Source organism: Dokdonia sinensis, from assembly GCF_003688895.1.
Taxonomy (GTDB): Bacteria; Bacteroidota; Bacteroidia; order Flavobacteriales; family Flavobacteriaceae; genus Dokdonia; species Dokdonia sinensis.
The window spans coordinates 1-57671 of record NZ_REFV01000012.1 but is presented as its reverse complement, the minus strand read 5'-3'; the positions used below and the strand labels follow the sequence as shown (position 1 = coordinate 57671).

Annotated in this window: 36 protein-coding genes and 1 tRNA gene (1 of these 37 running past the window's edge); 9 read left to right on the top strand and 28 right to left on the bottom strand. The window is 40.6% G+C overall.

All coding sequences use genetic code 11. From position 1 onward, the window contains the following. The 4 genes from EAX61_RS12150 to EAX61_RS12135 all read left to right on the top strand — a co-directional run. Positions 1–287, top strand: partial view of an HYC_CC_PP family protein gene (locus EAX61_RS12150; protein ID WP_121917973.1) — the 3' portion only. 130 nt of this gene lie to the left of the window's left edge; the window shows 287 of its 417 coding nt (coding positions 131–417); the start codon falls outside the window, past its left edge; its stop codon occupies positions 285–287. Between the two features lie 120 nt (positions 288–407). Continuing rightward, positions 408–1178 carry a hypothetical protein gene (locus EAX61_RS12145; RefSeq protein ID WP_121917972.1) on the top strand — a complete coding sequence of 257 codons (771 nt, stop codon included), beginning with the start codon at positions 408–410 and terminating at the stop codon, positions 1176–1178. 19 nt (positions 1179–1197) lie between these two features. Beyond that, positions 1198–1821: a heavy-metal-associated domain-containing protein gene (locus tag EAX61_RS12140; RefSeq protein ID WP_121917971.1), complete on the top strand. Its 624-nt coding sequence runs from the start codon at positions 1198–1200 to the stop codon at positions 1819–1821. A gap of 95 nt (positions 1822–1916) precedes the next feature. Further along, entirely contained in the window at positions 1917–2786 is an 870-nt protein-coding gene (locus EAX61_RS12135; RefSeq protein ID WP_121917970.1) for an NHL repeat-containing protein, read from the top strand. A gap of 63 nt (positions 2787–2849) precedes the next feature. Here the strand turns inward: EAX61_RS12135 and EAX61_RS12130 are convergent, their stop codons facing one another. The 4 genes from EAX61_RS12130 to glpK form a co-directional block, all read right to left on the bottom strand. Next, positions 2850–3803: an aldose 1-epimerase gene (locus tag EAX61_RS12130; RefSeq protein WP_121917969.1), complete on the bottom strand. Its 954-nt coding sequence runs from the start codon at positions 3801–3803 to the stop codon at positions 2850–2852. A 9-nt stretch (positions 3804–3812) separates the two neighbouring features. Beyond that, positions 3813–4829, bottom strand: a complete 1017-nt coding sequence (galE, locus tag EAX61_RS12125) for a UDP-glucose 4-epimerase GalE (RefSeq protein WP_121917968.1) — start codon at positions 4827–4829, stop codon at positions 3813–3815. A gap of 222 nt (positions 4830–5051) precedes the next feature. Further along, positions 5052–6695, bottom strand: coding sequence for a solute:sodium symporter family transporter (locus EAX61_RS12120; protein ID WP_121917967.1), 1644 nt, complete (start codon positions 6693–6695; stop codon positions 5052–5054). Positions 6696–7018: 323 nt separating this feature from the next. Continuing rightward, on the bottom strand, positions 7019–10195 hold the full coding sequence (gene glpK, locus EAX61_RS12115; RefSeq protein WP_121917966.1) for a glycerol kinase GlpK: 3177 nt from the start codon (positions 10193–10195) through the stop codon (positions 7019–7021). A gap of 246 nt (positions 10196–10441) precedes the next feature. Between glpK and EAX61_RS12110 the strand changes: the two genes are divergently transcribed. Then, positions 10442–10516: transfer RNA gene (locus tag EAX61_RS12110), tRNA-Val, on the top strand. 184 nt (positions 10517–10700) lie between these two features. Here EAX61_RS12110 and EAX61_RS12105 read toward each other — a convergent pair. The 10 genes from EAX61_RS12105 to porU form a co-directional block, all read right to left on the bottom strand. Further along, complete coding sequence (locus EAX61_RS12105) at positions 10701–12158, bottom strand: DUF389 domain-containing protein (protein ID WP_121917965.1); 1458 nt, start codon at positions 12156–12158, stop codon at positions 10701–10703. Beyond that, positions 12158–13246 (bottom strand): mannose-1-phosphate guanylyltransferase, encoded by a 1089-nt coding sequence (locus tag EAX61_RS12100; RefSeq protein WP_121917964.1) that lies wholly within the window; start codon positions 13244–13246, stop codon positions 12158–12160. Before EAX61_RS12100 ends, EAX61_RS12105 begins: the two co-directional genes overlap by 1 nt. Positions 13247–13255: 9 nt before the next feature. Continuing rightward, on the bottom strand, positions 13256–13852 hold the full coding sequence (locus EAX61_RS12095) for a SprT-like domain-containing protein (protein WP_121917963.1): 597 nt from the start codon (positions 13850–13852) through the stop codon (positions 13256–13258). 3 nt (positions 13853–13855) lie between these two features. Further along, complete coding sequence (locus EAX61_RS12090) at positions 13856–14536, bottom strand: SDR family NAD(P)-dependent oxidoreductase (RefSeq protein WP_121918032.1); 681 nt, start codon at positions 14534–14536, stop codon at positions 13856–13858. A 21-nt stretch (positions 14537–14557) separates the two neighbouring features. Next, positions 14558–15616 (bottom strand): M20/M25/M40 family metallo-hydrolase, encoded by a 1059-nt coding sequence (locus EAX61_RS12085; RefSeq protein WP_121918031.1) that lies wholly within the window; start codon positions 15614–15616, stop codon positions 14558–14560. 106 nt (positions 15617–15722) lie between these two features. Then, a complete protein-coding gene (locus tag EAX61_RS12080) occupies positions 15723–17438 on the bottom strand; it encodes a pyruvate dehydrogenase complex dihydrolipoamide acetyltransferase (RefSeq protein WP_121917962.1) in 1716 nt (571 codons plus the stop codon). A 3-nt stretch (positions 17439–17441) separates the two neighbouring features. Continuing rightward, on the bottom strand, positions 17442–18440 hold the full coding sequence (gene pdhA / locus EAX61_RS12075) for a pyruvate dehydrogenase (acetyl-transferring) E1 component subunit alpha (RefSeq protein WP_121917961.1): 999 nt from the start codon (positions 18438–18440) through the stop codon (positions 17442–17444). A gap of 322 nt (positions 18441–18762) precedes the next feature. Then, positions 18763–19245, bottom strand: a complete 483-nt coding sequence (locus EAX61_RS12070) for a cytidine deaminase (RefSeq protein ID WP_121917960.1) — start codon at positions 19243–19245, stop codon at positions 18763–18765. A 79-nt stretch (positions 19246–19324) separates the two neighbouring features. Beyond that, on the bottom strand, positions 19325–20515 hold the full coding sequence (gene porV, locus EAX61_RS12065) for a type IX secretion system outer membrane channel protein PorV (protein WP_121917959.1): 1191 nt from the start codon (positions 20513–20515) through the stop codon (positions 19325–19327). A gap of 48 nt (positions 20516–20563) precedes the next feature. Continuing rightward, on the bottom strand, positions 20564–24421 hold the full coding sequence (porU, locus tag EAX61_RS12060; protein WP_121917958.1) for a type IX secretion system sortase PorU: 3858 nt from the start codon (positions 24419–24421) through the stop codon (positions 20564–20566). A gap of 219 nt (positions 24422–24640) precedes the next feature. Here porU and gldJ point away from each other — a divergent pair, with 219 nt between their 5' ends. Together gldJ and EAX61_RS12050 are read left to right on the top strand one after the other, a co-directional pair. Beyond that, entirely contained in the window at positions 24641–26305 is a 1665-nt protein-coding gene (gene gldJ, locus EAX61_RS12055; RefSeq protein ID WP_121917957.1) for a gliding motility lipoprotein GldJ, read from the top strand. Positions 26306–26365: 60 nt separating this feature from the next. Then, positions 26366–27646, top strand: coding sequence for a UDP-N-acetylmuramoyl-tripeptide--D-alanyl-D-alanine ligase (locus EAX61_RS12050; protein ID WP_121917956.1), 1281 nt, complete (start codon positions 26366–26368; stop codon positions 27644–27646). A gap of 6 nt (positions 27647–27652) precedes the next feature. Here the strand turns inward: EAX61_RS12050 and EAX61_RS12045 are convergent, their stop codons facing one another. The 7 genes from EAX61_RS12045 to gcvP all read right to left on the bottom strand — a co-directional run bounded on the left by EAX61_RS12045 (position 27653) and on the right by gcvP (position 36101). Beyond that, positions 27653–28423 carry an ABC transporter ATP-binding protein gene (locus EAX61_RS12045; RefSeq protein ID WP_121917955.1) on the bottom strand — a complete coding sequence of 257 codons (771 nt, stop codon included), beginning with the start codon at positions 28421–28423 and terminating at the stop codon, positions 27653–27655. A 2-nt stretch (positions 28424–28425) separates the two neighbouring features. Next, entirely contained in the window at positions 28426–29163 is a 738-nt protein-coding gene (locus EAX61_RS12040) for an MlaE family ABC transporter permease (protein ID WP_121917954.1), read from the bottom strand. A gap of 75 nt (positions 29164–29238) precedes the next feature. Further along, a complete protein-coding gene (locus EAX61_RS12035) occupies positions 29239–30339 on the bottom strand; it encodes an alkaline phosphatase (protein ID WP_121917953.1) in 1101 nt (366 codons plus the stop codon). Between the two features lie 69 nt (positions 30340–30408). Beyond that, on the bottom strand, positions 30409–31260 hold the full coding sequence (locus tag EAX61_RS12030; RefSeq protein ID WP_121917952.1) for a glycosyltransferase family 2 protein: 852 nt from the start codon (positions 31258–31260) through the stop codon (positions 30409–30411). After that, the gene (locus tag EAX61_RS12025; protein WP_121917951.1) at positions 31261–31785 is read right to left on the bottom strand and encodes a methyltransferase; all 525 of its coding nucleotides are present in this window, start codon (positions 31783–31785) and stop codon (positions 31261–31263) included. A 115-nt stretch (positions 31786–31900) separates the two neighbouring features. Beyond that, complete coding sequence (locus EAX61_RS12020; RefSeq protein ID WP_121917950.1) at positions 31901–32959, bottom strand: 3-oxoacyl-ACP synthase III family protein; 1059 nt, start codon at positions 32957–32959, stop codon at positions 31901–31903. Between the two features lie 292 nt (positions 32960–33251). Next, positions 33252–36101: an aminomethyl-transferring glycine dehydrogenase gene (gene gcvP / locus EAX61_RS12015; protein ID WP_121917949.1), complete on the bottom strand. Its 2850-nt coding sequence runs from the start codon at positions 36099–36101 to the stop codon at positions 33252–33254. Between the two features lie 134 nt (positions 36102–36235). Here gcvP and EAX61_RS12010 point away from each other — a divergent pair, with 134 nt between their 5' ends. After that, positions 36236–37057: a UbiA prenyltransferase family protein gene (locus tag EAX61_RS12010; RefSeq protein WP_147448370.1), complete on the top strand. Its 822-nt coding sequence runs from the start codon at positions 36236–36238 to the stop codon at positions 37055–37057. On the opposite strand, the gene EAX61_RS12005 is transcribed toward EAX61_RS12010, so the two are convergent. The 7 genes from EAX61_RS12005 to EAX61_RS11975 all read right to left on the bottom strand — a co-directional run bounded on the left by EAX61_RS12005 (position 37046) and on the right by EAX61_RS11975 (position 41223). Next, positions 37046–37288 (bottom strand): hypothetical protein, encoded by a 243-nt coding sequence (locus tag EAX61_RS12005; protein ID WP_121917947.1) that lies wholly within the window; start codon positions 37286–37288, stop codon positions 37046–37048. The two genes, EAX61_RS12010 and EAX61_RS12005, sit on opposite strands and share 12 nt — an antisense overlap. Positions 37289–37311: 23 nt before the next feature. Beyond that, positions 37312–37863, bottom strand: coding sequence for a sigma-70 family RNA polymerase sigma factor (locus tag EAX61_RS12000; RefSeq protein WP_121917946.1), 552 nt, complete (start codon positions 37861–37863; stop codon positions 37312–37314). A gap of 48 nt (positions 37864–37911) precedes the next feature. After that, the gene (locus EAX61_RS11995) at positions 37912–38361 is read right to left on the bottom strand and encodes an SRPBCC family protein (protein WP_121917945.1); all 450 of its coding nucleotides are present in this window, start codon (positions 38359–38361) and stop codon (positions 37912–37914) included. Continuing rightward, on the bottom strand, positions 38361–39311 hold the full coding sequence (locus tag EAX61_RS11990) for a TIGR01777 family oxidoreductase (protein WP_121917944.1): 951 nt from the start codon (positions 39309–39311) through the stop codon (positions 38361–38363). Before EAX61_RS11990 ends, EAX61_RS11995 begins: the two co-directional genes overlap by 1 nt. Positions 39312–39317: 6 nt before the next feature. Beyond that, entirely contained in the window at positions 39318–40205 is an 888-nt protein-coding gene (locus tag EAX61_RS11985; protein WP_121917943.1) for an SAM-dependent methyltransferase, read from the bottom strand. Between the two features lie 4 nt (positions 40206–40209). Next, positions 40210–40650, bottom strand: coding sequence for a hypothetical protein (locus EAX61_RS11980; RefSeq protein WP_121917942.1), 441 nt, complete (start codon positions 40648–40650; stop codon positions 40210–40212). A 69-nt stretch (positions 40651–40719) separates the two neighbouring features. Next, a complete protein-coding gene (locus EAX61_RS11975; RefSeq protein ID WP_121917941.1) occupies positions 40720–41223 on the bottom strand; it encodes a GbsR/MarR family transcriptional regulator in 504 nt (167 codons plus the stop codon). Between the two features lie 751 nt (positions 41224–41974). Here EAX61_RS11975 and EAX61_RS11970 point away from each other — a divergent pair. After that, a partial coding sequence (locus EAX61_RS11970) for an Ig-like domain-containing protein (protein WP_121917940.1) occupies positions 41975–57671 on the top strand: 15697 nt, incomplete at its 3' end.

Below are 57671 nucleotides of genomic sequence, written 5' to 3'. Positions count from 1 at the left end.
CCCAGCCTTGTGCAATGGAAATGGCACTAGCAAACCGTTACGGATGTGACCAAGAAGTAAAATCTGACTGTTGCAAGGATGAGAAGATAATTATAGAAGGTCAAGATGAACTCAAAATACAATTTGAGTCATTTTCTTTAGACCAAATCGTTTTTGTTTCAGCATTTACGTATTCTTACGTAGATTTATTTCAAGGGCTAGAACAATACTTTGTTCCTTTTGACGGCTATCCGCCACCATTGATTACGCACGACTTCCAAAGCCTCTTCGAGCAGTATTTGATTTGATTTAGCATCCGCGATTGCGGACTTAATATGGCGTTCATACCTTAAACAGAAATGTGCGCGCTTGGGACTCCACTTCTTGTGTAGTCTCCATTTTAAGAAACTATAATCAAAAACACAATTATGAAATATATTATAACAGGGATTATGCTTGTTTGCGCTTTCGCGAAAGCGTACTCACAAGGACCTCCTATTACAGCAGATAAGCCTATAATGCTGGGAGGTAATAGTTTTACAACAAAAACATTAATAGAGTATAGGGATACGGAGCGGCTTTCGGCGCTTTACGTGCCGCTTATGCTACACTATTTACCAACGTCTAATTCTCTTGTAGCAGTACATCTACCTTATATAGATTACGATTTTAAAGATGGGGCAGCAGGAGGTAATGCTCTTGCCGATATTAAGGTGTTAGGGAAGTATCAATTCTTTAGAAAAGATGCTACGGGTAAGACCTTTAGAATGGTGGCAAAGACATTACAAACATTGCCCACCGGAGAAGAACTCGATATTATGGAACTCAGCACCGGAAAATATGCTGGATATTACGGTCTTGTATCGGGCTACGAAACCTTGAAGTATGGAATTTCTACTGAAGTAGGATACAACTGGATGCCAGACGGAACCTTAGATGAATTTAGAGCAAAACTAGGTTTTGGGCTACCACTTCTAAAACCGCAATACCCCAACAAGCAGTTAAATCTTTATTTTGAGTATACAAATGCGCTCTTGGTAGAGCGGGATTGGTATCAATTGCTCTATGCACAGGGGATACAATATGCAGGGAAGAATATGACTTTTGACCTTGCTGTACAATTGCCTTTGATTCAGAATATGCCTAATGATAGAGAGCTTAATTATAGCATTTTTGCTGGGGCTCGTTACACATTTTAAAAAATAAAAGAAGAAGATTATGAAAACAACAATGATAACTTTAGTAATTGCGCTATTCACCACGATGGGGATGCAAGCGCAGAAAGCAATGGACCAATTTGAAATCCAAGTAGACGGTTTGGGGTGTCCATTTTGTGCCTACGGACTCGAGAAAAAATTCAAAGAATTTAAGGGTATTAAAAAGGTGGCTATAGATATTGAGACGGGAGACTTTAGTTTCCAGTATCCTGCCGAAAAAGCCCTTACTATGGATGACATTACAAAGCAAGTGGAGAAGGCGGGTTACACACCCATAACCTCTAAAATCACAAGAGCAAATGGTAGTGTAGAAACTTCAAAGGCAAATAACACAGAGCTCTCCGCTACCAGCGAGATTGTTACTCAAAAGATTCTTGTAGCTGGTAAATGTGGGATGTGTGAGGCTCGTATAGAGAAAGCTTCAAACGGTATTCTTGGAGTGACCGAAGCATCTTGGAAAGAAGAACAGAATATGCTTGAGGTGACCTTTGACAAGAGCCAGACGACGCTGGATGCTATCCAGAAAGCAGTCGCGCAAGCTGGTCACGATACAAAAGCCCATAAAGCAACAAAGCAGGCATATAAAGATCTGCCGGCGTGTTGTAAATACCAACGTTTACAGTAATAAGTATTAATGCCTTTTATCCCTAAAAGGCACGAATGGAACTTGCGCATTTCCCCCAAGTGTTGCGGTTCCATTCTTCTTAAAGAATTTAAACGATGAAACAAATATATAATTTAGCAATTCTCGCTTTTATAATAGCGGGTTGCACATCTCAGGATAAAGATCAAACTTGGCAACTATCAGAAACCATTGCGCTAGAAGGTGTAAATCCCATAGGTATAGCAGCTAGCGATAATGGGATATGGTTAAGCGATGGAGACCATAATCGGGTGGTGTTAATAGATGATAATGGGAAAACTTTAAAGGTTATAGACTCATTAGACCGACCTATGCATATTGCCACAGAAGGAAATGAGATCATTATTCCGCAATATGGTAATGATGAGGTAATACGCTTTCGCGAAAGCGCAAAAACAGTAATCACAACAAAAGATAGCTTAGACGCGCCCGCTGGCGTAGATGTGCGTGGGAATGAAATCGCAATTGCCGATTTTTATAACAATAAAATCCATTACTCTAGTAACGGGACAGACTGGATGACCTTTGGAAAAGAAGGTAAAGCAGATGGAGACTTTTATTATCCTACGGATGTTCAAATTACCGAAAATGAAATTTGGGTAGCAGATGCTTATAATAATAGAGTACAATCATTTACAAAAAATGGAACGCATATAAGAACAGTAGGTGTAGACCAAGATTTAAATGCTGCGACTGGAATTTTTGTAACCGAAAACGAGATTTTTGTTACTGATTTTGAGAATAATCGTATTGTAGTTTTTGATATGGCCGGACGGTTCAAGCAAGAGATCAAGGATGGTATTTCTAAACCTACGGATGTTTTAGTGAGAGAAAATAAGCTTTATGTGACAAATTACAAAGGAAGTAATCTTACAGCTTACACTTTAAAGGAAGCGTTAGACGTTATACCAGAAGAGGAGCACGATCACGATGACCACGAGCATTAAGAGTTTTAAGAGTAAGAATTATAAAAACGAGGCTGTAGGCCTCGTTTTTATAAGGAAGTCTACTCAAGTAAGGGCAATCTCAAAGTAAGACGTGTAAGTGTCTTCAGGTTCTAAAAATAGAATTCCTTTGTCATTATTAAATGCATCTGGCGCACAAGTCATAGGCTCTACCGCAATGCTATTTCTGTCTGGCGAAGTATATAGTTGCAAAAAATTATAACGGCCTTCAGAATTTTCCTGACGGATCTCGATGTTGAGGTTCTTAATAGGGTCGATGATACGCGTTACGGCCATCTTATGATTAGGACTTAGTACAAAACAATGGTCTAGCGTTGTTGTACCTAAGGTATAGGCTTTTAAAAATCTCAAATCTGGAGTTGTATTTCCAGTAGGGATCATTCGGTTGTTGAGTTCTAAAGATGAGGTGCCTGGATGTTGCACCAACAATTTGTTTATTGATGTACCTGTATTAATATAAGGATGTGAGCCTAATCCAAAAAGAAATTTCTTGTCATCATTATTGCGAACCCGAGTTTCTACGAGCAGCTTATTTTTAAAAATTGTGTAAGTAATTGCAATGGTATACAGGAACGGAAAACCAGGATGACGAGTATTTGTGGAGTATGAAAATTCCGCTTTCGCGAAAGCAGAATCTGTCTCAGTTTTTTGTAGTTCAAAAGGTTTGTTAAAAATCAAACCGTGCAATGCATTGTAGTTTGAAGTTTCATTACAATTTAATTTTAATTTATCCCCATTAAAGGAATAGCGACCACCATCTATCCGATTAGGAAAGGGGAATAAATGCGAGCCAGAGAAGTAGGGAATAGATTGCTCTGTAAATTCATGAGCAGTATGTGCACTCCAAAGCAAGGCGTGTGATTTGCCGTTTTTTAAAAGATTAAGATGGTTAAGCTGTGCCCCGTGATCGGGAATACAGCTCACACAAACGCCTGTATTAATATCCTCAAGAAAAACTTCTGTAAAGGTTCCTAAAAATCTTTTCTTGATTGCAAACATTCCCGGTAATTAGCCACGTACTTTTTGCTCCCATTCCCAAGCCGAAGCTAACGCTTCATCTAGAGTGCTTTGCGATTTCCAGCCCAAATCATTGTTTGCTTTTGAAGTGTCAGCATAAGCTGCGGTGACATCGCCAGAGCGTTTTGCTACGATCTTATAATTAAGCTTTTTACCAGATACACTCTCAAAAGATCTAATAACTTCAAGCACAGAACTTCCAGTACCTGTACCGATATTAAAAACTTCGTAGTTGTCTTTATTATTTTGTTTTATCAATCGTTCTAACGCAATGACGTGAGCTTTTGCTAGATCTACAACGTGTATGTAATCCCTCACCGCGGTGCCATCTGGGGTAGGATAATCATTGCCAAAAACAGATAACTGCTCTCGCAGCCCAATACCTGTTTGCGTAATAAAAGGAACTAAGTTTGCGGGTACGCCTAGAGGAAGTTCACCTATCTCCACACTAGGATGTGCTCCTATAGGATTAAAATAGCGTAAGGCGATAGCTTTAATTTGTGGATTCACTTTACAAGTGTCTCTTATGATTTCTTCTCCTATTTGCTTAGTGTTTCCGTAAGGGGACTCGGCAGGTTTGATAGGAGCATTTTCAGTAATAGGAAGCTCATCTGCTTGTCCATAAACCGTACACGAAGAACTGAATATGAAGTTTGCGCTTTCCTTTTTCTTGAGTTCCTGTAAAAGATACACTAGCGTTCCTATATTGTTTTCATAATAGAGGAGAGGCTCTTTTACGCTTTCTCCTACTGCTTTTGACGCAGCAAAGTGAATTAATCCAGAAGCATCTTGATGACGCTCAAAAAACTCTTGGACTTTGACTTTTTCACGTAAATCAAACTCTTCAAAAACAGGTGCAATGCCAGTTATCTTTTCTATTCCTTTAAGGACTTCTTTTGAGGAGTTAGAGCAATTATCTACAATGACCACCTCATAGCCTTTGTTCTGTAACTCTACGACCGTGTGCGACCCTATAAATCCTAATCCTCCTGTGACTATAACTTTCATTCTATTTCTGCATTCAATTTAATATACGCTACGGCAATCCCTATAACTATCGGGACTCATCCCCTAAGCTCAATATTTGTTTACAAAATCTCAAAATCTTTTTTTCGCAAGCAAAAAAATAGTTTTTTCGACTACCGACTACCGACTACCGACTACCGACTACCGACTACCGACTACCGACTACCGACTACCGACTACCGACTACCGACTACCGACTACCTTTTAAAATATCAAATAAGTGCTCAATACCAGTAACACAATCAGTCCACCCACTATCCAAGCATACTTCCACGGAGTGGTATCTATGGCTTGTGTTTGTTTAGGGACGTAAATATCGGTTTTAGGTTTTACAGCTCCTACGATGAGCATAATGATAATATTTACTACAAACAGGATTCCCATTACGTGTAGGAAGTGTGGGAAGGCTTCGGCTTTAATAACCGCGAGTTGCGCCACATCTGAAATGCCAGCAGCTGTGGCCTCTGCAAGTGCAGCTTCTTGATAACTAGGTCTCATAAATATCGTAGCAACATACATAATCACCCCTGCAATCATCACAATTTTTGCCCCGAGAGCCGGAACTCTTTTGGTTACAATTCCTACGAGAACAACTGCCAGAATAGGTACACTCAGACTTCCTAATGCTTGCTGGATGTAATCAAAAAGTCCTGCAGGAGCCTTTGCAATAAAAGGAGCAATAATCATTGCAACAATGGCTAGCCCGAGTCCAAAGAACTTCCCTGCACGCACTGCACGATGCTCAGAAGCTTCACGATTAAAAAACTTCTTATAAAGATCAAAACCAAATAATGTCGCACTACTGTTCAATAAACTATTAAATGAACTTAGTACAGCCCCAAAGAGAACAGCAGCAAAGAATCCTACTAGGGCAGGAGGAAGTACTTCTTTTACAAGTTCTGGATATGCTTTATCTGCCGAGCTCAAATCGCCCTGAAAAACGTGCCAAGCTATTATACCTGGAAGCACAACAATAATGGGGATAAGAAATTTTACAAAGGCAGCGAGCATCATTCCTTTCTGACCTTCTTTTAAACTTTTTGCACCAAAAACACGTTGTAATATTGCCTGATTTGTTCCCCAATAGTACATCTGAGCAATCATCATTCCTGTAAAAATAGTTCCTACAGGAATAGAGGAGGTGACATCTCCAGTCACATCAAATTTATCTTGATTTTCTGTCCAGAGTATATCTAGACCGTCTACCATGCTGCCATCTCCTATAAGTTTAAGACCAAAATAAGGGATTAACAATCCGCCTATTAACAATCCAATTGCGTTTACGAGGTCAGAAACCGCCACGGCCTTTAAACCTCCAAAAATCGCATATATAATCCCGATAATACCTATGGTCCAAACGCAAACAGTAATCGTCGCCCCGTCAGATAGACCTAATAGTGCAGGTAAATCAAACATTGTACTGAAGGCTAACGAACCTGAATAAAGAATGGTAGGTAAAAGCACGATTCCAAAGGCGATAAGAAAAAGGATAGACAATATAGCTTTTGTATTTTCATCAAAACGCTCTTCTATAAATTCTGGAATTGTAGTGATCCCTTTATGCATATATTTAGGAAGGAAGTACACAGCCGTAATGACCATTGCAATTGCTGCTAGTGTTTCCCAGGCCATTACTAAGATTCCTTCGGAAAATGCTTGCCCGTTGAGCCCTACAATTTGCTCTGCAGAGAGGTTTGTGAGTAATAAAGAACCCGCAATGGTAAGTGCTCCGAGGCTTCGACCGCCCAGATAATATCCGTCTGCACTTTTTTCATCTGTACCGCGTGTTTTCCACCAAGCGTAGCCCGCAACGAGCAAAGTAAATCCTAGAAATGTAATGAGTCCCATATATGTTGTTGTTAATTTGTCAAGCCTCTAAAATATGTAATTTTAAGACAATATTAAGGTTTGTGATGACGCTTTCGTAAAAATGTGATGCTCTTCAAACCATTTCTATTGAATAACAATCCTTCCGATTTCAAATCCCTGAGAATTCAATTTCCCTTCTGCTTGTATTTTTTATCTTCCTTTGGATTTTGGAAAACGTATTTTTTAATTTAATACCCGTAGGCTCTCATCGAGGTTGTTTATTCCGCTTTCGCGAAAGCGGGCATCCTATGAATTTCAGCTCGGAATTTTAAATTTTATTTCCTCTCGCCAAAGCGAAATAATTAAGCAAATTCCTCCTCATAATATTCACTCGCATCCTGCAATAGCATATCCAGATAGTTATTCTCTTTTATCACTCTCGCTTCATCCCACCCCAGATACTTTATCATATCCTCTTGAACCAGCAGTCTATACTGGTGTACGGAATGTATGTCAAAATACAGTCGGCCCGTACGTCTTACAAAAAAGTCTACCAGGGCATTGGTCATTTCGTGGTGTACGCTGTACCAGAGCTCTGCTCTTATGAGGCGTTCCTCTGGACTGTCATTTAGAAAGAAGTCCATTTTATCTATGATAGCATCGGCCTGTTTTCCGTAAGTAGTGGCGAGGTACCAGCCCTGATACTCGTTCTCAATGCCCAAATCTTTGAGCCGCTTTGTAATTTCTTTTTGATAGGCATCTACAGCTTTACTGTCTTTTAAAGGTTCTGATGTAAGCGGAATTTTCTCCGTGTACGATTTAACGAGATGCGCCTTTTTCTTGTCAGGAACATCTTTTAAAACACGGTCTATAACGCGCTGGGCCATCTTGCGGTATCCTGTGAGCTTCCCACCAGCGATAGAGATTAAGCCTGTTTTAGATTCAAAGATTTCATCTTTTCGGCTAAGCTCGCTGGGGTCTTTGCCATCTTCGTGTATGAGTGGTCGCAGTCCCGCCCAGTTGGACTCTATATCTTCAATTTTTAAATCTAGAGAGGGAAACATATTATTAGTAGCTTCGAGAAGATAGTTTGCATCTTCCTCTGTTGCCACAACTCGATTGAGATTGCCATTGTAATTTGTATCCGTAGTACCTACATAAACCGAACGTCCACGGGGTATGGCAAATATCATTCTCCCATCCGGCACATCAAAATAAACAGATTGTGTGAGCGGGAAACGCTCTTTTGAGAAAACAATGTGCACGCCTTTAGTTAAATGTAAATGCTTGTTGTTCATCGAGTGGTCCTTCTCTCTTAATAGGTCTACCCAAGGCCCTGCCGCACTCACATAATGTTGCGCCTTTAAAGTAAATGACTGCTGGTTGTTATGGTCAAAACATTTTAAATTTTTAATCTTACCATCATCATACGTAAAAGAACGCATCTCACAATAGTTAATGACCGTCGCCCCAAAACTCGCAGCCTTCTTTAATAGCTCTACTGTAAGTCTTGCATCGTCCGTGCGATACTCGGCATAATATCCTCCGCCTGTTAAGATTGCTTCATTGAGCAATGGTTCTCTTTGTGCGGTTTCTTCGGCGCTTAGCATCTTTCGTTTGTCGTCGCCTTCTACATTTGCCAGGAAATCATATACTTTTAGTCCTATGGCAGTCATCATTTTACCGTAAGTTCCTCCTTCTATTAAGGGGAGCAACATTTTTTCTGGAACCACAAGGTGCGGTGCAAGGGTGTGTACGATGGCTCGCTCGCTACCAGATTCTTTTACCAGTCCTATTTCCATTTGTTTTAGGTAGCGCAGACCTCCGTGTATGAGTTTGGTGGACTTATTACTCGTGCCTGAGGCAAAGTCATTTTTCTCGATAAGGCATACTTTCATTCCTCGGGAAGAAGCATCCAGCGCAATCCCTGCACCTGTAACTCCACCACCTATAACAATGAGGTCGTATTTCTCGCGGCTAGCTCGGGCGATTTGCGTCTGCCTATCGAGCACAGAAAAACGTATAGGGCCGTCTTCTTGTGTGCTCAACATTTGGTTTGTTGTGCTCTTCGTTCTGGCAACCGCATTTTTCCAGCCTGTATATTTTCTTGACCGCTCGTGTTCGGTGATTTTGGGTTCAAAGATGGTGTCTACTCTACGTATTTTTGCGATGTCTTTTTTATTCCATATTCCCGCTTGTATTCCAGCAAGAAATGCGGCGCCCAGGGCGGTTACCTCTAGCATTTTTGGGCGGTCTACTTCTACATTGAGAATGTCTGACTGGAATTGCATTAGATAATCGTTTGCCGTAGCACCGCCATCTACTTTTAACGCTTTCATTTGCTTACCACTATCCTCAATCATTGCATCTAGTACGTCACGGGTTTGATAAGCGAGTGCGTCTACCGTTGCTTTTATGATATCATTTTTTCCAGAATCGAGTGTGAGTCCATAAATTGCACCCTTTGCATCCATATCCCAGTAAGGGGCGCCCAGCCCAGCAAAAGCGGGTACCACATAAAGTCCATCTGACGATGGTGTGTTCTTACAGATTTCCTCTGTGTCGCTGGCTTTATCTATCACATTGAGTTTGTCCCGCAACCATTGTACAGAAGCTCCGCCCACAAAAATACTGCCCTCGAGTGCATACTTTACTTTACCATCTGGCAAGCTGGCGCATAAGGTAGTGAGCAACCCATTTTTTGAAGTAACGGGTTTTTTTCCAGTATTCATAAGTAAGAAACAACCCGTTCCGTAGGTGTTCTTTGCCATTCCCGATTTATAACCGCCTTGTCCAAAAAGGGATGCTTGCTGGTCTCCAGCAACTCCCGAAATGGGAATGTTGTGCTCATCTATTTCAACGGTTCCAAAGTCTGAAGCAGAGGTTTGCACTTGAGGCAACATAGACGCCGGAATATTGAGTGCCGTGAGCATTTTTTTGTCCCACTTCAATGTCTTTATATTGTACAACATCGTGCGCGATGCGTTGGAGTGGTCTGTGGCGTGTACTTTTCCGTTAGTAAATTTCCAGATGAGCCAGGTGTCAATGGTTCCGAAGAGGAGTTCTCCTTTTTCCGCTTTGGCGAAAGCGCCCTCAACATTATCGAGAATCCACTTCACTTTTGTCCCCGAAAAATAACTGTCTATGATGAGTCCGGTATTTTCTTTTACGTATTCTTCAAGATCTTGCGACTTGAGATTCTCGCAGATGCCCTTCGTACGTTTATCCAGCCAAACGATGGCATTATAAATGGGTTTTCCAGTAGTCTTATCCCAAACTACGGTTGTCTCTCGCTGGTTAGTAATTCCAATCCCAGCAATATCTTCCATAGCAATGTCTGAGGTGTGTACCACCTCTTCAAAAACTTCGTTTTGAGCTTGAAATATCTCCTCGGGGTCGTGTTCTACCCATCCTGATTTAGGGTAATGCTGGGTAAGCTCTTTTTGGGCAATCTTGCAGATGTTTCCTTTGTTGTCAAAAATTATGGCGCGGGTGCTGGTCGTGCCTTGGTCAAATGCAATGATGTATTTCTTGGACATAGTTGTGGAGTCATTTTTTTGCGAAAGCTAAAGTTAACGATTTCTCATTCTCTATGCCCATTTTAATGCAAGCGAATACAAATGAAATTTGAAGTGTGTAGAAAAGATTAAGCGTAGGTGAAAACTGTAGCTAATTCATTTTGAGTACCGTTGATTACTCAAGAACAAATGTGAGTCTTGGACTTAGAAAAAATAAATAATTTTGTTTCTTGAGCTACACCTTTATGTATATTTACACTTGTAAAAGGGTGGTTAGCTCAGTTGGTTTAGAGCGTTGCATTGACATTGCAGAGGTCGCTGGTTCGAATCCAGTACTACCCACTTTTCTAGTAGGCAGTTCTCAGTTGTAGGAAGCGGTAAGGATTTTGCTTGCTCGTGAAGACTGGTTTTGAGCATAGTAAATTGAGTAATGGTTTTTACTCAAAAAAGCTAAACTTTAGCTCCCAGCTCCCAGCTCCCAGCTCCCAGCTCCCAGCTCCCAGCTCCCAGCTCCCAGCTCCCAGCTTTAATTCCCCTCTACAACGATTGTATCTAGCTTAAATCTTGCTTTTAGCCATTCACTCATCTTACCTTCTTGCCGAAGTCGCTTTGCTTTAGGGATAGAATCTGCCCATTGTAGTTTTATGTAGGTAAGCGTATCTGCTTCTGTAGAAAAATCTGATGTTATTAAGGTGGAGTAGCCAAAACGTTGGAGTCCATCATAATTAATCTTTGCTTCATTTCCTACAGACTGGAAAGGTATTGCTGAGGCTCGTAATTTTGTAAGTTGTTCTTCTAGGAGTAGAATTTGAGCATCTTTGGATGTCATTGCTTCTTGATTTTTTACATAAAGGTCTTCTAAAATTCCCGAGCGGACTTCAGTGCTTAGTTTTGCGGCTAACTCACCGCTTTGATCTGCTCCTTGATGTACTACTAGATTGCATTGTTCTAGGCCTTCTTTTTCTTGAAGTTGCCTTTGCCAGTTGCTTATAACATTTTGAGGAACCAGATTTCCTATCAGATAGACATCGATTCTCTTAGTCTCAGGATTTTTTACTTCTTTTACAACTTCAGTACCTTCATATTTAATTGTGTTTGATACGAAATCTTGCGCCTTAGTTATAAAAATCTGTTTTTGCAACAAGTTTACAAAGAGGATGATAGATGGTGCCAGTACAAATATGGCTACAAGCGTAGCGATTGCCGTGACCCTCTTACGCTTTTTCTGGTTCGCATATTTGACTAATGGGAAACGGAGTAATTTTGCCACTACAAAAGTTGCAAGTGCTATAAAAACGGCATTTATAAAAAACAAATAAGCTGCTCCTCCTGCATATTCTAAGTTTCCGATAGCTAGTCCATAGCCCACAGTACATAAAGGTGGCATAAGAGCTGTCGCGATCGCAACTCCAAAAATAACACTAGCAATAGTTCCTGATTTAGTTTTTGCAACAATCAATGCAAGTCCACCAAATATAGCTACTAAAACATCGAGAATGGTCGGGTACGTTCTGGATAGAAGCTCTGGTGTTTCTTCTTTAAGCGGACTGATCCAAAAATATAATGTCGCAGTAAGGACACTAAGAACGATCATTACAGCGAGATTAAGGAAGGATCGTTTCATCATCGTGCCGTCGTTTATGGCGACAGATAATCCTATGCCTACAATAGGTCCCATAAGTGGGGAGATAAGCATTGCCCCAATAACGACCGCAGTACTGCTTACATTAAGTCCGATACTTGCTATAAATATTGAAAAAATAAGAATCCACGAGGTATGTCCTTTAAAAGGAATATCCTTGCGCACTGCTTCTATGGTTGCATTACGGTCTGTGTCATCCCTTATGTCTAAGAGATCGTGAATGAACTTTTTTATGTTCTGCCAGAGTCCTTGCGCGTTATTATGAATCTGCGTGTCATCTGAGGGCATAAGCTCGGACTTTCTAGGGTCTGGATTTGCTCCTATATTATCTTTATTTTCCATTAGCCTAGGTGGTTGCCGTATTTTGCTTGAACGGCGTTTCGTATTTCCTTAATTTCTTGTTCTTTACTTTTAGGCATTATAAGCAAAATATTATCCTCTTCAACAATGATATAGTCTTTAATCCCATCGAGCACGACGATTTTCTTATTTGTAGTGCGCACGATATTTCCTGTCGCACCTTCTGTATGCAATAGCGCGTTTACTACAGCATTATTCTCAGAACTCTTGTCCAGTTTTTCATACAGAGAACCCCAGGTACCTAGGTCATTCCAGTCAAAGGTTGCTGGAACTACTTTAACGTTTTCGTGCTTTTCCATAATCCCATAATCGATACTGATATTTTCGGCGCGTGGGTAGTGGTTATTAATAAAAGCTTGTTCTTCTGGTGTATTGTAAACTACCATTCCTTGATCAAAAAGACTGAACATATCTGGTAAATGCGATTTAAAACCATCTAACACCGTTTTTACACTCCAAATAAACATTCCGGCATTCCATAAATATTCTCCACTAGAGATAAAGTCTTTTGCAGTTGTGTAATCTGGTTTTTCTGTAAATCTTTTTACTGTTTTCGCAAAAGCGCTATCATCCTTATCATAATTTATATACCCATATCCTGTATTTGGAAACGTAGGTTGAATTCCTAAAGTGGCGATCACATTGTCGTTCTGTGCGCTATCAAAGGCTTTCTGAAGATCACTTACAAAAGCATTCTCATTTTCAATCCAGGCATCGCTGGGCGCAACGATCATTACTGCGTCAGGATTCTCCTTTTTTACCTTAAGCGCCGAGAGCAATATGCAAGGTGCTGTATTGCGCATCGCGGGTTCTAGGACGATATTTTTTTGAGCTATTTGAGGAAGTTGTTCTTTTACAAGATCGTTATAGCGGGTGTTTGTGAGAACTAATATTTGATCCTTAGGAACAATCTTTGCTAACCGCTGAAATGTTTTTTGAAGAAGCGTATCACCCGTTCCTAACATATCGTGAAACTGCTTAGGGAAATTTGCAGTGCTCACTGGCCAAAACCGTGACCCAACGCCGCCTGCCATAAGCAAAGCGTAATAATTTTCATTTTTTGCACTCATTGTATCTAATTAGTCCAGTTGCTCGACCTCCGCATTGGGTTGGAATATATAAACTTTTCCAGTAGCTATCTCTACACATTCATACCGCTTTCTACGTTTATTTCCTTTTTTAAAAATCTTACCATTAGGAATACGAAAGGTTGTACCTAGAGGCAATTCAAAGATATAATTTTTATCATTGGGGGGATCGTACTTTTTAAGAGCTACCGCTAGTGATGCATCTGTATCACTACTTGCTTTTGGATTTTTAAAATGCCTTGCAAGATAGGGTAGGAGGTCCATAGGGAAAACCTCAGGTCTTATAAACGGTATCATTAGATGCTGGAACGTAATTTTCCATTCTTTGCCGTGCGGCTTTATAAAACGCCCATACTTCTCAAAGGCAACCAGATGGGCAATCTCGTGTATGAGTGTTACCAGAAATCGATATTTGTTGAGGCTTACGTTTACTGTAATCTGGTGCTGCCCGTTGGGCATCCTACGATAATCTCCGTGACGAGTAAGTCGCTCATTTACAATTTTAAGTGCAACAGCATTTGCTTTTATAAGTTCAAAAACTGGTGCCGCTGCTTGTTCTGGGATGTATTTTTTAAGGACATCAACCATAGTTTACGGGGTGCTCGCCGAGACTTGTAAAACCTTTCCGTTGTAAAACTGGTTACCCGAAAGTGCAAAATTAAAGATGTAGTCTGCCATTTCTCTTGCATTGAGAGGTGCTTTGTATCCGGGGAAGGCTTCTTCAAGCATTTCTGTTTGAACTGCGCCTAGTGCAAGAACATTAAATGCAATATGCTGCTCTTTATACTCTTCGGCTAAGAGTTCGTTTAGCGTGATTACTGCTCCTTTACTACTACTATATGCTGCAAGCCCTGGGAATTTCATACTGCCTTGAATACCGCCCATACTGGAGATTGTGACTACGTGAGCGCCAGATTTCATATAAGGTACTACGGTTCTGGTAAGCTCTGCAACGCCAAAAACATTAACATTGTAAACGGCTTCAAAATCGGCGATGGAGGTTTCTGCAAAAGGTTTGTTTAAAAGAGCTCCGGCATTGTTTATCAATATGTCTACACCTTCCCAATCACTCTCAATAAAATCAATCACTTTTTGAAAGTGTGCAACGTCAGTTATATCAAAAGGGAAAGCAGTAAGGTTAGGTAGATTAAGGTTTGCGCAAGGGGTATGCTTTCGCGAAAGCGCAAGTACCTGGTGCCCCTCTGCCGCAAATTGCTTTGCAAGTTCAAAACCTATGCCTCTGCTAGTTCCTGTAATAATAATGCGCTTCATTGCTTTCTCCATGTTTAAGACTTACTCATTCATTTTTATCTCCTTCTTAGGAGTATTTGCCATCTTAGCGATTCCTGGGACAACTTTATTTATTACAGTTTGCATAAAAACGTAATCCATCTCGCTTGCCTCGTCGTCTACGTGATGATAATAGTCATAATTTGTAAAATCAAAACTAGAGATTGTTTGTGCGGGTATTTTAAATTGAGTGTAAAACGGGTAGTTGTCACTACGCTTAAAAAGGTTGAACTCCTTTGCTTTAGGTAGGAAACCAATCACCTTTTCGTCTGCGTATTCATTGAACTTTTCTGCAAGATTTGAAAGATCGTAACCAGAGCAGTATACGAGATGGTCTTTTCCTATCATCGGCACGCCTATCATTTCTATATTGAACATTACATAAGGTTTTGCGCCTTGTGCTTTCATTTTTCTAGCAAGATCTGCCGAACCTTTTAAACCTTTTTCTTCGGCTGAGAAAAGTGCAAATACTAAGGTCCGTTTGTTGTTCTTTGCTTTTGCAAAGTGGTCTGCTATTGCAAGTACTGCGGTCGTTCCAGCTGCATTATCATTTGCTCCGTTTGCGATGTTGTCACCATTTACAGCTTTTGCATTATTCCCAATGTGGTCATAATGAGCTCCTATAATGACAAGTTCATTTTTGAGCCTAGGGTCTGTTCCCTCAATCATGCCAACAATATTGAACGCCTCTTGTTCATTTACCTCGAAAATACTTCTGTAGTTGTCTTTAAAATAGGGTTTTATGTTGCTGCGCGTAAATCTACCTTCGATATATTTTGCAGCTTTTTGGATTCCTGGACTTCCTGTATCTCGTCCTCCTAAGTCGTCCGAGGCTAAAAACTCCATTGTTTTTCTAACCGAAGTCGTTTTGCTAGAACCCAATATTCCTGGGGCTGGCGTAAGTTCCTTTTGCTCCGTTTTAGTAATCCCTGATGATTCTGTAGCAGTTGTAGATTGAGTTGTTATAGGCTGTCCAGCGTTGTCTTCATTTACCGAGATTAATTGACCGGAACCACAAGAGACTAGAGTGGATATACCTAAAATTGCAATTATTTTTTTCATAAAAGTAAAGATATGGAAAAGCCATAAGAGCCGTATGTCAGATTCCATTTAAACTAAAAAATCCCACCTGTAAAGATGGGATTTAATCTAGTATCTCGCGCCTGAACTAAGCTAGCATAAGTACAGGATTCTCTATATACATCTTAAGTGTTTGTAGGAACTGTGCTCCAGTCGCTCCGTCTACCGTACGGTGATCGCAGGCGAGTGTGAGCTTCATGGTATGTCCTACGGTAAGTTTTCCATCCTTTACAACAGGCTTCTCTACAATCGCTCCTACAGAAAGGATTGCCGAGTTGGGTTGATTAATTATTGAAGTAAAATCTGTGATTCCGAACATTCCAAGATTAGAAATAGTAAAGGTAGATCCTTCCATTTCTTTTTGCTTCAATTTTTTATCTCGCGCTTTTCCGGCCAGTTCTTTTACTTCTACATTTATCTGTTGTAGATTTTTTTCGTTTGCAAACTCTACGACTGGAACTACTAATCCATCTGGTACAGCCACAGCTACACCGATGTGTACGTGATGGTTTAAACGCATTTTATCGTCAAACCATTGCGAGTTTACTTGAGGATGCTGTTTTAGAGCGATGGCTGTTGCCTTAATAATCATATCGTTGTAGGACACCTTAGTATCTGGCAACTGATTAAATTGAGAGCGGAACGCCATCATATTCTCCATATTGAACTCTACGTTCAAGTAGTAATGCGGCGCTGTAAATTTAGATTTTCCAAGACCGCGAGCGATAGCCTTACGCATTTGAGAATTTTCAATCTCTTCAAAGCTTTCTTCGCCTGTCGCAACAAACTGCTGTACAGATGCTCCCGAACCTCCCGTAGAAGGTGTGAAATTCTCAATATCACTTTTTACAATGCGTCCATTTTCTCCTGAACCTTTAACCTGTGACAGGTTAATACCTTTCTCTTCGGCGATTTTCTTTGCTAGGGGAGAGGCAAATATGCGTCCTCCGTTAGAACTCGAACTCGAACTTGAAGATGAGCTTTTGCTCTCTTTCTTTGTGTCAACTTTTGGAGCGTCTTGGCTTTCGTCTTTTGCTGGCTTTGAAGCTTTTTCTTCTGTCTTTTTTTCTTCTTTCTTTGGAGCTTCTTTTTTAGCTTTACTTCCGCCAGCCTTGACAATACCAGAAACATCTGTTCCCGCTGGGCCTATGATGGCTAGAAGGTTGTCCACTTTTGCAGTTTCACCTTCTTGTATTCCTATGTGAAGTAACGTACCTCCATAGAAAGATTCAAACTCCATTGTGGCTTTGTCGGTCTCGATTTCTGCAAGGATGTCTCCTTCGGCAACTTCGTCCCCTTCTTTTTTGAGCCAAGCTGCAACCGTTCCTTCTTCCATCGTGTCAGAAAGTCGAGGCATATTTATGACTTCGACTCCATCAGGTAAATCTCCTCCAGAATTATCAGAGTCATCACTTTTCTCTTCTTCAGTGTCATCATTGTCAGAAGATTCATCTTCTGACTGTTCTTTTTCTGAATCCTTATTTTGGGATGATTCTTTAGTGCCGTTTTCTTTCGCGGAAGCGGCATCATCATCCCCACCCTCTAGCAATGCAGATATATCTTCCCCTTCCTCACCTATGATGGCAAGTAAGGTATCTACCTTTGCTGTTTTTCCTTCTTCTATACCGATATGTAAGAGCACACCTTCATTAAAGGATTCAAACTCCATCGTGGCTTTGTCAGTCTCAATCTCTGCAAGGATATCTCCTTCCTCCACTTTGTCGCCCACTTTTTTAAGCCAAGTTGCAACTGTTCCTTCTTCCATCGTGTCGCTTAATCGCGGCATATTGATTACTTCTGCCATAGCTTACAATTTATGAGATAAAAATGGATAATCTTCTTGCTCGTATACTACATCGTACATCACACTCTTATCTGGATACGGGCTTTCGTCTGCAAATTTCTCACACTCGGCCACGCGCTCTTTTACGCGCTTGTCTATAATCTTAATTTCTTTTTCGGTAGCATATTTCTTTTCAAGTAAGATGTCTTTTACCTGAACGATAGGGTCTATTTTTTGATACTCTGCAACTTCATCTTTGGTACGGTAATGTTGTGCATCAGACATAGAGTGACCTCTGTATCTATACGTTTTAAGTTCGAGGAAAGTTGGTCCATCACCGCGACGTGCACGGTCTATGGCTTCGTCCATAGCCTCTGCAACTGCCACAGGGTTCATGGCATCTACAGGACCACAAGGCATCTCATAACCAAGTCCCAATTTCCAGATATCTTCGTGGTTTGCCGTGCGCTTTACAGAAGTACCCATAGCATATCCATTGTTTTCTACACAGAAAACAACTGGTAATTTCCAGAGCATTGCCATATTAAATGTCTCGTGCAAGGAACCTTGACGTGCCGCGCCGTCTCCAAAGAAACAAAGCGTTACCGCTTCACGCTTATGATACTTATCGCCAAAAGCCATTCCAGCTCCTAAAGGGATCTGACCTCCTACGATACCGTGACCTCCGTAAAAGCCCTTTTCCTTAGAGAAAATATGCATCGATCCGCCCAGCCCTTGCGATGTTCCAGTTGCTTTTCCAAACAACTCTGCCATCACGCGCTTAGGGTCTACACCCATCCCTATGGGTTGGACGTGATTACGGTATGCAGTAATCATTTTGTCCTTAGACAGGTCCATAACGTGGAGTGCCCCAGCGAGAATAGCTTCCTGACCGTTATAAAGGTGCAGGAACCCACGTACTTTTTGTTGAATATATACTTGTGCGAGCTTGTCTTCAAACTTGCGCCAGAAGAGCATTTCTTCGTACCAATTGAGGTAAGTTTCTTTAGTTACTTTCTTCATCTAAATAGCGTATAAATGCCACCCAGTTTTAGGCGGATAACAAAAATACCATTTCAAAACCATACATTAAAATCCAATGTGTGGAAAAGTTACGAAAACGAGGTAGTTTAAGAATTAGTTGAGAATACGCTTTCGCGAAAGCGTACATATACCATAGAGACAAGTTGCTTAGTCATCATTGCCGAAAGCTAATGCACTCCAAACTTGTGCGGTAGCGATATTTTTAATTGATCCTTAGTGTAGAAAGAATAATGATAATGCCTTGTTTTTTAAGAATTATGTAATGTTCTTAGACTTTATAACTTCTTTTATTTTTTAAAGCTTATAGATATTTAGAAGTAAATAGGAGTGGAAGCAGATTTTCCAAAGATTCACTTTTTAGAACCTCGCCACTTTCTCCCATAAAGTAAAGTGGGATAGGAGACCTTTGCTTGATTTCATATTCTGCTATGGCTTGACGACAGGCACCGCAGGGAGGGATGGGTGTCGTGGTGAGCTTGTCCTTAGCCCGTGCTGTAATGGCAATGGCTTTTATATGTGCTTTAGGGTAGGTTGCTCCTGCATAGTAAATGGCCGTGCGCTCTGCGCATAATCCCGATGGGTAAGAGGCATTTTCTTGATTGCTTCCAGCAATGGTTTCTCCATTATCTAAGAGCAAGGCTGCTCCTACAAAGAAATCGGAATATGGAGCATAAGCCTTTTCTCGCGCAACAATAGCGGCTTCCATTAAAGAAAAAATCGCTTCTGGAAGTTCCTCCATAGTGGGGAAAACGTCCAGAAACGATTCTATTTTTATTTTTCTCATCTTTAGTTTCTGCAAAGGCAGAAATCTTTTTTTGCTTTCTTGCCGGCCGGACAGGCGGGCGCGAAAGCGTATTTAAATCCTAGTACTCATCATACTCGTCTCCAAAGTAGAACGTAATTCCAAAACGAAGCGTGTTCTCAAGTGGACTTCTTACCGCACCAGTTGAGAATAGATAAGAAACATCGATGTCAATTGAGCTATACTCAAAACCTAATCCCAAAGTAGCAAATTTACGTGCTCCTTTAATATCACTTTCGTTAAAATACCCTGTTCTCAAAGAGAAAACGTCGTTGTATGTATATTCCACACCTAATGAATAGGTAAATTCTTTTAACTCTTCGCTAAAACCATCTGGTGCATCACCAAAGGATTGGAATATTCCTGAAAAGAAACTCACATCGTCATCTTGACCTGCGATTATCATACCGTCATTATCCTCACCATTCCCATTTAGGTCACCAGTAAATCCCTGCTGACCCTCACGACGTGGAGGAGTAGGCACTAAAAGTTTATTAAATTCAAGACCAACAGCTATTTTATTATATGAATCCAAGATGAAATCAAAACCTCCACCTAGTCTCATATTTGTAGGAATAAAGTTTTCTTGACCGGCGTCGTCATATTTGATTTTAGGGCCGATATTGGAAAAATTGAAACCAGCTCTCCATCTTCCGTCAAAGTTGTCATATAAGATTTCTTCTGACTGATAGTACCCAGCTATATCAATACCAAATGAACCTGACCCGCTTGAGTCTCCATCTACTCCAGGGATCCTAAGGTTACTGTTTAGGTAGCGCCCAGCAACGGCCATCGAGAAACGATCGCTCAATTTTAAGGCATAGGAAACATCAAAGGTGAATTCGTTAGGATTTACAAGTAGTGGGTCTTGTATCGCGTCTTCTCTAAGTTCTATCTCTCCAAGACTAAAGTATTTTAAACTTGCCCCAAAAGCACTTCGTTCGTTTATACGATTAAAATAAGTGAGATTCCCTAGAAAAATATCATTTACCAGTTGGCTCAAATATGGTGTGTAGTTTACCCCAACACCTTGCTTCTCTGTAGAGAATGCATATTTTGCAGGGTTCCATTGCTGAGAATAAGCATCTGGGCTTGTTGCCACTCCTTGCTCTCCCATTCCCGATGCTCTTGCATCTGCAGAGATAAGTACAAACGGAACTGCGGTAGTTATTGTATTTGGTTGGTCTTGCGCTTTAGATTGTTGACTAAATAGCATAAATGCCCCCAAGCATACTAATAGAACTTTTTTCATATGACGATTGAATTTCGGCAAATATAGCCTTTTAATTTTTTTTGAGAATTACAGGATAACAAGCTTTTCAAATTTTTCCACCTGCTTGTTTGTTAACGTAGATTTTACAGAAAGCTTGTACACATACACGCCTTTTCCTATGGCTTGCCCAAAATCGTCTAATCCATCCCAAACAATGTCTCGAGATAGAAAGCCGTCATTAGTAACTACTTGGTTTATGGTTTTAACCACTTTACCGCTCACTGTAAAAATTTGAACCTGAACATCTAATGGCTCGAAGGGTCTGTTGTGGTTAAACCAGAATTCTGTGTAATTTACAAATGGATTAGGGTAGTTGAGAACATTCTTGAGCTCTAATTCTTGATTGTCTATAACAATAAATTGGAGCTCTGCGGTAGATGAATTGTTGTACACATCCCAGGCTTTAAATGTTAAGGTGTGCGGTCCGGGTTCTAGGTCCCTTATTTTTCTTTTTGCGGTTCCTCGCATAAAGTCATCTACTTCAGTCTCATAAAAGTCGTTCATTACGATTGGGTTGGTTTCATCTCCATCAATTATGGCAACTATATCGTGGCCTATACCGCTAGCAGTATTAATTCCGTTTTCGTCTTCCAGCTTAGCAAGTATAAAGGGAGAATCATTTGTAATACCTCCGTTTACAAAACCTTCATCGTTCATAAACAAGCGAATTTTAGGTCCAAGATTATCCACGGGGGCATCCTCATTAAGTCCCCCTATAATAATATCTGTGTTTACACCGGTTTGATTTTCTAAAATACTCTCTCTCTCTGCGTAAAAGCTTATGCGTCCTTCTCCTAGTGGTATAGAAGTGTCTCTAGGCATTATGAACTCTGTTTCAAAAATTCCGTTCTCTACCGAAGCTTGACCACGATATAAGATGTTACCTAGGGTTTTAAAATCTAGAATTAAGAGTTCTCCATCTCCGTTTCTCGTGCCATCATTTCCTAATGTTTGCCTGTCAATTTCCTTGTCGTATAGAGTGACTGCAATTTTACCGTTATAAGATGTTAGTGGTTGTCCTGACTGGGTAGTAACCACTCCATTGAGTTTTATTTTGTCTAAAGCTCTTAGGTTAGGGAGTGTAGATCCTACTGGAATATCATTTAATGCGGTAAGCCTAATATCTTGTTTGGGAAATGCGAGTTTCATCGCAGGGTCGCCTAGAAAAAATATTACGCGACGTAGTGGATCTGAAATTTCATTTTTTGACTCGCGTAGATTTTCTGCGACGCTTTTTATGGTATTTGTGCCAAAGGAGAATAACTTTTCAGCCAGTACGTCATTAAACCGAACTCCTAGCCTTACACTTATTTCTCTAGTAGTCGCAACTAATGCGACAGCACCACCATCGGGATTCCAAATAAATTGTTCTCCACCAGTTTCTCTGAGAGGATTGTCAAATTTTGTAAACTCACAAGTTACAGTTACCAATAAGGGTAATCTATTGCCGTTATCTAATCTCTTGACTTCGTTTTGAGTCACAATAGCCTCAGCCGCTAGGAGGTCTTCTCCCCCGTGACCTAGATATGTTACTACTAAAGCACCTACCTCAATAGCGTTTGCGATAGCATCGTTTACTTGAGGATAGCGATCTCCACCAGAAGATGAAACCTGTTGAAAGGCATCACTATGAATTTTAATAACATTCACAAAAGGTTTCTCACTTGATATGCGATCACCTAAGCGGTCAAGATTTCCTTCTAAAGCATTAAACTCAAACTCCTCGTCTACGTCATCTGAAATAAGTACAAAATTATTCCTCCATCTCCCAAAGGAGTCTCGAGTGTCATATTCTAAAATTTTATCTACAACAACACGCGCTCGTTCTGGAGAATCTGCAACAATTCTTCCTACGGCAAGATCAAGTTTGTCTGAACCACCACTCTGGTTATTTTCAAGGTGTGGTACTTGTTGGGAGTCCTCTATGTATCCTTCCTCCGGGTCGAGTGAGCCAAAATAATCATCACTCATAAAAGAGCTCACGAGATTGAAACTTCTCCAAGTCTGAAAAGTGGGTACGAAGTTCGTGTTGTTGGGCAGTCTATTTTTATAATCCACAGAAGCATCGCCAAAAAGGCAAACGTACTGCAATCGTCTAGACTGTGAAGAAGCATTTTCATATACATAGCGTACAAAGTTGCGTATCGCACCTATATCTTGCTTGCCGCCTCCGAACTCCTCATAAATATCACTAAGTCTGACAGTTTTTACGTTTAATCCTCTAAAATCTCTGTTATGTTGGGCAAGGCGAGAAGCTTGTGAGAAAAGCTCATCTCCAGTGATCATCAGGTAATCTACATCCTGAAAATTTCCATTACCATCGCTTAGGGTGTTCCCCTTTAAGTCCTGATTAGGAACTCTGGTATTGCCACTCTCGCGTCTTGGTACTAGGAAATTTGAATTATGAACGGCTACATAGTCTCTTCTGGTTCCTTGCGTTGCTTTAAAGCGTATTTCACCTTGATTATCAATGTTCTCGATGATTCTTACATCGTCTTTAAGTGTTACATCCCATATCTCACTGTAAGCGCTGGCGTTTGAGAAAGCAAACTCAGCAATACCACTTGATGTTGCGGTACTGTTTTTTGTGAAATTTATAGGTCCATCTGTTCCCGTTAAACTGCGTGGGATGTCTAAGCTTATAAAATCCAGATAACCTTGACTCGCAGGATTTCCCCCATTATTGTATGTGAGGGTCACTGCTATTTCTTCGGTGGTTATAGGGACATCTACTTCAAGCTCTTGCGAGCGAGCAAAAGTCTCTCCACTTATACCTGGGATACTTACATTGCCTACAATGTTTCCATTTACAGCCACGTCAAAGGAAGTGTTGCTTTCTGAGGTAGATGCTACAACAACTCGTAATTTGGCAGGGATATTTCCTACTGGATTGGGCGCTGTAAATTCAAAAGTTTGCTCATTTTCAAACCCAAAACGTTCTCCCATCCATCGTCTTCCTATCTGAACTAAAGTGGTGAGGTCTTCCTCGTGAAACTGCAAATCGTCAAAGGTTGTAAACGTTGTCGTCGCCGGGGCAGAGGGTTGTTCCATCGGGAGTACACGTTTTCCGTTGCCAGGACTTACGGTGACATAATAATAGGAGCGGTCTGCATACGGGTTTACAAACGTGTCCATATCAGGTATGTATCCTTTAGTGCTTGTGCCGTAAAAAAGAATGTAATCGTTGTTGTCAAAACTCCCGTCTTCTCCGCCCACCACACGTATGGCAATCTCGCCTAGATCAAATTCTGTATTGTCGCTATTGCGAAAGGGGAGTGGAGCACCTCCTAGCCCGAAAACCTTAATCTCAGCAGGGTTGATGTTATTTGTGTTCATTCCTAGACTTTGAAGAAAACTTCGGTTAATGCGGTGAACTCCCGTTTCTTCGATAAAAAATTTATAAACATCATTGCTGGCAAGTACAGAATTTGTAATGGCCATTCTTGAGGTGGCGGGTTGCGCTTTCGCGAAAGCGTACTCTACATCAAAACCCATCACACGTTGCAACCTGCCGTCCTTTTTAATAATGGGGTTCATAGAAAGCACGGTGTATATAATATCCCGTCCTTTTCTAGAGTTCAAAGAAAATTCTAGCGCCGAAGGAACAGCAACATCCTTAAGCTGTGCTAACAGTTTTGCGGGAACATCGCTGTAACTCACGTTTGTAAGCCTGGCGGTCCCAGGATTTACTTTATTTACGTCTTTCCATTGCTGGGCATAGGTCCAGTTTCCTTCTGGGTTTACCGATAGGTTTTCGGAGCTCAGCGCTTTATCCGGCGTTGTTTTTGTAAGGTTCTGATCTGCCCAAATAATATCGATGTGCCGCTGTTGCCCGTAGGTAACAATGCTAATAAATAGTAGAAAAATTATGTAGAATATTCTCATCTTAGGAAATAACGGGCAAGCGTGATGATTAGTATGAAATTAGGAAAAAAACTAACATTTTTTTAAGACTACAATAATAAAGAATAATAGTGGTCGTTACTAATGGGTCATCATAACCTAATAAACCACGATAATGGATGCGTAATGAGCAAAATAATATTGCTGTTTTAGCGTTAATTGTTATATTGCAATCCCAAATCTGCTTAAGAAAATTTGAACATGACTAAAAAAACTGCACTAAGAATGCTTGGTATTGCTACCTTTTCTCTTTTGGTAGCTAGCTGTAGCAAGTCTAACAATTACAAAGATAATTCGCGCGCAACAGGCTGGAAAGTAAATGCTAAGGAAGGCGGGCCACGTGGTGTGGCAGACTATCAGGAGCAAGAAACTGGACCAGGACTCGTATTTGTAGAAGGTGGCACTTTTACAATGGGTAAGGTTCAGGATGATGTAATGCACGATTGGAATAATGCACCTAACCAGCAGCACGTTCAGTCTTTTTACATAGATGAAACTGAAGTGACCAACTTTATGTACACGGAATATTTAGACTGGTTAAAAGAAGTCTTCCCTCCAGATGATGAGAATTATCGCGCTATATACAAAGGCGCACTCCCAGATACATTGGTTTGGAGAAACCGTCTTGGTTTTAATGAGACAATGACAGAAAATTACTTGCGTCACCCTGCCTATGCTTATTATCCTGTAGTGGGAGTGAGTTGGGTGCAGGCCGTTGAGTTCTCTAACTGGCGTTCTAATAGAGTAAATGAGTTTATTCTGGAAAGAGAAGGATTTACAGCTCGAGGTGCTCGATATGATGTAGATGCTTCATCTACATTTGATACAGAAACATATATTAATGCGCCTACACTTGCCTATGGAGGGAGCGATAGTCTTGCTCGCGGTGGGAAGTCATCTGACCAAAGGATGAAACGCAACGATAGCACGGACATTTTTGTACAACGTAAGGATGGAATCTTACTTCCAAAGTATAGACTACCTACCGAAGCAGAGTGGGAATATGCTGCACTTGGACTTACAGAATTAAGAAGTTATAATGTATACAGAGGACGTAAAAAATATCCTTGGGATGGGTCTTACACACGTTCTTCTAGTAGAAGAACTCGTGGAGACCACCTCGCAAACTTTAAGCAAGGTGATGGAGATTACGGTGGTATAGCTGGATGGTCTGATGACAATGCAGATATTACCGCAGAGGTAAAATCTTATGAGCCTAATGATTTTGGTATTTATGATATGGCCGGAAACGTGTCAGAATGGGTTGCAGATGTTTATCGTCCTATAGTAGATGATGAGTTTAATGACTTTAATTACTACCGTGGGAATGTCTATACGAAGAACGCAATAGGTGAAGATGGTAAAATTAAGACTGTTACTGTAGATTCTATAGTCTATGATACTCTGGCAAATGGTAGTGTAATTGCTCGCAACCTTCCAGGTCAAATTCTACAAGTTCCTGTAGACGAAGAAGAAACGTATTTACGTACTCAGTTCTCTACGAGCGATAACCGTAACTTTAGAGATGGTGATAAGAGTTCTTCTAGGTACTTTGAATCTTTCGGAGATGATGAGGGAGAGGAGGAGCCTGGTAAACGTATGTATAATTCGCCAAAGCATAGTGTGACCGCAGATAGCGCTTCTGGTAGCTTGGACAGACAATATGATGAATCTTCAGACAGAACAACACTCATAAATGACGAAGTACGAGTTTATAAGGGAGGTTCTTGGAGAGATAGGGCTTACTGGTTAGATCCTGCAAACCGTCGCTTTTTACCGCAAGGTATGGCAACAGATGATATTGGGTTTAGAAATGCAATGTCACGTGTAGGTTCTAAGTCTAAAGGAGGTAAAAGACCAAGATAAAACAACAATTTTTCAAACATAAAAAGCCCTCTTGTAGGGCTTTTTTAGTACTATAAAACTATGGAAATAGCACAATTACATAAGATTTTTTTAGAAAGTACTGGAGTTTGTACTGATACTAGAAAGCTTTTGGAAGGTAATCTCTATGTTGCACTTAAGGGTGAGAATTTTAATGGTAACGTTTTTGCAAAAGCTGCCTTAGCGCAAGGCGCATCATACGCAGTTATCGACGAGCCTGGGTTTGAAGAGGAGAAGACTATTCTAGTTCATGATGCATTGGAAACCCTGCAAAAGCTGGCATCTTTCCATAGAGCTTATTTGGGCTTGCCTATAATTGCGCTCACAGGAAGTAATGGAAAGACAACCACAAAGGAATTAATAAATGTGGTTTTAAGTCAACGGTTTAAAACCAGTGCAACCAGAGGAAATCTTAATAATCATATTGGCGTTCCATTAACTTTGCTGGGAATGGATAAAACTACTGAAATTGGAATTGTAGAAATGGGGGCAAATCATCAAGGTGAAATTGCTCAATTGTGCGCTATTGCAAAACCTAATTATGGATATATTACAAATTTTGGGAAGGCTCACTTAGAAGGTTTTGGTGGGGTAGAAGGAGTGATTAAAGGTAAAAGTGAATTGTATGATTTTCTAAGGTCAAATGGGGGTCTCGTGTTCTTAAATAATGACGATACTAAGCAAATAGAGAAATCAGAGGGGTGTAAAAATTACACTTTTGGAGTAACCCATAGTGATATTGTCATAGATGATCAAAATGCAAATCCTTACGTTAGTCTTTCGTTACAAGGAATTAAAATTAAGAGTCAGTTGATTGGTGCGTATAATGGGACTAATATCGCTGCCGCTATTGCAATAGGGAACTATTTTGAAGTAAAAATCGAGGAAATAAGAAAAGGTGTCGAAAATTACTTACCATCAAACAATAGATCTCAAATAATACAAAAGGGAGGTGCCTCAATAATTTTAGACGCTTATAATGCAAACCCAACAAGTATGGAGGCTGCACTACGTAGTCTTAGTGCACAACCAGCAGATTATCGAGTGGCTTTTCTTGGAGACATGTTCGAGGTGGGTGCTACGACCCAAGCAGAACATAAGAATATTGCTCGTATTGCTATTTCTTTAGGGATAGATGAAATATATTTGGTTGGAAAACACTTTGCGGCGATAGCAGATTTAGGACCATCTGTATTTAGTTATGAAAGTTTTAAAGAATTTCAAGAATCCTTCAAAGGCTTGAGAACTCGCAGTGAGAATAAAGTAATACTTGTAAAAGGCTCTCGTGGAATGGCAATGGAGCGAGTGTTGGATATGATATAATTAATTTTATATACTGTTTTTTGATAATTGTGCCTCACGCACCATTTTAAAGAGGTTTGAAGAATAAACAAAATTTGTCACATCCTCATTATCTGTTTTAAATATCTGCGTTTTATCGCCTTCCCAGGCAAGATGTCCTTTCTGTAAATATACAATATGGTCGCCTATTTCCATTACAGAGTTCATGTCGTGGGTATTGATTATTGTAGTAATATCATACTCGATAGTAATCTCTCTAATAAGATTGTCTATAATAGTAGCAGTATTGGGGTCGAGGCCCGAGTTTGGTTCATCGCAGAACAAGTATTTTGGATTGTTTACGATGGCCCTGGCAATTGCAACCCGTTTTTGCATACCACCAGAAATCTCTGAAGGTAGTTTATGATTTGCATTTTCTAGGTTAACACGGTCTATAACAACATTTGCACGCTCTATACGCTCGCTTTTCTTCATTTTTGTAAACATCTTTAGCGGAAAAGCTATGTTCTCCTCTACGGTCATAGAATCAAAAAGTGCACTTCCTTGGAAAACCATTCCGATTTGCTCACGTAAATCTCTTTGGTCTTCTTCGTCTAAATTAGAATACGGTGTACCATCGTATATAATTTGACCACTATCTGGTTTATGAAGCCCTAGCATCGTTTTAAGGAATACTGTTTTTCCAGAACCAGACTGGCCGATGATAAGATTAGTCTGTCCTTTTTGAAACGTAGTTGAGAAACCTTTCAGCACTTCTACATCGCCAAATCCCTTGCGTATTTCTTTAACTTCTATCATAATTAGCTCAGGAGTAATTGAGTGACTATAAAATTTACAATGATAATAGCGACTGCTGTCCAAACAAAGGATGATGTACTTGCTTTTCCTACCTCAAGAGCACCACCTTTCATAAAATAACCGTGATATGCTGGAATTGTTGCCAGTAAGAAAGCAAAAAGATATGTTTTAAAGAATGCATAAAATACTTGGAAAGGTTTAAAATCTTCCTGCATGCCGGATAAAAATGCCTCGCTGGGTGCAAACCCACCATAAACGGCCGCCGTGTAAGCACCTATAATTCCTAAAAACATAGCAATACCAATAACAAATGGATAAATCATCATTGCGACAATTTTAGGAAAAACAAGATAATTTATCGAGTTAATACCCATTACTTCTAAGGCATCTATTTGCTCGGTAACGCGCATTGTTCCAATACTGGAAGTTATAAATGAACCTACTTTTCCAGCCATAATCACAGAGATGAACGTAGGTGCAAATTCTAAAATTACAGATTGTCTTGCTGCAAATCCTATTAAGGATTTTGGGAGCAGGGGGTTATTCAAATTAAGTGCTGTCTGGATAGCAACAACGCCTCCCACAAAGAAGGATATAAATGCTACAATACCTAGGGAGCCAATGATTAAGTCGTCAACTTCCTTAAAAATTAAATCTCTTAAGACTTTACCCTTAGTAGGTTTTACAAAGGCATCTTTAATCATTATAAAATATTCACCTATGGAGTGGAGGTACGTCATTAAGCTTGTTTGATAAGGTGCTAAATTAACAAATTAAAAATATAGCTTTGTATAATTGTGATAGGTTTAAGAGGGTTACAAATTAAGAAGCATCCTCATTTTGTGATAAATCTCTGTGTTCTCATACACTCCAGAAAATTCTGAAGCACCTGGCCCATAAGCAAATACCGGCACCATCGTGGCGCTATGACCACCAGTAGAAAATGTAGGCTTAATTTTATTATAATCCCCATCATCTGCGGCAAGTGTAAAACCACCTGTCTCATGATCTGCAGTAACGATCACTAAAGTGTTCCCGTCTTTCCCTGCAAAATCTAGCACTTGTCCTATTACTGTATCAAAATCTATTAATTCACTTATGAGGTAATCTGCATCGTTATTATGTCCGCCCCAATCTACTTGTGAGCCCTCTACCATAAGGAAAAACCCCTTTTTGTTCATAGATAGTCGGTTTATACCCATTTTTGTAGCATCATATAAGAACGATCCACGTCCATCAAGAATGCTAGGCATACCGCCTTCGGAGAGGAGATAGCCATAACGCTTATTTTTGTCCAGTTTTGCCGTCTTATTCAGTCTGGTCGTGTCTATAACATATCCTTTCTTTCTAAGCTCCATCACAACGTCTCTTTTATCAACACGATTTGTAAAGAAGTTTACTCCACCGCCTGCAAAAAAATCGATATTAGAAGAGACTAGGTTATTTGCAATTTCCTCTTCCATTTTACGCGTTTTTACGTGCGCATAAAAACTGCCAGGTGTTGCGTGAGTAATTGTTGAGGTCGCTATTATTCCTGTGTCATAACCTTTAATCTCAAGTTGTTCTAAAATAGTAGGAACAGGAATTGTGTCTTTGTCCACTCCTATAGCACCGTTGTACGTTTTTACTCCAGCCGAAAACGCTGTAGCACCAGCTGCGGAGTCTGTTACAAGGTCACTAGAAGAGGAAGTCTTTATAAGGCCTATATGCTTGAATCGATCATAATTAGAGGGTTGAGAACTAAAATACTGACTCGCCGAAATCTGACTAAGCCCAGTTCCATCTGCAATCATCAGGATGATATTCTTAGGCTTACTGGATTCTTTAGCGCTTTGTGCGGTGGTAGTCGTAGCACACGAGGCAAATAGTGTAAATGCTCCTAATGTAAAAAGTCTAAAAAGTGGTTTTAATGGCATTTGTTGAGAGTTAGGTATCAAAAATAAGAATTAAAGACCCTCGACTATTTAAAGATTACGTTAAGAATCCTACAATTTAAACTTAGAACGAATTCCTTTCCACCTATGTTGTCTGATAAATTTACCCTCTGCCTCGGTTACCAGATAAGGTTGATTTTTTTGCTTTGCGCGAAAATAGCCGTGGAGGTAATCCACAAAGAAGATTGCATTTCCTTTTAGAAATGCCAATTTTAACGAAGCAATGAACGCTAGCCAAAATCCATAGCGCATCCCATAAAATGCTTCTCCTTGTTTCAATTTTGCGGCTTTATTGTAAATATTACCCGTAGGTTTTAAGTGTTTTACGTGCAGCCTTTCGTTTGTTTTTACCTGCCACCCGTGATATATGGCTAAGAGTTCGTCTATCGTGTCCCATCCCATTACTGCTTTGAGACCGCCAATAGTTTTAAAACAAGATTTTCGGTAGGCCTTCAATGCTCCACGTATATGATCCTTATTGGTCAAATTTTCAAGTTTCCAGACGTTATTTTTTTCAATATAGCAAAAACCCCCAGCCATTCCGATGTTCGGGTTTTCGACAAAATGTTCGGCTATAGTGCTGAGATAATCTTCTGGAAAAATAAGGTCAGCATCGTATTTGCAGATGATATCATAATTTTCGTCCAGTGTATCTAAACCTCTTTGGAATGCGCGTATGACCTTGCTCCCTGGTAAATGTTCTTCACTGCTTGTTATGTTGATGTAGGATATGAAGGAGTACGCTTTCGCGAAAGCAGAAATAACAACTTCACTTTCATCCGTGCTTTGGTCATTTACAACCACAATCCTTTTGGGTAATAACGTCTGATTTACTAGAGAGTCTAACGTTTTTTTTATGTGTTGAGCCTCATTATGGCACGGTATGACAATGTAGAAATCCATTTATTTACGCTCAGCATAAACTAAATAATATCGCGGAGTAAACTTGCGGAGTATTGGTCTAAGACCAATTTTACGAACAGGGTTTGTAAACTTCTCACGAGTTTTAATTTCCCAGCCTGCCTTTTCAAATAACCAGTCAAACTGCCAGTCCTCAAACTCGTGATAATGCCTGTCCCACATATCCGTTTTAGAGCGATAGGCAGGAGAAAACCACAATTTGAGGGGCACGCTAGCGACTATTTTGTCTGCTTTAATATCTCGTAAAACATTAAATGGAGCGAGCAGGTGTTCAAAAATTTCAAAGGCTGTAATAACCTGTGCATTGGTGTTTTGCACAGCAGTAGTATCTAAGTCAAGATCCTCGCCAGAGGTGTTTGATACGACATATCCCTCACGTTCCATATATGCTACAAATGGATTTCGGACGCCTAGATCAAGAATAGCGGTATTTGTGTTTGGCACCACCTTTCTCAGGAATTCTAAGGTATGTTTATATCGCTTATTGGGAAAAGTGTTTTCGTACAAGGATAGAAAGGGTTTGAAGGGTTTTGGGTTTCAGGTTAAACTGTAAAATTGTTTTAGTTTTATCTACACAGCATCCTTAATGTTTATCAAAATATTGTTATTCGTACCTTGTACCTTAGTAGCGATAAACCATCGCATTAATATTCATTCCGGCACCTACGCTTGCAAAAATAAATACATCACCTTTGTTTATTTCGTGATTTTTTAGATCGCCATTGCGCACCATATCAAAAACGGTAGGAACAGTTGCCACGGAGCTGTTTCCTAGTTTATTTATGCTCATAGGCATAATATGTTCTGGCATTTCTAAGTCGTGCAGTTTGTAAAAGCGACTTACAATGGCCTCGTCCATTTTTTCATTAGCCTGATGAATAAAAATTTTCTTCACATCACCTATAGAACATCCACTATTTTCAAGACACGTTTTCATTGCCTGGGGTACTTGAGTTAGTGCAAAATTATAAATTTTACGACCATACATTTTAATGTACTTCGTAGCCTGCTCCGCATCCGGATTATAAGACGAACCATTAAATAAGAAATAGGCTTCATCATAGGTAAAAGTTGCTGTCTCAAAAGCGAGGATTCCTGTGTCACTATCGTCTTGCTCGATGACAGATGCCCCAGCGCCATCGCTGTAAATCATACTATCACGGTCGTGATTGTCTACAACTCGAGAAAGCATCTCTGTACCGATGACAAGGCATTTTTTTGCCATTCCCGCTTTAATAAAAGCTTGTGCCTGTATTACTCCCTCTATCCATCCTGGACATCCAAAAAGAATATCGTAGGCTACACATTTGGGATTTTTAATGCGCAAATTGTGTTTAATTCGAGAACCTAGGCTAGGTACAATATCGCTAAAGTTAGATCCCTTTTGCACGTCACCATAATTGTGTGCACAGATAATGTAATCCAAGGTTTCTGGATCTACGCTAGCATCGTCTATGGCAGCTTGTGCAGCAATAGTTCCCATATCCGAGGATGTCATTGCGTCACTCCCATAGCGCCGCTCATCGATTCCTGTAATGGCTTTGAATTTTTCTATGATTATTTCATTCTCAGATTTAATGCTAGAGCCGTCCATATTGAGAAACTTATGTTCCGAAAAGTTGACGTTTTTCTTAACTACATCTGGGACGTAGCTTCCTAAACCTGTAATTTTAATTGCCATAATAGGGTATATTCTAGTCTGTAAAGTTAATAAAACGGATCGGGATAGCGACTAATAGTGGTTCTGGTAATTTCCTTTGTGAAATCCATATTTCTAATGCGATAACTAAAAATTTTCAAAGTAATTTAAGGCTTAATCAGCATTCTATTACATTATTGATAATTTCAAAAGATACTTTCGTAAAATCGTCCTTTAAAAAATCTTTTCCTACTCCTGTTAACCCAGTTGTCACAATGCCAAAAGGTCAAAGACTTACGCCCTTGACCTTTTTAACTATTACTGCAACTAATTACTAAGCTTCCATATACTCCTCAATAGGAGCGCAAGTACAAATTAAATTACGATCTCCGTAAGCGTCATCTACACGACGTACGGTAGGCCAAAATTTATTGTCTGCCACGTACTCTAATGGGTAAGCTGCTTGTTGTCTTGAGTAGGGAAATTCCCAAGCATCTGCAGTAACCATTTGCATCGTATGTGGTGCGTTTTTCATGATATGGTTGGGCTCGTCAGCATTTGCGGTGTCTATTTCCTTACGTATGCTAATCATCGCATCACAAAAACGGTCTAGTTCTTCTTTGCTTTCACTTTCTGTAGGCTCTATCATCATCGTTCCTGCGACTGGGAAAGAAACCGTAGGCGCGTGGAAACCGTAGTCCATTAAACGTTTTGCAATATCTGTTACTTCAATACCATTTGCTTTAAATGGACGGCAGTCTATAATCATCTCGTGTGCCGCGCGACCTTTTTCGCCAGTATATAGACATTGATAGTGTCCATCAAGGCGCTCTTTAATATAGTTTGCATTAAGAATCGCATATTCCGTAGAACGGGATAGGCCACTTTCTCCCAGCATAGTGATGTATGCATAAGATATCAAGCAAGCCAATGCAGAACCCCAAGGTGCCGCAGAGATTGCTGTAATCGCCTTTTCTCCTCCAGTTTCAATCACTGGATTTGTAGGTAGGAAGGGAACCAGTTGTTTTGCTACACAAATTGGTCCTACACCAGGGCCACCACCTCCGTGAGGAATGGCAAATGTTTTGTGCAGGTTAAGGTGACATACGTCTGCGCCTATGGCTCCAGGATTAGTGAGTGCCACTTGAGCGTTCATATTTGCCCCGTCCATATATACTTGACCACCGTGATCGTGTATTAACTGAGTGATTTCCTTTACAGCACTTTCATAAACTCCGTGTGTAGAAGGGTAGGTAATCATTAGAGCGGCAAGATTGTCCTTGTGCTTTTCAGCTTTTTCTCTTAAATCATCTACGTCTATATTTCCGTTTTCTAGTGCTTTGGTCACGACCACTTTCATTCCCGCCATAACAGCACTCGCTGGGTTTGTTCCGTGTGCAGAAGATGGAATTAAGCAGATGTCTCTGTGAGCGTCTCCACGAGATTCGTGATAGGCTCTAATTACCATTAGTCCTGCATATTCTCCCTGTGCACCAGAGTTAGGCTGTAAGGATGTACCTGCAAAACCTGTGATTTCTGTTAGTTGGTCTTCTAGCTTTTTGAGCATCGTTTGGTAGCCCAGTGCTTGTTCTAGCGGTGCAAATGGGTGCATATTGCCCCACTGAGGATCAGATAGTGGTAACATCTCTGAGGCAGCATTGAGCTTCATCGTGCAGGAACCTAGCGAAATCATAGAATGATTAAGCGATAAATCTTTGCGCTCCAGTTTTTTAATATAACGCATCAATTCTGTTTCAGAATGATAGGTATTGAAAACTGGAAGCGTGAGAAAATCTGTATCACGAGCAACGTCTTTTCCTATGGATGTTCCTTCGGTAATTTCGCTTACGGTGATGGTTTCTTTGTTTAAAGCCTTTGCAAAAACAGCGATGATCTCATTTACATTTGCTAGGGTTGTGGCCTCGTGCAATGAGATAGAAACGGTTTCTGAATCTGGATAGTGGAAGTTGATGTTTTCCGCTTTCGCGAAAGCGTAAACCTTCTCTGCATCTGCCTTTACCTGGATAGTATCAAAGTAGGTCGCATTCGTTTGATACAATCCTAATTTCTCCAAAGCATCTGCAAGTGTTGCGGTGCTGTTGTGCACTTTATCTGCAATATTTTGAAGACCTCTTGGGCCGTGATACACACCGTACATCCCCGCCATTACTGCAAGAAGTACTTGCGCTGTGCAAATATTAGAGGTTGCTTTGTCGCGTTTAATGTGTTGCTCTCTCGTTTGGAGGGCCATACGCAGGGCGCGGTTACCATCTGTGTCTCTGGTTACGCCGATGATACGTCCTGGAATATTTCTTTTGTAGGCTTCTTTAGTCGCAAAATATGCTGCGTGAGGACCACCATAACCTAACGGAATTCCAAAACGTTGCGTCGTTCCCACAACCACATCTACCCCAAATTCTCCCGGAGCACGAAGCTTCACGAGACTCAAGATATCTGCAGCAACGGCAACCTTAATGTCTGCCGCATTTGCTTTAGCTACAAATCCAGCATAATCATATACATTTCCAGATTTACCAGGATATTGAAGAATAGCTCCAAAAAATTCCTTTGAAAAATCAAATTCTTCGTGATTCCCTACCACAAGCTCTATACCGATGGGTGTAGAGCGCGTTTGTAATAATGAAAGTGTTTGTGGTAAAATTTCTTCAGAAACAAAGAACTTACAAACGTTGTCTTTCTTTTGCTGTCGCTCACGTACTGCAAATAATAATGCCATTGCTTCAGCCGCCGCGGTCGATTCGTCCAGAAGAGAGGCATTTGCAAGCTCCATACCTGTGAGGTCTGTAACCATTGTTTGGTAATTGAGCAGCGCTTCGAGGCGACCTTGAGCAATCTCTGCTTGATAAGGAGTGTATGCGGTATACCATCCTGGATTTTCAAGAATATTGCGTTGTATCACCGCTGGAGTAACCGCCTGGTGATAGCCTAGGCCTATATATGATTTGAATACCTGATTCAGGTTTGCCAGTTCTGTGATATGAGCGGCATATTCTTGCTCACTCATCGCAGGGTCCAGTTCGAGTTTTTTATCTAGGCGTATGTTCTCTGGAATAGTTTCAGAAATAAGTTGCTCAACAGACGCGACACCTACTGTTTCTAACATCTCTGGGAGGTCGTGACGGCGTGGTCCTATATGGCGTAATGCAAATGAATCTGTATTCATAGGGATTTTTTTTATAGCGTTGCAAAATTACGATATATAAGTCTAAAATTTCAGCACTTTAACCCTTCTGGCAGACACTATTTATCACGAAAAAATGGGGTTATTAACAGTTCGCTTATTTTTACAGCATGACAATGCTTAAAAAAGCCTTTGACTTTTATATAAACAGTAGCATCCACGTGAGTCTTGCGGTGGTTGCGCTAGCTTTAGTCACGGGTTTTTCTTTGAGTATTAAGCTTGATGTTTATTTTTTGATTTTCCTCTTTTGCAGTAGTGTTTCGGGATACAACTTTGTAAAATATGCATCAGTAGCGGGATTGCATCATAGGAGTCTTGCGCGCTCATTACGCAGTATTCAGGTTTTTTCTGTGATGTGTGGTCTGGGAATGATATTCACGGGACTGGTCTTGCGCTGGGAAACACTGCTTACCTGTGCGATTCTCGCATTGTTTACCTTGTTTTATGCTGTTCCACTATTTCTACTTAAGCGGAATTTGCGGTCTATTGCGGGGATAAAAGTGTTTGTTATTGCGCTGGTCTGGGCTGGAACTACAGTGGTTTTGCCAGTGGTAGAAAATGGTCTTGAGTTATATTGGGATGTCTATATTATAGCATTACAGCGCTTCCTGATTGTCCTTACACTTATGATTCCATTTGAGATTCGGGATTTAGCGTATGATACGATGGCGTTACATACCCTTCCGCAAGTGATGGGTATAAAAAAAGTAAAACTTTTGGGAGTTTCACTTTTAGTAATAGGTTTTCTTTTGGAATACACAATCGATGATTTTAAAATACAACAGATTGTGATATTATGTATTGTGTTATTGATTTTGGGGTTTTTGATTACGCTTTCGCGAAAGCGTCAACCCAAATACTACGCTTCTTTTATCGTCGAGGCAGTTCCAATCTTCTGGGTGATATTGCTGTCGATCGCCGAAGATCTAATTGCTTAATTGCTCCTCCAGTCGACGCTTCATCGCCTCTTTTTCTGACATCGAAACGGTTTGCACTTTAGGATTTTTAATAGCCTTAGTAAGTTTGTTGTTGCGTGCCGAATACTTGCGACAGGCGCGACAATAGATGAGGTGGAAGTTAAGTTTTACCTTTTCCCAAAACGTCGCCTCCTTATATTGGTTCTTGTCACAGATGTGATTTGCCTCGTGACACTCTACTTTAATATTCATACTTTTCTTTTATTCAAATTTTTTTATAACCAGTTTTCTTCCATACAACTTGCCATTGCCGTTCTCGCCCTATGGATGATAACCCAAAAGTTAGACGGCGTTATGTCAAATTCATTACAAATAGCCTCTGTATCAAAATTATCGATGGTTTTCATCCTAAAAATACGGGCTTGTTTTTCTGGTAATTTATCTAGGCAGGAGAAAATGGCCTGGCCCAATTCTTCATTTTCAATTTCATCCTCTGCTGTCTTGTCGAACGGGTCTGCTACGCGTTCTTCCAGCCAGTCGCCCTCGCTCTCCTCGTCTTTGTAATTTATATGTACCTCTGCCTTTCCTTTTTTACTGTTGGACTTGCGGTAATGGTCTATGATTTTACGCTTTAAAATCGATATGAGCCACGTGCGCTCTGTCGCCTCGCCCTTAAAGTTCTTCATAGACTTTAATCCTGCGAGGAATGTTTCAGAAATGAGGTCTTGCGCCACATCACGGTCGTTTACCCGCGTTATGGTGTAATTAAAGAGGTAGTCCGAATATGCGTCTACCCACTTAGTAGCGTCTATTTTATGTGATGGCATAGGGCCTTTGTCGTAAGTTTTCTCAAAAATAACGAATTTAAGAGTACTTTAAGATTCCAGAGCTTTTTTTAGATTTAAGTTGCGCTGTTGCAGGAATGTTGTGAGGTGTTTTTCTAGAAAAAAGGTGTCGAACAGCCTACCGAAGATTCCATAAGGTGTTTCGTAAGTTAATATGTCTTCCATAATTGTTTTGTTTCCGCTTTCGCGAAAGCGGTGCTCGTGTCTAAAACTTTTAAACCTGCCAGAAATCATTTCGTCCGTAAATAACGACGGGCTATGGAACGCGGTAATTTTACTTTCGTGGGTGAGAAAAACGCCGAAATGTTTCCCACGCCACCGCACCGTTTCACCCATTCCTATTTTCCCAGAGGTGACTCCGGCAATGGCTTCTTCCTGAGTATCAGAAACCGACGTTTTATGGAAGTCGATATCTCGGGAAAGTTCGAAAACCTCAAGAATAGGAGCGTTGATTTGGGTGGTTAGGCTTATAGTAGTCATTATAATAGGTCGTTAAGGGCTTCTTTAAGCTTAGGATGATAGAACGTAAATCCACCCTCCAGAAGTCGCTGAGGTATCACATTCCTGCTCTTTAATAATAATTCCGTTTCTGTCCGGATGGTAAACGCACCAATTTCTAAAATGGGTTTGGGGGCAGGAATCCCGAAAGGTACATTTAAAGTTTCTCGCATCGTTTTCATAAGGATGCTGTTTGTCGTGGGTTTTGGCGCGACGATATTTATGGGTCCTTCGAGTGCGGAATCTAGGATAAAATCGATACTGCGCACAAAGTCTTCCTCGTGTATCCAGCTGAATTTTTGCTTGCCATTGCCCTGTCTTCCGCCCAGGCCCATTTTTGTGATTTGCTTGATGGGTTGCAGGGCTCCGCCATCTTTCCCTAGGACAATGGAAGTACGCAGGGCAACCTTGCGCGTTGCGGGTGTTTTACTTTTAAAGAAAGCGTTCTCCCAAGCAGTCGCAACGTTTACCGAAAATCCTGAACCTATTTCTCCAGTTGCTTCGCTCATTTCTTTGTCCAGCGAGTGTCTATATATAGTAGCAGTGGAGGAATTTAACCAAACTTTGGGCGGACGTGCACATTGCGCAACGGCTTCCCCCAGAATTTTTGTGCTGTCCACTCTAGAATTCAAGATGAGGTCTCTGTTCTTTTGGTTATAGCGACAATCTACAGATCTGCCAGTCATATTAATGAGGACGTCTGCCCCGTCGAGTTCCTTTTCCCAGCCAGAAAATGTTCTGGCATCCCAAATTGCGGTGCGCACATTGCCATTATTAGGTTTACGTTTTACCGCTGTGCTCTCCCTTTGGTCGTGAAGCTCACTAGTTCGCTTTCGCGAAAGCAAAACTATCTCCTCAAACCGTGTGCTAAAATGTTTAATAATTACGGAGCCGAGAAAACCCGTTCCTCCTGCGATGACCAGTTTTTTCATAATCTTTTATTTAGTTGCAGTAATTATATAGTATCCAAAATCCTTGCGGTGCAGTCCAGAAACCAGCGCATAAAAGGACGCTTTGAGATTGTTCCAGCTTTGAGGCTTGATGCGTTTGTATGTAAAGAGTTGTTTTAAGATAAATGCTGGAATGGCAAAAGGAACGTGTAATACAGATGGTGCCACGTGCATCGATACATCCTCAATAGTAACCTTTGAAAAACCGATATCAAGTAAATTTTTTTCTACTTGATCTATCACGCCCAGACCATCTAGACTCCATCCTTTGCAAAGGCCTTTATAACTATACGAGCTTCCTGGGCATAATTCTTCAGGTTGTGTTTTAAGAAGCGCATCTGCAATGACGAGGCGTTTGCCAGGTTTGAGTAGGCGGAAGGTTTCTTGAAGCGTTTTGTAACTGTGACCCGTATGACAAAAACTTTCTATCGCTACACAGCCATCCATTTGGTTACTTGGTAAGGTCGTTTTTGTAAAATCTTCTTTGAGAATAATACCATTAGTCCCGGAAAGCATTTTATTCCCCTCCCGCGCTTGAAAGTCTGAGAGCGTCACACCTATTATATTAAGGTTGATCTTTTGTTTGAGGAAATGACGCATTGTGCCACCCATCCCGCAACCCAAATCGGCAACGAGGGCTTGGTTTTTGGGTAGTTGTAATCTGTTGAAGATTTGACCATTCATTTCATTGAGCATTGAGTCTCTTTTAAATGGATTGGTCTTTCCCCAGATATGGTACCCAAAATGCATATTGAAGTCCTTGCTCCAGAAGGTATAATCCTCTGTTGCTTCATCATAAAAATGCTGAATGCGTTCTGGAGAGGCATTTTCCGTTTGTGTAATCTGTATTTTAGAAGGAATCGTGACGGTGCTCATAATACTAGAAATTTAGTGTTGCAGAAAGGTTGTAGAGGAGTAGCCAAGTAAAGATGACCGCAAAACCACAAAAAAGGAAGTTCATAAAGTAGCTACCTATCTTAAAATGAAGTTTTTTTGGGATATCATACATAGGATAATAGGCAATCTGAGTTGCGACTTTTCCCACCCAATATGCTCCGATGAGTCCAGTAATCGCGATGGCGAGTTTAGACTGATTTTGAAGTTCGTCTGCAAGTAATACTGCGATCAGACCAAAGGCAAAATTGAGCCCTTGAATATATCTCCCGTACGTTTTTGCAATTTCTTGATTGAGCGGTTTAAGTTGTTTCACATCATTGTACCAGTCAAAAACTTGATGTCTTATGTACGGATAAATGAGTGCGGTAAAGATCTGACCGACACCGCCAGCAATTATGAGCCAATTAGGAATAGAATATTTCATCTTTAATTTTTACTAGTTGAAAATTGATCTAAAGTTTCAGAAACTATTGAAATTTATTTTCAAAAAAAATTAGGACATTAGTTTCATTATGGTCTTTGTAATCCAGTTTTCCTTTTGAGCAATAATTTTTTCGAGCATATTATCTGCTTTTGAAACGAAATCGTATAGCTCTTGTGTTTTGGCTTTAAAATGTTCCTCTTCGGTGCTTTTATTCGTCTCGATAGAGCTTACATCCTGAAGAACTCTTATGGTAGGTTTTATTTCCCTTTTGCTGCGCTCTTTGGCAATTTTTCTAGCAAGTTCATCTATATCATTCTCAGCGGCAAAGTATTCTCTGCGCTCACCTGGTTTATATTCCTTGAAAACAATACCCCAATCTATAAGTGCACGTAAGTTCATACTGGCATTCCCTCTTGAGATATGCAATTCGCTCATAATATCTTCCATACTTAGGGCGTCTCTTGACACCATAAGTAGTGCGTGTATTTGTGCCATGGTCTTATTAATCCCCCATTGTGAACCAAGAGACCCCCAGGTCTGAATAAATTTATTTTTTGCCTCTTTATATTCCATAATGTAAATATATATATAATTTCTAAAGTTTCAAACATTAATGAAAGTATGTTACATAGTAATTAATTATAGCAGCATATTTATTTATAGTTTATTTCTATTTAAAATGAATTGATTTAGGCGGTTTTAAGAAGGTTTTGCAATAGCCGTATATGTATACGTATGTTGTTCTTTAAGATGCTTTTAAATGCGTTTAAAATTGATTTTTTGAAAAAATGTTATGGAATAGACAGATTTAATAAAAGTTGGAATTTTATGTAATAGCGTATTTTCTATTTTACTCAGATACTAAATTGTGTATTTCATCGAAAACAAATTAAACCCAGAGTTTGAGAAACCATTTTTAAAACCATTTAAGTTTTTAAATTTTATAGTTGTAGTAATTTTTTAAATAAAATTTAACAAATGAAACAATGGCAGAGGGAGTTTTTATGCATTTCATCAATTAATTTGTGTTTTTTGTCGATAAAAATAATAAGTCAATTAAAAAATTAAAAATGTTTCAATATCAGTTGTTTAGAAAAGTAGAATTAAGTTATCTTTAACATTGCGTATATTTAATCAACCAAAGAATATACTTCAACGACATAACACTAAGATAATTATAATACAAACCCAGTATTATTTTCTAGTGTGGCGTTCATTTATAAAATGTCATTTTTCTTACAAATAGTAAATTATAGAAACTATGTTGTCGAGAAATACTTCATTTTATATAAGATCATATAATAGACATAATCATTGAAATAGTATGAAAAAAATTACTTTATTCACCACATCACGTTTTTCGAAAGTCCTTAGTAAGGCGTTTGCAGTACGAGCAACGCGTTTTATTCTAGGGCTTTTTACATTTGCCATCATCACAGCTTTTGTAACGGCAAATACGTCGCTAGGAAAAACTAGTTTAGGAAAGAGTTATCTGAATCTAATGCCTTTTGCAGGCTCTGGTTCAATAGCTTGGGAGTCTGATTTTGGTTTCTCTGGAACAAGAGCAAACTGGCAGAATGATTTCCCGGTTACGTCAGACTTTTCTGATGGGACGACGGTGACAGTTTCTAACGATAATGCAAACAACTCTATTAGTGAAATCTCTGTCGTAAATGGTTTTGGTTTTGGTAATATTCTGGAGATTGAGCATAAAAGAGGTAGCATAGGTGGATCTACCACTTCATTTGCATTTTCTAATCCTGTAAGGAACTTAACCTTCTCTATGCAAGATATAGACGAGATTGCAGGAAGTTTTGAGGATGAAATTTTTGTAAATGCGATTAGACCAGATGGGTCTACGATACCTATTACTGCCGCAAATTATGGTGGAACACTTGGTTTTCACGTCGCTTACACAGGTAATAATAGATTTTTAGGGATAAACGGTAATGCTGGTAGCGGTGATACGGGAGGTATTCTCGATCTTACGTTTCCTGAAGAAGTGGTTCGTATTGATTTTGTGTATTCGAATATAGATAACAATAGAGGTACAAGTCAACGTATCGGTATCGCAAATCTTAGCTTTAATAACGCTTTTGATTTTGATGATGATGGGGATGGTGTGCCTAATATTTCAGATTTAGATAACGATAATGATGGTATTCCAGATGGCGAAGAGAATATCTGTACTCCTGGTGCGGTACCCGTGGGACAAACATTTGCAAATAAGGCAGACCCAGGAACACAAACGGGACTGTTTGGTTTTCAAGATGTAACGGTCGATTTTAATTATGAACTCCAAGGGAGTGCCACTTGGGCAGATGGAGTTAGAACGTTAAATAATGGTTCTTTAGGTGCAGATGGTAGTTATATCAATGTGCAGCCTAGGCAAACAAATTTTCCAAACGGTTCGACGGCAGAGTATACACTTACTTTCTCTAAACCTGTTTATAAATTAGAGTTTAAAGTAGGGGGAATAGATAATCAGGATAGATTAGATGTAGAGGCTACTAATAATGGTGTGTTTGAAGGGGCGAGAATTGTAGATGTCAATCTGGGCGGTAATGCAGCTATAAGTGGTAATTCAATCGTAAGTTCTGCAGGAGGGGCTAATGCGCCTAGCAATTCTGTATTGATAGAGTTTGGAGGGCCGGTTACAGAAGTAGTACTTACTGCAGGTAAAAACAATGGTAACTCTGGTAATGTGACGATGCAAATCTATGATATGGAGTATTGTATCCTAGAAGATTCAGATGGGGATGGTATTCCAGACTATTTGGATTTAGATAGTGATAATGATGGTATCCCAGATGCTTTTGAAGCAGGTCACGGTCAGGATGGAGATAGTGACGGCTTGGTCGACGGTCCTTTTGGAGGAAACGGACTCTCAAATCTTGTAGAAACAAATGATACAGACGGTGCGAGTATAAATTATACAATTCCAAATAAGGACGGTGATACAGATGCGCAAGGAAATGCGCTTGCAGATTTTAAGGATAAAGATGCAGATAACGATGGTATTACAGATGCGGAAGAAGCTTGGGTAAACAATGCTACCTTAGGCGACCCAGATAATGATGGGACCATAGGTGGAACTTCAATTTCTGATGCTGATGGTGATGGATGGGATAATACTGCAACTGCCGCTTGGAATGGTACTGTGGCAAATAGTGATTATGATGCAATTCCTGATCACTGTGACCTTGATAGTGATGGTGATGGATTGCCAGATACTTTTGAGGGGAATTTTCAGGTTGTAGATGGTGATAATGATGGTATAGTAGGTGCTGGAATTCCAGTAGATAGTGATGGCGATGGTCTTGCAGATAGCAATGACCCTGATGCACCTGGAAACGTAATTGGCGGATTTGGATTTAACCAGGACCGTGATGGGGACGGTATTGTAAATTACCTAGATCTCGATGTAGATAATGACGGTATTATAGATAATATTGAGGGACTGCCTACAACTTCGTATGTTCCACCTAGCAATATAGATGCAAATAATAACGGGCTTGATGATGCTTATGATGTTACACAAGGTGGTGTCGCTCACGGTTATGCAAACACAGACGGAGGAAGCGCGCCAGACTATGCAGATACAAATGCAGATGATCAGGACGGTGCAGGCGGAGATCCTAATGACTTAAGTGAAAACTTTTTTGGGCCTTCCGGAACACTTGCGGGTTCTGAGACAGATAATGATAATGACGGTATTTTGGACTCAGGGTCAATTGCAGCAGGTGATACAGATGGTGATGGTATAGCAAATGTTTTTGATTTAAATGCTGGCGGAAATACGTCTATTGCGAACGTTACTAATGGAGGTCAAACTCCACAATCACAACCTAATGATCAGAATGCAGGAACTACAGAGAGAGACTGGCGTGAGCTGGTAATGCCAGATAATGATGGAGATGGTATTCCTGATAGTGTAGATATAGATGATGATAACGATGGGGTAACAGATGGTCGAGAAGGGTGTTATGAATTTACATTTACCTCAGTATCTGCAAATCCTGGAGGAACCTTTCAAGGGTCATTTAATGGAGAGCCTTTTACACTTGCTGTAACTAATGGTACAAGAAGCGAGCTTTTTACAGATGTAGATTTTACAGATACTAATGCTTTTGAGCCAGCAGGAACTGCGCCAACGGCTGCAGTTTTTAATGGTGCAATCGAGGCCACACTTTCATTTCCAAATGGACCTGTTAATAATTTGAGATTGAATTTAAAAGGGTTAAACGGTACGACATTGACTTTTACAGAAGGTGGCGCCGCACGTAACTTAAATATAATTATCAGTCAGCCCAACTTTACTTCTCCTACGGCAAATAGTGTTGGTGTTCCTGTTTTACCCGGTGGAAGTGATGAAAGTGGTACTATTGAGTTCTTACAGCCTATTCAAAATCTTACCATATCAAGTAATGGCAATAACGCTGACGGATTTTTCTTTGGAGGCTTTAGTTGTGAGCCTATAGATACAGATGGCGATGGTATACTTGATATTTTTGACCTAGATAGCGATAATGATGGTATAACAGATTACAGAGAAGCCGGAGGGACTAATGATCCTGATGGTAGTGGTCAGCCCGGAACAGGATTGATAACCACAAATGTAGATGCCTTAGGAAGTCCAGTCGTAGCAGGGAGTTCAATACGAATTATTCCTGAAGATTTTGACGGAGACGGATTAAATGATCTTTTAGATATTGATTCGGACAACGATGGAATCCCGGATACTATCGAAGCTGGTGGAACAGATGATAATGATGATGGTCGTTTTGGTGCTGGAGCAACAAATGACGTAGATGCAGATGGACTAATAGATGCGCTTGACCCCATAGACAATCGTGATGGTTCTGCCTTAAATGCAAATAGTTTCTTACCAGTTCCTAATACAGATGGTACTGATGGTGCAGATTATATAGACACAGAGGCAGACGGTGACGGTATTTTTGACATCGTCGAAGTGCTCGGAGCTACTGCCGATACGGATGGTGATGGTACTATAGAAGGAACCACGATTACAGATACAGACGGAGATGGATGGAGTAATATAGTAGATAGTGATGATGGTGGTACCGCTTTCGCGAAAGCGAACATAGATGGCGATACATACTCAGCTTTTGGTAGAGACTTTACCAGATATAATTTCCAGGATATAGACAGTGATAACGATGGTATAGCTGACGAAATTGAAACTTATGATGATTTTGATTCTGACGGATTTCCAAATGCAATTGATCTAGATGCAGATAACGATGGAATATATGACCTTATTGAAAACAGATTAATACCAGGTCAAAATGGTACAGATGCAAATATGGACGGTATTGCAGAAGGACCAGACGATGGTAATGGTGGTGTTGTAGATCCTTTTGTAGAGTATAATACATTTCCTACAGTAGGTCCATCTGGTGAGCGTAGTTATATCTCTTGGGATTCAGATGGAGATGGACTGCCTGATAATGTAGAAGCGCAATCTACAGTAGGTTACATATCACCTATTGAAGACGACCCCACGACCCCAGACATTAATGAAGCAGATACAGATGGTAATGGTGTAAATGACGCTTACGATACCAACGGATCTCCTATAACGCCAGTAAATACAGATGGGTTGAGCAATGACCCTCAGGATTATAGAGATGTAGATAGTGATAAGGATGGACTGACTGATAGTCAAGAGGCCCTAGGACTTTTTGGGCCTTTTAGTGGGACAGATCCTAATGGAAGTTTAGATGATCCTACGACTTTGCAAGATACAGATAATGATGTCTTAACTACTGGGGATGTTGATTACAGAGATACAACAGATGATCAACCAGATAATGATAATGATGGTATTCCTGATAGTGTTGATGTAGATGATGACAATGACGGGATACTTGATACCGTTGAGTTTGCAGATACTGTGAACACATTTAATTATAATTCCTTGAGCGACGCAGGAGGGAGTGCGTTTAGTGCAACTAACGGAAATCCTGTTAAGGGTTTGATTGTGAGCCCTCTAAGTTCTAACGATACAAACTATGATGTTGCAGAAAATACGGACGGTATCGTACGCTTTGAGAACAATACAACGACTACTGGCGACTTCGCAGAAAACACATTTACTTTTACGGATAAAGCTCCTATTATCATAGCCGATCCTCAGTCAGCATCTTTTGCGGGACAGCAGTCCAATATGAGTAGTTCTGAAACAGTAACCTTTGTAGCCTTAGATCCAGGTCCTAACTTTAGATGGAACATATTAAGTCAAGGGGCTACTACTACTATAGTTTTTAGCACAACAAATTCTACAAATGATACCTTTACGGTATCAGGCGGAAATCCTGGAGATTTTGCGGATTATAATGTTTCCTCTACAGGAAATATAGGGGGTGTTTCTGTAAGAATTGATATTGTGAATTCTGTTGGAGCATTTGATTCTACGCAGTTTGTAATATGTCAATCAGGAAGAGATTCTGATGACGATGGAGTTTTTGATCAGTTCGATCTAGATTCAGACAATGATGGTCTTCCAGATACTGTTGAGGCCCAGACTACTGCTGGCTTTGTAGCACCTTCAGACACTGTAAATCAACAAGGTTTTGCAAGTCCAGGATTACCAGATAATTTTCCTGTTGGAGGACTTACTCCTGTAAATACAGATGGTGATGGAACAACTCCAGATTATTTAGACCTTGATAGCGATAATGATGGCATTTCTGATAATATAGAGGCAGATATTGCATTGCTGAATACAGATGTAAATGGAAATGGTCTAGATGATTTTATGGACGGCACCCTGAATACAATAATGGATGCCTATGCAGAACCTCAAGGAACATTAGATGACCCATCAACACTTCCTGAAGACGATGGAAATACTAGCGATGTAGATTATAGATCCCTACCAGATATTGATATGGATGGTATTCCAGATGCTGTAGATGTAGATGATGATAATGATGGGATAACAGATGTTCAAGAGGGCTTGTGTACACCTTCTACAACTGGTGCTTGGTCGGGGTCGACACCGTTTGGAGGGTCAACGCCATTTACATTCAACGCTACAACGGCATCTGGAGTAGATGTTGCAGTATCAGTAACCTTTGATGGAAACGCAGATAATTTTGCAAGTAATTCATCAGGTAATTTTGGTGCTAACTTTTATCAATCCAATGATGGACCACTCAACGGAGCTTCTAGTGCAGTCCTTGATTTGAACTGGGATGGCAATGCGGAATCTCCAGATACAAACATCGATGCTCCTGGTGATGATAAAGGGTCAGGAACCATTACAATTACATTTGACAAAACTGTTGAGAATCCAATAATTCATTTAGATAGATTGGGCGGTACGTTCTTTTTTAGCGGTACCAGTCAATTTTTATCTAATTCAATACAGCTTACGTTAGCATCTCCTGGAACACTTAATAAATTATCTGGAACTGATGATTTTATAGTAACATCTTCTTCCGTAAGAAGAGAAGCAGGTATTGTGGTAGAAGATGCAAATCCAGAAGCAGATCAGTCTAGAACTCGAGGCGCTGCGGCAGGTTCAATACTTGTAGCAGGTGTATTTGATGAAATTGTGTTTACTTGGACTGGAGTAGGTTTTGAAGGAAACGGTGGTGATGCATTTGAAATTATTGTTGAGGCTTGTGAGTTAATTGACACAGACGGAGACGGAATTCCAGATTATACTGATTTAGACAGCGATAATGACGGGATCCCAGATAACGTAGAAGCACAAACAACTGCAGGATGGACAGCACCAGATACGGCAAATGTACAGCAGGTAGGTGATCCCTTTCCAGGGCTGCCTTACCCTGTAGGAACAGATCCCTTTGACGCTACCTTACCTAATACTGATGGAACAGGAAGTCCAGATTATCTGGACACAGATTCAGACGGTGATGGAATTACAGATACAGAAGAATCAGGTGTTACATTATCTGGTTCCGATACTAATGGTAATGGTCTAGATGATGCTGCAGATGAACCATCTAACAATACAGCTATTTATACGACACCGCAAGGTAATGTGACAAATCCAGCTACAGATTATACCGAAGCAGATGGAAATCTTACGGATGTGGATTACAGGACTACTCCAGATTTTGATGGAGATGGTATAGGGGATCTTATAGATATTGATGATGATAATGACGGTATTCTGGATATTGTTGAAGCGCTAGCTTTTGATCCAGCAAATCCTGCATCTTGTATTTTCCCTACGCCTAATTTTGATGCTACGATGGTAACCCTCGAAACAGATGCAGGTGCTGGTTTTGAAGGAGACGTATACCGTTTTGAAGATGTGGTTAATATTGAGGGAACTAATCTTGATGCATTAATTACTGTAGTAAGTGCTACAACAAATATTACGACATTTACTATAGATAATGATACGCCAGGTCAAGGTGATCCTAATGCTTGGCAACCAGAATATAATGTTCCTGCTGGAGAAACTGCGCAAATGACTTTTAATGTGCGTTTGGTTTTTGAAGGAACAAATACTGTATTTCCTTTACCACGATTTGCGGGTACATTTAACGATATAGACGGCGCAAATGCAAACGAGACGATTACCCTACAAATGCCAGGGGTTTATGTGGTAGATGACGCTACCCAGCTAGATATACGTGATAATGAAACGGGAGGAGTAGAGTTTCAAGGCCCTATGTCAACCTTTACAGGAGTAGATCTTAGGACAGACCTTGCAGTATATTTTGCTTACTTCCAGCAATCAGAATTTAACTTTACAGCCTCGGCAGTAAATGGTACGGCAAGCCCAAATACTAACTTCACATCATTAAGTTTTGATGTGTGTGGGGTAACCCGTTTTGCGACAGCGGGCAACGACTATGATTATGTAGTTAGAGATGGAATCGATAGTGACGGAGATGGTTTTGCCGATGAGGCAGATATCGACTCAGATAATGATGGAATTCCTGATAATGTAGAAGCGCAGCTTACAGATCCTGCATCCTACATAGCACCTACGGGAGCAGATACGGATGGCGATGGATTGCTTGACGTTTTTGAAGGTGCTGGCGATGAAGGTCTTACACCTGTAGATACAGATGGTGATTTTGTGCCAGATTATTTAGATACAAATTCAGATAATGAAGGAGCAAATGATGTGATTGAAGCAGGGTATACACCTGCAAGTACAACTACAGATACAGATGGCGACGGGCTTCTAGATGCTTATGATGATAATAATGCAACGTTTGACTCAAACGATGATTTAGACACGGGTGCTTCTACCTTACCAAATGTGCAAAACTCTGGAACACCAGAAGTAGATTATAGAGATCCTACGGAGGATTTTGATGGTGATGGTATTCCGGATAATGTAGACGAAGATGATGATAATGATGGTATTCCTGACGTAGAAGAGGAAATGTACTGCCAGCCATTACCTGCGTCTGGAATTATTTTTGCAGAAGATTTTGGAACTGGAGCAAGAACAACTAATCCTTTTGTGTCGGCCTCATATTCTTATGAGCCAGGAACGAGTGCTGGAGGAAATGGTATTTTTGATGGCGAGTATGCCATAGATGATCCAGATAATCTAGCGGCAAATGGTTCTGGAAGTTTCTGGATAGACACTGAGCCAGATCATACCGAAGGAGATACAGATGGAAGAGCGCTTGTCGTAAATGCGGCCTTTGAGCCTGGTATTTTTTACGAAAGAACTTCCACAGGTCTATTAGTAGGCTCTGATTACGAAGTAGTCTTTTGGCTCAAAAATGGTAGTGATGCAAATAATCCTATTTTACCTAATGTTCAGGTTGTTGTAGAGTCTACAACAGGAGTTCGGTATGAGACGGCCACATCTGGACCTCAAGCAGAGGGGACTGGTTGGATTGAGACTAAACTTCGCTTCGAAGCTCAAGAAACTGAATTAGTGATTAAACTCATTAATAACGCTCCTGGAGGTTTTGGTAATGATCTATTTTTAGATGATATTTCGTTACGTGTATTCACAGAATGTGATCTTGATGGGGACGGTGTGCCTAATAAATTTGACGCAGATAGTGATGGTGATGGTATTTTAGATATTGTAGAGGCAGGAAATACAGCAAATGATCCTGACGGTAATGGTCGTGATGACAGCCCAGTAGGAGCAAATGGTATCCCAGATAATTCTGAAGACGCTGGAGACGGTTCTGGTGTAAGTGGACCACTTACAAATACAGATAACAGCCCATATCCAAACCCATATGATATTGATGCAGATGATGATGGAATTCCTGATAATGTAGAGGCTCAAACAACTGCTGGTTATCAACCACCTTCTGGAAATGATGATGATTTTGATGGAATAGATAATCAATATGATCCTGACTTTGGGGGAGGCACACCTCTTTCTACTCTTACAAATTCTGATGGTACGGCTGTAAACTCAGACACAATTCCAGATTATCTGGATACCGATTCTGACAATGATGGTGTGCCGGATATCGACGAGGCTGGTGTTGGAATATTTACGGGAGTAGATGATGACAATGATGGTCTGGATGATGGTTTTGATGTGACGGTAGATCCTTTTGCTTGGGACGTAAACAATGACCTTGACGGCGGAGCGGCAAATACTGATAACGATGATCTTCCAGGTACTCCTGAAGTAGACTTTAGAGAAACGATGGACTTTGATATGGATGGTATTCCTGACAATGTCGATCTGGATGATGATAATGACGGAATTCTTGATACTGTCGAAGAAGCTTGTGTGCAACTCACTTATGCTGCTGACCAGACGCTTACAGATGGTGGTATGTATACCTCAGAGCAAGGAATTACAATTACCACGAATATTACGGAACCAAATCCAGGAACCTTAACAAATGCAACTATTAGTGGTGCGGGGGATTCTTTTGCTATTACAAATAATTTTAGCGACCTCTCTCAAAGCAATACGATAGAATACGTATCTGATCTTACATTAGAGAATGTGAAATTTAGGTTTACTGATTTTGACCAGAGTATGGGTGGCGATTACGGTGAGTCTTTTAATATAACAATGTTTGTTGGTTCAACTCCAGTAGGATATGATGTTATCGAAATAGGAGGTAATATACGACAAGTAGGAAATCAGTTCACAGCTTATAGAGGTGGAGACACATCTAATAACCCTGACAACAATATGGAGCTACTATCACTAGGAGCTGTAAATCGTATTGTGATAGAATATTCAGCTGTTGCATTTACAGGTGGTACAAATCCTTCTAATATGGGGTCGAACCTCCGCGTTTTTGGATGTGATAGAGACGTAGATGGTGACGGTATTCCTAATTCTTTTGAAACTGATAGCGATAATGATGGTTGTAGTGATGCAAATGAAGCGTATGGGGATTCAAATGCAGACGGCGGTGACGGCGGTGAATTTGGTACTGGTACCCTCACATTTGCAAACGGCGGTGTCAATGCAGATGGAACTGTGGCTGATGCTGCAGCGACATATCCGGGTACAAATGACGATGTAACGACATTCGGTCCAGATATAGATCTAGATGGAATTGCAGATGCTTGTGATCCTATAGACGATAGACCAGACTTTGATAATGATGGGGTTAAAGATGCAGACGATTTAGATGATGATAATGATGGTATCCTAGACACTGTTGAGGGACCAACTTGTAATGCAGGCTTCTCTTACTATCCTAAGTATGATTTTAATGGAAATCCGGGCGGAACTCCTCCTTTGAATGAGTCGGCAACTCCTGCAGAACAGGGTCAGAATATGATTGCTTCTACAAGTCCGTTAAGTTTTGGACCAGGAGTAACAAATGTACCTCAAACCGAGACCTTTGTTACTTTAGGAAATGTAGATCAAAGATCACTTCCTGGGGCAATTGCAGATGGAGACTATGTAGAGTATAACTTTACGACAAATACCAATTATGAAAATGCAAGATTGACGCAGTTTTCAGAAAATAACAGAGAGCAGGATTTCAATGGTCCAGCAAACCCGAACGATTATTTTGATGATCATAAGATTGCGATCCTAATTGCAACAGATGCTGCTTTTACAAATCCAGAGGTCTTACTATCTGATTTTGTGATTGGAACTACTACAACTGGATTTAGTTTCTTAGATTTAGATCAAGTATACTTCTTGCAACAAAACAGTAGTTACTGGGTAAGAGTTTATCATTATGATGCTCCTGCAGATACTTTGGATCAAGCGGTGTTTGATGATTTCGGAATTACTGCAATTCCTTGTAACGAAGCTGCCGATTTTGATGGCGATGGTCAACCTAATAGTTTAGATCTTGATGCAGACAATGATGGTATTTATGATGTTACGGAGTCTGGAGGAACTGATTTAGATAACGACGGTTTTGCAGATGATGACGACAACAATGTCGATAACACAGGATCAGATGGTATTCCTACTTCAGCAGGAGCGGGCAACACACCTACTGATAGTGGAGCGACAGCAGGTACACCAGATTACTTGGATTATGATAGTGATGAAGATGGCTGTAGCGATGCAAACGAGGCTTATGATGGAGATGTGGATGGTGTTCAAGATGCGCAGTTTGGAGGTGGAGATGATACTGCTCCCGTACCTACACAACCTAACGGAACAGTTCAGGCTGCTGGATATCCTGCAACTTCAGTTGCAAACCCTTTCCCAGCTGATGTAGATGTAAATAATACGGCAGACTATCAGGAAGTTACGAACCCTGTTACAGATGAAAACAACGCACTACCTGCAGATGTTTTAACCATTGTAGGAAGTACGGAAACGTTCACGAGTGATTTTTCTGGTACAGGTCTAATATATGAATGGCTAGAGAGCACGAATGGAGGAACAAGCTTTACACCATTAGTAAACGGTGGAGTGTATAGTGGAGTAGATACAGCCACGCTAACACTTACAAATATCCCCTTCACATTTAATGGCAATCTCTATAAGGTGACTGTTAGTGGAGGTTCTGCTTGTGATACAGATATTATGAGTCGTGAAGCATTGTTAACGGTTCAAAGTTACTTTGTTCAAATCGTACCATTTATGGATGGTATGGAGAACAATGCAGGCGCAACCAGCCCGATCCAATATGAAGTATATCTAAGTACAGATGCTGCGGGAACTATGCCAGTGAATAATACAACTGGTGGAGATCTTACCTTTGATCTTACATATCCAGCCGGCAGTACAGCTGTAGCAGCAGATTATGGAACACTTCCTACTACGGTGACCATCCCTAATGGACAAGGAGATAGTGCTACGGGTAATGAGGTTGTTTTTGACGTAGCTGTTAATAACGATGATTTCGTCGAAGGAACAGAAACCCTGATTATAGGCATTGCAAATCCGCCTGCAGCGGCAAACATAGGAGATATTTATACTGCAACAGGTAACATTATCGATGCTGACGTAACGGGAACTACCTTAAACATTGAAGTTGTTCAAAATGGTACAGAAGATGGAGCTGATTTAGTGTATCGTGTATTCCTTACAGATGATCAAGGAGTTGAAATTACAAATGAAACAGGAGTAGCTATCACAGCAGATGTTGCATTCGCAGGAACGGCAACAGGACCTGATTTTACAACAGCTTTCCCTACAGGAATTACAATTCCAAGCGGGACAGGGGAAACAACAATTACTCTTCCAGTAACAGACGATTTACTCATCGAGACAGATGATCCTGCCACCGCAGGAATTTATGATGAAACGCTCACCGCCACCTTAAGTAATATTATGGGTGGAAATGGCACAGAAACTCTCGGGACAAATACAATTACAGGAAGTGTTATTGATAATGATGACATAATAGTAATCACATTAAGCAATACTCAAGGTGGTGCTGAAGGTACAACGCTCAATCCTGTTGCTGTGGGTGACGAGGTTGCAGTTGTATACGATGTAACACTCACTAATCCGGGTGGTATGGTATTGACTAATGCCACTGGAGCACCGATAACCACCGAAGTTGCAGATGCAGGAACTGGAAGTGCTGTTGCAGCCGATTTCTTAACTCCTGGAGATATTCCAGCTCCTGGAGGCACGGTAATTAGTATTGCTAATACAACAAGTAGCACAAGCATTACTCTAGACGTAAATGAAGATGGTATTGCCGAGGGTACAGAGACACTCGATCTCCAGCAAACAGGTGTTTTTACAGGAACAAATCTTACGATTTCGGGTAACACAAATGTGGTAACAGGAAGTATAAGTGATAATGATGATGATGATTTACGTGTCCGCATTGAACTAGTTAGGAACGGTAGTGAAGGACCGTTGACCACTATGGGTGATGAGGTTTCAGTACGGTTTGCTATAAATCTCTATAATGGAGATAGCACAGCTGCAATGACACCACTAGCGGTTATAAATGGTACAGGCAGTAATATAGATGTTGAGCTTACGTTTACAGTAACTAGTGCAGAAAACGCAGATGTTACTCAAGACATCAGTACAACGATCACGGGAACTATTGTTCAAGGTACATCTGGGTTTATTTTTGATCTTGATGTGGTTGATGATTTCAATATTGAAAATCTTGAAACAGTTGACGTAACTATAGCTTCTATTGCATTTACAGGAACTCCTACAGACCCTACAGAGGCACTTGACATAGATACTGTTCTTAATACAGCTCAAGGCGAAATAACGGACAACGATAACAACATTGAATTCCTTGTTGTTGTAACTCCAAACGATGGAAGTGAAGGACCTACAACAGATCCTGGTGATGAGGTTAATTTAGAGTACACAGTTACCCTAATCGATCAAGCAACAAATGCGACGTTAACGAATACCACAGGAATGGATATCGTTGCAGATATCTCTTTCGGAGCAGGTAGTACGGCTGAACAAGCGGACTTTGTTACGATGTTCCCTACTGAAATTACCTTCCCAAACAACTCAAGTGATGGAAGCGTAACCCTTGTTGTATTAGATGATGATATCATTGAGGAAACAGAAACATTGATTTTCCAAGCAGACAGTAACCCAGCAAATGCTACAAACCTGAATATAGATGGAGGTAGCGCCACGGGTAATGTACTGGATAATGATGCGGCAACAATAAGTATTGAAGCCACTATTCCTACTGGAGATGAAACCGGACCAGTAGATGGTGAGTTTACCGTAACGCTTAGAGATGGAAATGGAGATCCTATAGTAAGTAGCACACCTACAACCGTGACATTCACTGTAGGAGGTACCGCTTCAAATGATGGCACGGACTATACAGAAATAATGACATTCACAATAACGATTCCTGCAGGATCTTCTTCTGCTGTGATACCTATTGAGGTGAATGATGATGATGAGGTGGAAGGAGCAATGAATGAAACGGTTATTGTGACCTTAGGCACGATTACCGCTGGTGATCCTCAGATCACGGTAGATACTACGCCTGCAACTGTTGATATTATTGACAACGATACAGCACCAGTAGTGGTAATAGCGATGCCTACGGAAACCATTCCAGAGGACACAACCCTTACATTTACTGGAGCAGGTGGTAATGGATTGAGTATCACTGATGGTGATGGACAGACTCAAACGGTTACGATTAATGTGACTAACGGTACGCTCGACCTTACAGATGTACCTGGTTTAGTAGTAACCGGTGATGGATCTGGGTCTATTACGATCACAGGAGGAAGTCTAACAGATATTAATACCGCCCTAGAAGGCGCAGTATTCACGCCTACACCTGACTTTGAAGGAACAGCTACGATTATTATTGATACTGTAGATGCTAGTGGGAATCAAGATACTTCGACAGATGGTACTAACAATAACACCGTTACGATTACTGTTCAAGGGGCACCAGATGCTGTAGATGATGAGTTTACTACATTAGAGGACACACCAGTAATGGGAGATATCTTTGTTGACAACGGAGGAAACGGACCAGATGATATAGGAACAGGACCAACCACAGTTGTAAACAATACTCAACCTGCAAATGGAACTGCAGTTGTAAATAGTGATGGTACTTTTACATATACTCCAGACGCTAATTTCTTCGGTACAGATACCTTTGAGTATACGATAAGAGATTCAAACGGTCAAACGAGCACAGCTACAGTAACTGTAAATGTGACTCCAACGCCAGATGCTGTTGATGATACGGCAGTAACTGATGAGGATACTCCTGTGGACATCGATGTGATTGGCAACGATGATATCGGTAGCGGTCCTACGACAGTAACTTCGGTAACAGATCCTATGAACGGAACTGTAACGATCAATGGAGATGGTACGGTAACTTATATTCCAGATCCTGATACGAATGGAACGGATACCTTCACGTACACGATCACGGATGACAATGGAAACACGAGCACAGCTACAGTAACTGTAAGTGTGACTCCAACGCCAGATGCTGAAGATGATACGGCAGTAACTGATGAGGATACTCCTGTAGACATCGATGTGATTGGCAACGATGATATCGGTAGCGGTCCTACGACAGTAACTTCGGTAACAGATCCTATGAACGGAACTGTAACGATTAATGGAGATGGTACGGTAACTTATATTCCAGATCCTGATACGAATGGAACGGATACCTTCACGTACACGATCACGGATGACAATGGAAACACGAGCACAGCTACAGTAACTGTAAGTGTGACTCCAACGCCAGATGCTGAAGATGATACGGCAGTAACTGATGAGGATACTCCTGTAGACATCGATGTGATTGGCAACGATGATATCGGTAGCGGTCCTACGACAGTAACTTCGGTAACAGATCCTATGAACGGAACTGTAACGATCAATGGAGATGGTACGGTAACTTATATTCCAGATCCTGATACGAATGGAACGGATACCTTCACGTACACGATCACGGATGACAATGGAAACACGAGCACAGCTACAGTAACTGTAAATGTGACTCCAACGCCAGATGCTGAAGATGATACGGCAGTAACTGATGAGGATACTCCTGTGGACATTGATGTGATCGGCAACGATGATATCGGTAGCGGTCCTACGACAGTAACTTCGGTAACAGATCCTATGAACGGAACTGTAACGATCA

Bases quoted from the DNA above. Each gene is read 5' to 3' on its own strand.
- EAX61_RS11985 (WP_121917943.1), bottom strand. From the start codon at position 40,205: ATGAGCACCGTCACGATTCCTTCTAAAATACAGATTACACAAACGGAA.
- EAX61_RS12120 (WP_121917967.1), bottom strand. From the start codon at position 6,695: ATGGGACTCATTACATTTCTAGGATTTACTTTGCTCGTTGCGGGCTAC.
- EAX61_RS12140 (WP_121917971.1), top strand. From the start codon at position 1,198: ATGAAAACAACAATGATAACTTTAGTAATTGCGCTATTCACCACGATG.
- EAX61_RS12000 (WP_121917946.1), bottom strand. From the start codon at position 37,863: ATGCCATCACATAAAATAGACGCTACTAAGTGGGTAGACGCATATTCG.
- glpK (WP_121917966.1), bottom strand. From the start codon at position 10,195: ATGTCCAAGAAATACATCATTGCATTTGACCAAGGCACGACCAGCACC.
- EAX61_RS12045 (WP_121917955.1), bottom strand. From the start codon at position 28,423: ATGATAGAAGTTAAAGAAATACGCAAGGGATTTGGCGATGTAGAAGTG.
- EAX61_RS12080 (WP_121917962.1), bottom strand. From the start codon at position 17,438: ATGGCAGAAGTAATCAATATGCCGCGATTAAGCGACACGATGGAAGAA.
- EAX61_RS12050 (WP_121917956.1), top strand. From the start codon at position 26,366: ATGGAAATAGCACAATTACATAAGATTTTTTTAGAAAGTACTGGAGTT.
- EAX61_RS12130 (WP_121917969.1), bottom strand. From the start codon at position 3,803: ATGTTTGCAATCAAGAAAAGATTTTTAGGAACCTTTACAGAAGTTTTT.
- gldJ (WP_121917957.1), top strand. From the start codon at position 24,641: ATGACTAAAAAAACTGCACTAAGAATGCTTGGTATTGCTACCTTTTCT.
- EAX61_RS12020 (WP_121917950.1), bottom strand. From the start codon at position 32,959: ATGGCAATTAAAATTACAGGTTTAGGAAGCTACGTCCCAGATGTAGTT.
- EAX61_RS12100 (WP_121917964.1), bottom strand. From the start codon at position 13,246: ATGAGTGCAAAAAATGAAAATTATTACGCTTTGCTTATGGCAGGCGGC.
- porU (WP_121917958.1), bottom strand. From the start codon at position 24,421: ATGAGAATATTCTACATAATTTTTCTACTATTTATTAGCATTGTTACC.
- EAX61_RS12105 (WP_121917965.1), bottom strand. From the start codon at position 12,158: ATGGAAAATAAAGATAATATAGGAGCAAATCCAGACCCTAGAAAGTCC.
- EAX61_RS12135 (WP_121917970.1), top strand. From the start codon at position 1,917: ATGAAACAAATATATAATTTAGCAATTCTCGCTTTTATAATAGCGGGT.
- gcvP (WP_121917949.1), bottom strand. From the start codon at position 36,101: ATGAATACAGATTCATTTGCATTACGCCATATAGGACCACGCCGTCAC.
- EAX61_RS12005 (WP_121917947.1), bottom strand. From the start codon at position 37,288: ATGAATATTAAAGTAGAGTGTCACGAGGCAAATCACATCTGTGACAAG.
- porV (WP_121917959.1), bottom strand. From the start codon at position 20,515: ATGAAAAAAGTTCTATTAGTATGCTTGGGGGCATTTATGCTATTTAGT.
- EAX61_RS11975 (WP_121917941.1), bottom strand. From the start codon at position 41,223: ATGGAATATAAAGAGGCAAAAAATAAATTTATTCAGACCTGGGGGTCT.
- EAX61_RS12010 (WP_147448370.1), top strand. From the start codon at position 36,236: ATGCTTAAAAAAGCCTTTGACTTTTATATAAACAGTAGCATCCACGTG.
- EAX61_RS12040 (WP_121917954.1), bottom strand. From the start codon at position 29,163: ATGACGTACCTCCACTCCATAGGTGAATATTTTATAATGATTAAAGAT.
- EAX61_RS12070 (WP_121917960.1), bottom strand. From the start codon at position 19,245: ATGAGAAAAATAAAAATAGAATCGTTTCTGGACGTTTTCCCCACTATG.
- EAX61_RS12145 (WP_121917972.1), top strand. From the start codon at position 408: ATGAAATATATTATAACAGGGATTATGCTTGTTTGCGCTTTCGCGAAA.
- EAX61_RS11980 (WP_121917942.1), bottom strand. From the start codon at position 40,650: ATGAAATATTCTATTCCTAATTGGCTCATAATTGCTGGCGGTGTCGGT.
- EAX61_RS12095 (WP_121917963.1), bottom strand. From the start codon at position 13,852: ATGGTTGATGTCCTTAAAAAATACATCCCAGAACAAGCAGCGGCACCA.
- EAX61_RS11995 (WP_121917945.1), bottom strand. From the start codon at position 38,361: ATGACTACTATAAGCCTAACCACCCAAATCAACGCTCCTATTCTTGAG.
- EAX61_RS12085 (WP_121918031.1), bottom strand. From the start codon at position 15,616: ATGAAAAAAATAATTGCAATTTTAGGTATATCCACTCTAGTCTCTTGT.
- EAX61_RS12090 (WP_121918032.1), bottom strand. From the start codon at position 14,536: ATGAAGCGCATTATTATTACAGGAACTAGCAGAGGCATAGGTTTTGAA.
- EAX61_RS12030 (WP_121917952.1), bottom strand. From the start codon at position 31,260: ATGGATTTCTACATTGTCATACCGTGCCATAATGAGGCTCAACACATA.
- galE (WP_121917968.1), bottom strand. From the start codon at position 4,829: ATGAAAGTTATAGTCACAGGAGGATTAGGATTTATAGGGTCGCACACG.
- EAX61_RS12035 (WP_121917953.1), bottom strand. From the start codon at position 30,339: ATGCCATTAAAACCACTTTTTAGACTTTTTACATTAGGAGCATTTACA.
- pdhA (WP_121917961.1), bottom strand. From the start codon at position 18,440: ATGAAGAAAGTAACTAAAGAAACTTACCTCAATTGGTACGAAGAAATG.
- EAX61_RS11990 (WP_121917944.1), bottom strand. From the start codon at position 39,311: ATGAAAAAACTGGTCATCGCAGGAGGAACGGGTTTTCTCGGCTCCGTA.